This window comes from Rhizobium glycinendophyticum (assembly GCF_006443685.1).
Taxonomy (GTDB): Bacteria; Pseudomonadota; Alphaproteobacteria; order Rhizobiales; family Rhizobiaceae; genus Allorhizobium; species Allorhizobium glycinendophyticum.
Window position 1 is genome coordinate 1 of sequence record NZ_VFYP01000007.1, and the last position, 57,671, is coordinate 57,671.

Genomic DNA, 57,671 nt, shown 5'->3' on the forward strand with positions numbered 1-57,671 from the left:
CCGCTCCTTTTCCCCAGCCGGGAAATTACCGCGGAAAACTCCAGTTATGAACGGTCCAGTTTTTGGGGATCAGAGCAGTGGCATCCACGGTCGCTCGCGATAAGAAAACAGAGAGAAATCAAAGGTCATTTTATTAAGCCTTTGAATCATGTGAGAATCCAGGTTCTCCAGGCAGGCCATTTTAGGCCGGTTCTTCGCTGAAAATCAGCGCCGGTTTCTCACAGAAAAAAGCGACGCCATCTCAACAACTTGAGCAATCCCGGCTGCTGTTCTTCAGTCCATCCGTCGTTCCGAAACGGGTCTCGCCAAATTGGCTGGGGACCCGGCAGGAGGTTTTACTCCTGCTCCGCCATCCGATAGCCCACGCCCGGTTCAGTGCGCACGATCCGGGGCTGTGTTGGATCGCGCTCTATCTTCTGGCGGAGCTGGCCGATGAAGACACGGAGGTAATGCAGGTCGTCGCCATGGGCGGGTCCCCAGACTGATGTGAGGAGTGTGCGGTGTGTCACCACGCGTCCGGCATGGCGGGTGAGAAGCAGGAGCAGGTCATACTCCTTCGGCGTCAGGTGAACCGTTTCATCGGCGCGCGAGACAAGGCGTTTGACAGGATCGATCGTCAGGCCATCGATTTCCATGATCGTCGGGATAGCGTCGCGGCGTCCACGATGGCGCAGCGCGGTGCGGATGCGGGCCGTCAATTCGCCTATCCCAAAGGGTTTTTCGACATAGTCGTCTGCCCCAAGATCGAGCGCTGCAATCTTTTCGCTTTCGCGATCGCGGGCCGAGAGGATGACAATCGGGATGTCCGACCAGCCACGGAGGCTCGCGATAAGTTCCTTGCCGTCCATATCCGGAAGGCCAAGATCGAGGATAACGAGATCGGGCGCTTGGGTGGCTACGGCCTTAAGCGCCTCCGCGCCGGTCCCGGCTTCGACGACTTCATAGCCCGCAGCCGTCAGCGAAGGTTTCAGAAAACGTTGAATCTGCGGCTCGTCGTCCACCACTAGGATGCGGGACTGGCTCATGCGATGTCGTTCCTGCCTTCACTGCTTCCCGGAAAACGCATGACTATGCGCGTGCCTCTCTTCTTGAAGGCGGGACTTTCCGCATGGATCCGCCCGCCCATGGCTTCGACGAAGCCGCGAGCGATGGAAAGCCCGAGCCCGGTTCCCGGTGCGCGTCCGTCCGGCTTTCCTCTGCGATAGAATTTTTCGAAGATGCGGTCCAGATCTTCAGGCGGAATGCCCCGGCCGTGATCGGTGACGGAGATAAGCACATCGTTGCCGTCGCGCCGCGCATAGACATTGATCGGCTCGTCGCCACCATATTTCACCGCATTGTCCAGAAGGTTGAACAGCACTTGACCGATCAGAACACTGTCACCCCGGATCAGGGGCAGGTCAGAGGCAATACCCGTCTCGACGACACGTCCCGGCGCGTATTTGCGCGTCCGCTCGACGGCGGACTGCACCACGTCTGCGACATCCACCCAATCCTGTTTCGGCTTAAGCGTGCCCGCCTCGATGCGTGTCATGTCAAGCAAATTGGCGACGAAGCGGCTCATGCGGCCGCTCTCCTCCTCGATCGACTGCAGGAGATCGTCTCGGTTCTCAGGCGTCATGCGCTCGCCGAGCTGACGCAAACCGGTAACGGCGCCGGTGATTGTGGCCAGCGGAGTACGAAGGTCATGGGAAATGGAGGAGAGCAGCGCTTCCCGATACCGTTCGCCTTCCAGACGCGCGGCCTGCTCGACCGTTTCGTCGGCGAGGCGTGCCCGATCGAGCGCGATCGCCGTCTGGTCAAGAATGGCGGTCAGCGCGCGTTCGGCGTTCAGGTCGAGCCGATCGCCCCTGTGCTCGATGCCACAGACCCCGACGATGCCATGGGGTCCGAGCAGCGGGCGGAACTCGAAGCGGCTGTTCGGCAGCGTGCCCGTGCCGTGGCCGGCGGGCTCGCGCTTGTCATGGGACCAGCGAGCGGCGGTCATGTCCGTCACGTCGAGCTCGGCATCCGGCGGCCAGGCGGCGGCCACGCCGAGATCGCCCTTGCGCGGAACGAGCAGTACGACCTTGCGCTTCAGGCTCGCCTGCAATTGGGAGACAGCAAGCCAGATCGCGTCCTCGCCCTTTCCCGTGCTCGCGAGCTTTCGGGAGAAATCGTAGAGCGATTGCAGCGCAGTCGCGCGGATCCGCGCAACATCGGCCTGTTCGCGGATGCGCGAGGCAAGACCGCCTGCGATGATGGCCACGGCCAGAAAGACGAAGAGAGCGAAGACCTCATGCGGGGCTGCGATGGTGAAGGTGTGACGGGGATCGATGAAGAAGAAGTTGTAGGCGAGTGCGGAAAGAACTGCGGCGAGGAAGGCCGCGACGTAGCCGCCAATCATCGACGCGCCGAGAACGGCGAGCAGGAAAAGCAGGGATATGTTGGGCAGCACAACGAAGACGTCGATTGCCTTGCCCAGCAGCGTGGTTACAGCGACGAAACCCAGTGCCGTCAGCGCCGATTGCCGAAGCACGGCACTCGGTGGCACGATCAGAGTCTTGCCTGCCCGCTCGACCGTTGGGCCGTCCGGCGTGACGATATGGATGCCGAGACCTGACGCCTCACGCGCCAGAGTATCCGGCAAAGACCGCGAGACGAGCTTTTGCCAGCGGCTACGCTTGCGCGTGCCGATGACGATCTGCGTAGCATGCTCGCGCCGGGCGAGCTTCAGGATCTCCTCGACGAAATCATTGCCGATGATGCGGCGTGTTTCGGCGCCCAGTTGTTCGGCGAGACGGAAAAGGGTTTCGATGCACTGCAGGCGTTCCGGCGTCTCCACTTCCCGGTCGGCCCGCTCGATCGAGATAACCAGCCAGGGTGCGTTGAGCCCTGAGGCGAGACGGCTCGCGACGCGGACGACCTTCTCCGATAGTGGGTCGGAGCCGACGCAGACGATGAGGCGTTCGCCGGTGGCCCAGGGACCGTCGATGGCATTTTGCTTCAGATAGTCGACCATCTGGTCATCGACGCGGTCGGCCGTGCGACGCAGCGCCAGTTCGCGCAGCGCCGTCAGATTGCCGAGGCGGAAGAAGCGGTCGACGGCGCGGTTGGCGCTTTCGGGCAGATAGACCTTGCCCTCCTTCAGACGCTCGATCAGTTCGGATGGCGCAAGGTCGACGAGCAGAACTTCATCGGCGCGTTTGAGGACGACATCGGGCACCCGCTCGCGCACCGTGACACCGGTGATCTGGGCGACGAGATCGGCCAGGCTTTCGAGATGCTGAATGTTGAGCGCCGTCCAGACATCGATGCCTGATGATATCAGCTCCTCAATGTCCTGATGCCGCTTGGGGTGGCGGCTGTCCTCGGGGTTGGAATGGGCGAGCTCGTCGACGATGACGATGCGGGGACGCCGTTCAAGCGCCGCATCAAGGTCGAACTCCTCGAGCATCCGGCCACGATGAGCCACCCTGCGTCGAGGCAGGATCTCGAGACCGTCGAGTAGTGCTGCCGTCTCGCTGCGGCCATGGGTCTCGACCAGCCCGATGACGACGTCGATGCCGTCAGCCTTGAGGCGCCTGGCCCGTGAGAGCATCGCATAGGTCTTGCCGACGCCGGGTGCAGCACCCAGAAAAACGGTCAGCTTGCCCCGGCGGTCCTTATCCGCCAAGGCAAGCAATGCATCGGGATCGGGACGTCGGTCGTCCCTGCGGTCGTCATCCGCCATCTAGGTCTCACATATCAGAGTGCATCGAGCGCCAGGTTGAGCTCTAGCACATTGACCTTAGGTTCGCCGATAACGCCGAAGGCCGGATTTTCGGTGTGCTGCCCGACGAGCGAGGCGATGGCAGCCGGCGGTATTCCCCTCGCCTGCGCAACGCGCGCCACCTGAGCTTCCGCGAAGGCCGGCGAAATATGCGGGTCGAGACCGGAGCCGGAGGCCGTGACCGCATCAGCTGGGATAGGCTGCGCGATGCCGGTTTCGGTCAAACGGGCGACATCGGCTGTGACGCGCTCCTTCAATGTCGCCGAGGTCGTGCCGAGGTTCGAGCCGGACGAGGCTGCCGCATTGTAGGGGTCTGGCCCCGTCGCAGAGGGACGCGGCCAGAAATACCGGTCGGAGGTGAAGTTCTGGCCGATCAAGGCGGAGCCTACGACCGCGCCGTCGCGTTCGATCAGGCTGCCATTCGCGTTTGCAGGCATGACCGCCTGGGCGATGCCGTTGATCGTCAGCGGATAGGCGAGACCGGTGAGTGCGGTCATGGCGACAACGAGGGTAAGTGCGGGTCTGATATGGTTGAGCATGATTACACCAGATGAAGAGCGCTGACGGCAAGGTCGATGACCTTGATGCCGGCGAAGGGAAGGATCAGGCCGCCGAGACCGTATACCAAGAGGTTGCGGCGAAGCAGCGCTGCGGCACCCGACGGACGGTAAGCCACGCCCTTCAGAGCCAAGGGGATCAGCGCCACGATGATCAGCGCGTTGAAGATGACGGCCGAAAGGATGGCCGATTGCGGTGATGTCAGCCCCATGATGTTGAGGGCCTCGAGCGCCGGATAGGTGGCGACGAACAGCGCGGGGATGATGGCGAAGTATTTGGCCACATCATTGGCGATCGAAAACGTCGTGAGCGAACCGCGCGTCATCAGGAGCTGCTTGCCGATCTCGACGATCTCGATGAGCTTGGTCGGGCTTGAGTCCAGATCGACCATGTTGGCGGCCTCGCGGGCGGCCTGGGTGCCGGTCTGCATGGCGACACCGACATCGGCCTGGGCAAGGGCGGGGGCATCATTGGTGCCGTCGCCGCACATGGCGATCAGGCGGCCGCCCTGCTGTTCCCTACGGATATAGGCGAGCTTGTCTTCCGGGGTTGCCTGGGCGAGGAAGTCATCGACGCCGGCTTCTGACGCAATCGCGGCGGCCGTGACCGGGTTGTCGCCTGTGACCATGACCGTGCGGATACCCATGGCGCGCAGTGCTGCAAAGCGCTCCTTGATGCCGGGTTTGACGACGTCCTTCAGGTGGATGACGCCGAGCAGGCGATCACCATCGGCCACACCAAGCGGCGTACCTCCGGTGCGGGCGACCTGGTCGACGGCGCGGCGGAATTCGGCCGGCGCATCCTGTTCGGTCATCCCGGCAAACTTCAATACCGCATCGATGGCACCTTTGCGCAGACGGCGCTGACCGATGTCGACACCCGAAAGGCGCGTTTCGGCGGTGAAGCCGATGACCGCGTCGAACACGGCCTTTGGCATCGGCACGCCGAACTCACCGGTGGCGAGCGCCACGACCGAGCGTCCTTCCGGCGTTTCGTCCGATAGCGAGGCGATGAGGGCCGCTTCCGCGAGTTCGGCTGGTGTCACGCCTGGCGCAGCCAGAAAGTCGCTGGCCATGCGGTTGCCGAAGGTAATCGTGCCCGTCTTGTCGAGAAGCAGCGTGTCGACGTCGCCGGCGGCTTCGACCGCGCGGCCTGACGTGGCGATGACGTTGAAGCGGACCAGGCGGTCCATCCCCGCGATGCCGATGGCCGAGAGAAGGCCGCCGATCGTGGTCGGGATCAGGGTGACGAGCAGCGCTGCCAGCACCGTGACCGAGAGCACCGTGCCGGAATAGCCGGCAAGCCCCCAGATGGCGACGCAGACGAACAGGAAGATCAAGGTCAGGCCCGAAAGCAGGATCGAGAGTGCGATCTCGTTCGGCGTCTTCTGGCGCTGGGCGCCCTCGATCAGCGCGATCATGCGATCAACGAAGGAGGAGCCGGGCTGGACGGTGATCCTGATCTTGATCTCGTCGGAGAGCACCTGCGTGCCACCCGTGACTGCCGAACGATCTCCACCGGATTCGCGGATGACGGGGGCGGATTCACCTGTGATGGCGCTTTCATTGACCGAGGCGACACCTTCGATCACTTCGCCATCCCCAGGGATCAACTCGCCGGCTGCGACCAGCACGATATCGCCGACCTTGAGGCTGGAGGCCGGGATGGTTTCCGTCTTGCCATTTGTGCCAAGACGGCGGGCGACGAGTTCGGATTTGGTCTTCTTCAGGCTGTCCGCCTGGGCACGGCCACGGCCTTCCGCCACGGCTTCGGCGAAGGTGGCGAAGAGCACGGTGAACCAGAGCCAGGCGGCGATCTGGCCGGAGAAGCCGGCCTCGCCCGGATCGGTGGCGAGGTCGCGGATGAAGAGGATGGTCACGACGACTGCGACGATTTCGGTCACGAAGATGACCGGGTTGCGCATGAGCTTGCGCGGATCGAGCTTGACGAACGCGTCGCGGATTGCCGGAAGCAAGATCGTCGGATCGAGAAGACTGGGTGCCTTATTGTCCTTAGACATGGGTGTTCCTTCAGAAGGTCTGGCCAGCGAGCATGGCGAAGTGTTCGACGATGGGGCCGAGCACCAGGGCAGGCAGGAATTGCAGGCCGCCGAGAATGAGGATGATGCCGACAAGCAAGCCGACGAAGAGCGGGCCATCGGTCGGGAAGGTGCCGGCGGAGGCTGGCGACTTCACCTTGGCGGCAAGCGATCCTGCGATTGCCATGACCGGCACGACATAGGCAAAGCGGCCGAGCAGCATGGCGATCCCAAGCGTGGTGTTGTACCAGACAGTGTTGCCGGTGAGGCCACCGAAGGCCGAGCCATTGTTGCCGGCAGCCGACGTGTAAGCATAGAGGATTTCCGACAGGCCGTGCGGGCCAGCCGTGCCGACGCTTGCCACCGCAAAGGGCAGCATGGCCGAGACGGATGTGAAGCCGAGGATGACCAGCGGCAGGATGAGCACGGCGAGCATGGCAAACTTCATCTCGCGGCCCTCGATCTTCTTGCCGAGGAATTCCGGCGTGCGCCCGACCATCAGGCCGGCGACGAAGACGGACAGAATTGCGAAGACGAGCATGCCGTAGAGACCTGAGCCGACGCCGCCGGGCAGCACTTCGCCGAGCTGGATGAGGAACATCGGCACCAGGCCACCCAAGCCCGTAAACGAGCCATGCATACCGTTGACGCCGCCATTCGAGAGGCCCGTCGTGACAGCCGCATAAAGTGCGGTCATGGCCTGGCCGAAGCGGACTTCCTTGCCTTCCATGTTGCCGAGTGCTGGATCGACACCGATCGCCGTGAGGATGGTATTGCCCTGGGCCTCGGCCCAGTAGGTGACGGCGACGCCCGCAATGAGCAGGACGGCCATGGGCGAGATCAGCGCCCAGCCTTGGCGGCGGTTTCCGACCATCTGGCCGAAGGTGTAGACCATGGCCGCCGAGATCGACAGCATGGCGAAGATGTTGAGATAGTTCGACCAGGCGGTTGGGTTTTCGAAGGGATGCGCGGCGTTGACGTTGAAGAAGCCGCCACCATTGGTGCCGAGTTGCTTGATCGCTTCCTGGGATGCTACGGGCCCGAGCGAGATCACCTGGTTGGCGCCTTCCAGCGTCGTCGCCGTCACCGAGGCATCGAGCGTCTGGGGCAGGCCTATGGCGACAAAGGCAAGTGCGACGACGATGGCGAGTGGCAGCAGCACGTAGAGCGTGGCTCTCGTCATATCGACCCAGAAATTGCCGAGCGTTGCGATCTTTGAGCGGGCAAGCGCGCGGGTGACAGCGACTGCAAGCGCCATGCCGGTCGCGGCCGACAGGAAGTTCTGCACGGTGAGGCCGGCCATCTGGGAGAAATGGCTAAGCGTGGTTTCTCCACCGTAGTTCTGCCAGTTCGTGTTGGTGACGAAAGAGACCGCCGTGTTGAAGGCGAGGTCCGGTGGCATTCCTGCGAAGCCTTGCGGGTTGAGCGGCAGATAGGCCTGCAGCCGCAGCATAGCGTAAAGCGCGAGGAAGCCCGCGAGCGAAAAGGCGAGCATGGCAAGCGTATAGCCGAGCCAGCTCTGCTCCTTCTCGGGGTTGATGCCGCTGACGCGGTAGAGATCATGCTCCACGCGACCGAGCACGGGCGAAAGAAAGGTCGGCTCGCCAGAAAACACCCGCGCCATGTAGAGGCCGAGTGGTTTGATGACGAGGAGGACGGCGAGGAAGAGGAGGCTGATTTGCAGCCATCCGACAAGGGTCATGAATTTGCTCCCGATCAGAAACGCTCGGGACGCAGCAGCGTCACGACGAGATAGATGCCAAGGGCGATGGCGACAAAGAGGCCGAAGAGGGGTTCAAGCATTTGCGCTTCCCTCAAAGCCGGTCGAGCGCGCGGGCGTAAAAAGCGAGCACGAGAAGTGTGCCAGAACCAAGCGCGATAAAGATGAGGTCGGGCATATCAGGGTCTCCTGTTGATACAGAAGAAAGATTAGGTGCGTTTCGGGTCAGGCTTCGATTGGGAAGACGTGGGAGGGGAATAAAGAAAAGATAAGGATACACCCGCAGGGCTGACTGGAGATACATGACCGCTGGTGCTTGCAGCACGGAATAGTCCCTATCCCGTTCGAGCGAGATGTCCGCTTCTTGGTGCGAGGATGCCGACGGGTACGACCGAATTGGAGGCGCGAAGCGGTCGCTACTAACGAGCCGCATATGGCTCAAGTCCATTTGGGTATCTTCGCCTTGATGGGAATCGAACCAGCGCTCCGTAGGACGGCCCCTCCATTACAACCATTGCAACCAACCCGCACCTTCAGTTATTGCAGTTAGAGGCCTTGTTCGCTATATTGACGGCTAAGGAGATACATCATGGCCAGCCAGATTGTTCATTTCGCCAGACTGTCAGATCGCGACCGAAAAATAGCAACGCCATTGCCAAAGCTGGTTGCCGGCGACAGGCTGGAACTCCACGTTCGTGATGCAGGTGGCAAGCAGCAGATGCTCCCGATCCCGCCCTCAGCCGCCGCGGCTGTTGAAGCTCTTCTAGCGCACATGCTGCGCGGAGAGGGTGTCGCCGTGCTGGCCGAGGACCAGGAACTAAGCCCCAGCGAAGCTTCAGCCATTCTTGGCATCTCCCGCCCGCTCGTCGTCCTGCGCATGGACCGGGGCGAGCTGCCATTCCGCTACGTCGGCAAACACCGCCGCGCCCTCCTTAAGGATGTGCTCGCGTTGAAGTCGAAGCTTGACAAACGACAAACGGCGATGGGAGCGCTAGTGGAGGACACAGAGGACCTGATCGAGACCTATGGCCTCTAATCCGCCCGTCGCGGTCTACGATGCCTGCGTTCTCTACCCGTTCCACCTGCGCAACATTCTGATCCAGTGCGCCTTCGACGGTCTCGTAGAGGCGCGCTGGACTGACGATATACATGATGAGTGGATGCGCAATCTCGCCGCCAACACACCAGGCTTGTCCATCGAACGCCTAGAAGCTACGCGCGACCGGATGAACGCTGTCCTCCCAGAGGCAGCGGTGGCGAACCATCGCCCGTTTATTGCGGATCTCGCGCTACCGGATCCCGACGATCGACATGTCCTCGCGGCAGCCATCGCAGGCAAAGCCTCCGTCATCGTTACCTGGAACCTTAAGGACTTTCCCGCAAAAAACCTTCTCGCCCATAGTGTGACCAGCAAGTCGCCAGATGATTTTCTGACCGATCTCTATGCGGCATTTCCGGAAGCGCTAATCTCCAGCGTCAGAAGTGCGAGGCATAATCTGCGTAAGACAATCCCATCGGTTGAGGCATTCGTCGACGCGCTTGATCAAGGAGGGTTGAAGAAGTTTTCAGGGGTACTTCGCCGGAATATAACCGGATTGAAGTGAGCCGGCGCAATCCTTGAAAAAACTGCCGAGGGTGCGCGACGACTTCGTTGGGTTACCGCGTCGCCCTCGCCAGCTTCAAGGATTTTTAACTGTCTGCCCCTAATTCCGCACGCCCTCGGCCTGAGGCCCCGAGAACCTGCGGAATGACACATGCCAAACAAAGACCTTTCCAAACTCCATTTTCAGAAGAAGATTTCGACCTACTGCGATGTCCGTATTGCGCCCGTCGCGCCGGATTGGGTCGTAGAGAACATACGGCCGTACCTTCTGGGTTTGATCACCTTTAAAAAGACGCCTGCGCTTGCGAGCAACCGGTATGACTGGCGGCAGATCGCACACGATTGTGGGATCAATGAAGCGCTGACCATAACGTTGAGGAAACAACTGCGACCAGCGCTGGATGCAATCATGCGCTGGCTGAATGAGCCGCCTGTAGAAGACGACGCGCCGAAAGGCAAAATTCTGCGAGCAGCACCGAAATCCGGTGCCACGGGACAGTTTACCCCCTCCCCGACGAACCAGCATCACGAAGTCGAAGAGGTCGAGAGCTCGCCCTCACCTGGCCGCCCGGGCCCCAAGCCGAAACCAGTTTCTGACAAACCAGAACCATTATTCGAGGCCAACGAAGACCCTAGCTCATTCGCCGACGCACTCGCCTATCAAATGCGCCGCTTTGGCGAGAGTTACTGGCAACTCCACCGGGCAGTCGTTCGCATAGACGAAACCTTTGATGCGAGGACCTTGCTGTCGTGGATTGAGGGCCAGCGTGTGCCTCGCTCGGTGGCAAGCTTCGATATCCTTTGCCGGATCGAGCGCAGATATGGCTTGGAGCGAGGCTACTTCAAAGCGAAACTGCCACATCAGTCCAGATCGCTATATGGCCACGATCTGGAAGACATCAGCCCGGCGGAGCGGCGCCGGCTAGCCTGGCATCTTCCCGACGACTTCGGCAGCCTGCCTTTTTCAAAGCGCGAAGAGATCCTAGAATGGGTCCGGCGCGTCATCATCTCGGGGTCGACGGATTACAGACGGTTCCAGGCGGCAGCGACGAAGCAGCGCTACGCAATCCGGTTCCCTGGGATCACATACGGCGGGAGTGCACTCACTCCTCGACTAGCGGCTTCTAGCTGGCTGCGAGATGAGGACGAAAAAGGGCCTACGACCGAGGCGCTGGAGGATCCAGATCTGCTCTCCGGTGTCGTTGATGCACCCCCTCGGCTTGCGATGGAAATGGCAGACCTCATCCGCTTCAAGACGTCGACACTGACCGAGATAGGCTACCGCAGGAATGGCGTCTGGAATGAGGAGACAGCCAGCCAGAAGATCGAACATCTTGGTCTGATGTTTGGGGCACTTGCGGCATCCCCGAACGGAGTTGTCAAAGGTCGAGGCGTGCAGCTCAGCCAACTCACCTTCGGTCTCCTGATCTTCCCGGGCGTGTGGGACTGGTATTTGCAATGGCGGGAGCGCCGTCGCGGCTTCTTCACCAAATGGGAGGAAGACATGCTAATGGTGGCTATGGCCCTCACTCGCGCTGAAGTCGGCTGGATCCGCCAACATCCCGAACTGTTGCGCAACGTGAAGCCGATCGAAGGACTGATCACGACAGACGAGATTGCGGCTGCTCGTCGAGATTGGCACGGTGCGTGCGAGGACTTCCATCGCCATGCAGCCAATCGATCAAAAGAAATCCAGCGGGTGATGCGGGTCCACCGCGATCCATTCGAGCCAATTATGTGCGTACTGGAGGCAGATAGCCCGCTCGCTGAATATCGCAAGATAACCGAGGAGATCTTGAAGCGGATGCCCGATGAGCATCGTTACCCGCGGGCAGCCGCGGAGGCAGTCCGTTCGTTTCTGATGCTAAGGCTTGGCTTGCATCTCGGCCTCAGGCAGAAAAACCTTCGGCAATTGCTGGTCTGCCCGCGCGGGCAAGTCCCGACCGCAGAACGCCGGCTCGAAGACATGAAGCGCGGCGAACTGCGTTGGAACGAACGGGAGCGTGGATGGGAGGTCTTCATCCCGTCCAACGCGTTCAAGAACTCGGGCTCATCTTTTTTCGGGCAGAAGCCGTTTCGTCTGGTGCTGCCGGATCTTCTTGATCTCTACACCTATCTCAATGCCTATATCGAGCGGCATCGGAAGGTGCTTCTGGGTCGCGCGCATGATCCGGGAACGCTTTTCGTCAAAACCGTCAAAACGACCAGTATCGATGCGGCGTATAATCAGACAACATTCTACGAGGCTTGGCGGTTGGCGATTCAGCGCTACGGCATATACAATCCGTATACCGGCCGCGGCGCAATTAAGGGTCTGCTACCGCATGGCCCCCACAATGTCCGAGACGTGCTCGCCACACACATCCTAAAGCAGACCGGATCCTATGAGCAGGCAAGTTATGCCATCCAGGACACGCCTGACGTCGTGCAGCAGCACTACGGGCGCTTTCTGCCGCAGGACAAAGCAGCATTGGCGGCGCGGATCCTCAATCAGGTATGGGAGGCGGCGTAGTGTGGCGGACGCGTCGCTCGGCCCCCTCGAGGCATTTGCGCAAAATGTCCACGTCCGTCTAGGGCACTGCCTGTCGTCTCCGCGTTGAAGGGATCTGAACCACCGACCCCCGATTTAGTCCGCTAAGCGATTGAAAACCCGATTGCTTAAAGCAAGAAAAGCGTGGGCTGCAGCGTAACGTTGAATAATAAAACTAAATCCGAATGAAGATGGCGCGAAAGTCGTTGACGTTGGTCAGCGTTGGCCCGGTGACGACCTGGGCGTCCATAGCTGCGAAAAAGGAATGGGCGTCGTTCCGCTCAAGCGCCGGACGTGGATCGCGACCGCGGTCCACCGCATCCTTAAGGACGTTCGGACCAATGACGGCGCCGGCCACCTCGGCCGCGCCATCGACGCCGTCTGTATCACAGGCCAACGCATGAATGCCTTCGGCCCCGTCCAGCGCCAGAGCAAGAGCAAGGCAGAACTCCGCATTGGGTCCGCCGATGCCATCACCGCGCCGGGTGACCGTGAGTTCCCCGCCTGAGAGCAGGAGGATTGGGGAATCGCCAGGCTTCATTACTGACTGCAAGGCCAGCGCTTCTTTCGCCTGTGCTGCAGCCACCTCCCGCGCCTCGCCTTCCAGCGCATCTCCCAGCAGGCGCACGTCGCAACCGGCCTCCGTCGCGAGGGCTGCAGCCGCCTCCAGCGACTGGCGCGGCGCGGCATAGATGACGTTTCGGGTGCGGGCCAGGCGAGGATCGTCGGGCTGCACGACACCTGAGCCACGGGAGAGCGCCTCGCGGACGGACTGGGGCACAGCAACTTTCCATCGGTCGATCACGGCAAGAGCATCGTCCGGTGTCGAGGGATCGCCGACCGTCGGGCCGGAACCGATAAATGCAGGATCGTCTCCGGGCACATCCGAAATGATCAGCGCAAGCAGATGCGCTGGCCAGGCTGCCGCGGCCAGTTGCCCGCCCTTCACCTTGCTCAGATGTTTGCGCACCGTGTTCATCCGGTCGATCGGCGCACCGGAGGCAAGAAGCGCCTGATTGACCGCCTGTTTTTCGGCGAGTGAGACTCCGAGCACCGGCTGGACCAGCAACGCGGAAGCGCCGCCTGATATCAGAGCGAGAACAAAATCGCCTTCCCCTGCGCTCTCGGCCAATGCGAGCATCCGGGCGGTGGCTGCGAGGCCCGCCTCATCCGGCACCGGGTGGGCGGCCTCGACAATCTCGATTCCCTGACAGGACCGAGCATAGCCATAGCGCGTGATGACGAGGCCCTCGCAGGGGCCCCAGGCCGCCTCGACGGCTTCGGCCATGCGCGCGCTCGCCTTGCCAGCGCCGATCACGATCACGCGTCCCTTCGGCTTCTCCGGCAGGTAATCTTTCAGCGAACGCATGGGATCGGCGACTTCGACGGCCCGATCGAACAGGCGTCGAAGGAAGAGGTCGGGTCGATGGATCATGGTATGTCCTTCAAGCCGCTGGTGTCGCGGATGACGAGCTCCACCGCCGTGAGCGTCTCCGGCTCGGGACGTTTGCCCTCCTCCAGCCAGGCCAGGATCGTGGCCGCGATGCTGCGGCCAAATGCGGCGATGCCGCAATGGACGGTGGAGAGCGCCGGAAAGACCTGGCTGCATTCCTCGATATCATCGAAGCCGACCATGCGGAAATCCTGCCCGACATTGCGCTTCAGCTTGGCAAAGCCCGACAGCATGCCGAGTGCAACCAGATCGTTGAAACAGATCGCGGCGTCGATCTCCGGATGGGTGCGTGTCAGTTCCTCGGCCGCCTCGCGGCCGAAGCTGCGGCTTGCCCGGCCCGAGAGCACAAACGGCTCCATGCCGGCTTCGGTGAGCGCCTCGAAGTAGCCAGTCATGCGCTCGCGCGTGACGGCGCGGTCGGCGAGACCGCCGACAAAGGCGATGCGGCGGGGCGAAAAGGAGAGGAGATGCCGGACGGCCAAAAGGCTACCCAAGCGGTAGTCGGGGGCGGCAAAGGGGAACTGCTCGACGCGAGGATCGACCTTGCGCAGTACCTGCATGGTCGGAATACCGCCGCGCGCAATCGCATCAAATGTGCTGCATTCATCGCCATAGGTCGGGGACAGGACCAGCGCAGAAACGCCGTGCTCGATCATCGCGCCGACGACCTGGGCCTGGACGGCCGGGTCTTCGTCAGTGTTGGCAACGACCGTGGCATAGCCTCGCGCGGACAGGGCCATCTGCAGCGAGGTCGCGAATTCCGTGAAGAACGGGTTGCGGAGATCGTTGATGACGAGGCCGATCAGCCCGACATTCGAAGACCGGAGGTTGGCGGCAGCGCGGTTATAGACATAACCCACCTTGTCCATGGCCTCACGCACCAAGCGGCGCGTCTCCTCCTTGACCAGCGGACTGTTCTGCAGGACGAGGCTGACGGTGGATTTGGAAATCCCCGCCACGCGTGCCACATCGATGATCGTCGGCCGCCGCTCCATGCCCGTCAGTAGACTCCGTTCAACTCAGCCAAGACCCGCATCCTTCTCACGGCAAGCTCCGGATCGGCAAGCAGATTTGCCTGATCGGCCAGGCGGAAAACCTCCGCGTAGTGGACGACATCGCGGCTCGACTGGAAGCCCGCCGGCATGATGAAATGCCGCTGGTGGCCATTCAGCCAAGCGAGAAAGGCAATACCAGCCTTGTAGAAGCGGGTCGGGGCGCGGAAGATTTCGCGGCTGAGCGGTACGGTCGGTTTCAGCAGGCGGTGATAGGTTTCAAGATCGCCGGCAGCCAGCGCGTCAAGCGCCTGCGAGGCCGCCGGTGCGATGGCGGCGAAGATGCCGAGCAGCGCATGGGAATAATGTTTGCTGTCGCCGGCGACCAGGTCGGCATAGTTGAAGTCGTCGCCGGTGTAGAGCCGCACACCCTCCGGCAGGCGGGCGCGAAACGCCTCTTCATGCGCCTGATCGAGCAGCGAAATCTTGATGCCGTCGACCTTGCCGGGGTTCTCGCCGATCAGGTCGAGCACGAAGTCGCTTGCGAAGGCGACGTCCTCGCTGCCCCAATAGCCCTTCAACGCCGGATCGAACATGTCGCCCAGCCAGTGCAGGATGACGGGTTCGCGCGCGCCGTCGATCAGCCGGCGGTAGACGGAGCGGTAGACATCCGGCCCGGCTCCCATGGCGGGGAAGGCGCGCGAGGCCATCAGGATCAACTGACCGCCGGCGGCCTCGATCGCTTCCGCCTGCGTCTGATAGGCGGCTGCAATTTTGTCCGCGGTGGTGAGGTCGGCGAGCGTCAGATGATCAGTCCCGGCCCCACAGGCGACGCGCGGCTTCATCGGATGCGCCTTAGCGGCCACCATCGTCCGCTGGATCAGTTCCAGCGCCGTCGGCCAATCGACCCCCATGCCGCGTTGGGCCGTGTCCATGGCTTCGGCGAGACCGAGGCCCTGATCCCAGAGCGAGGTGCGGAAGGCAAGCGTGCCATCCCAGTCGACCGCCGGTCGCGTGTCCCAGGGATTACGTTCGCTGAGAGGATCGGAGACGACATGGGCAGCGGCAAAGGCTGTGCGGGTGAGCGGATGCATAGGCGCGCGTGGTGTCAGCGGCGTTCCGGTGAGGTGATAGTCTTCGATGCGGCCATCGGCGGTGGGCAAGGCAATCATGTAGGAGATCCCTGAGTTTGAACGGCGAGGTCGAAGACGAGGATGCCGTCGAGACCACCCTCGGCATGGACAACCAGACGAGCACCGAAGCGCTTGTGGTCCGGATGGACCTGGTAGGCTTCGAGGGCTGCCCAGTCGGTGAAATCGGCGACGAAGCCGTGCAGATAGCCGCGTTCGATGCGCTCCGGGCTTTCGCTGCGGCCCGATGTGATCGACAGCAGCCCCGTCACCTTGCCTTCGATCTGATGCAACTCGGCGAAGAGGTCTTCGATGACGGCAGGCGAGACCGTCGGCTGGAAACGGATGAGCACGATGTGGCGGATCATTGCGACACTCCGTGATCGGCCTTGATCATGTCAGCTGCCTTTTCGGCGATCATGATGGTCGGTGCATTGGTGTTGGACGAGACTACGGTTGGCATGATCGAGGCGTCGATGACGCGCAGGCCTTCGATACCGTTGAAGCGCAGACGCGGATCGACGACGGCCTCAGGGTCCGAGCCCATGCGGCAAGTGCCGGCGGGGTGATGATCGGTCTTCGAATGGCGGCAGGCATAGTTGAAATAGTCCTGGTCGCTTTGCACATCCGGCCCCGGAAGGCGCTCGGCCTTTACATAAGGCTTCAAGGCATCCTGGCGCATGATGTCTCGGGCGATCTTCAGGCCACGGATCGACATTTCGCGGTCGTGTGGATCTGCCCAGTAGTTGGGGTCGATCAACGGTGCTGAGAGCGGATCGGCCGAGCCGAGCCGGACGGTGCCGCGTGACCTCGGGCGGAGATAGGCGGAATTCAGCGTGACGCCACCATTGGCCATGGCTGCCACACCGGCCTCGATGCCGGAGCCGAGGCCGAGATGGAACTGGATATCCGGCGAGCGGGCTTCCGGATCGGCATACCAGAACCCGCCCGTTTCAAAGAGGCTCGAGGCGACCGGACCACTCTTCGTCAGCAGATACTGCAGGCCGGCGAGCACCGAGAGATGCGGCTTGGCGAAGCGGTCATAGGTATGCGGCCCGCTGCATTCGGCGATGACGAAGAGATCGAGATGGTCCTGCAGATTGGAGCCGACGCCGGGCTGGTCGAAGACGATGGGAACGCCGACCGAAGCCAGATGGTCGGCAGAGCCGATGCCTGAGAGCATCAGGAGGCGCGGACTGCCGATTGCGCCCGACGAGAGCAGCACCTCCCGTTCGGCACGCACCACGCCGTCACCGGCGAGTTCAACACCGACTGCGCGCCCGTTTTCGACCACGAGCTTCAGCACCTGCGCATCCGTGCGTATGGTGAGGTTGGGGCGTTTGCGTGCGGGGTTGAGATAGGCAATCGAGGCCGAGGAGCGGCGAACATTGCGCTGAGTCAGCTGGTAGTATCCGACACCATCCTGCGTTTCGCCCGTCATGTCGCCATTGAAGGGGATGCCGAGTTCGGCTGCCGCCTTGAAGTAGGCCTCGCAGATCGGCAGCGGCGCCGAAGGCTTGCTGACACCGAGCGGCCCGCCCTTGCCGTGATAGCGGTTGTCGAAGCTGTCATTGTCCTCGGCCTTGCGAAAGTAAGGCAGGACGTCCTCATAGGACCAGCCTTCGCAGCCCATCTGGCGCCAGTCGTCGTAGTCGAGCGCATTGCCACGGGTATAGATCTGCGCATTGATGCTGGAACCGCCGCCGATGACCTTTGCCTGGGTGTAGCGGATCACCATGTTGTTCATGTGCCGCTGCGGCACCGTGCTCCACCCCCAGCTGCCGATACCCTTGGTCATCTTCGCAAAACCTGCGGGCAGATGGTAGAAGGGATGCCAGTCGCGCCCGCCTGCCTCGAGCAGGAGCACGTTGAAATCGGGATTTTCCGACAGCCGGGCCGCAAGCACCGAGCCCGCCGAACCGCCACCGACAATGATGAAATCAAAAGCTTGCCGCATACAAATCTCCTAGAGGCGGGCCAAGGACAGGCCGCCGTCGACCGGAATGACGGCCCCATTGGCGAAGGCGAAACGTCCTTCCGCCAGCGGCACGACCACACTGCCGATATCGACCGGCTGGCCCCAACGTTGCGCCGGGACGAGCCCGCCCTCGATCCGCGCCGTGTATTTGTCCTTCACGCCCGCCGTCATCTCCGTCTCGATGATACCGGGTCTGAGTTCAAAAACGCCGATGCCATGCGGCGCCAGGCGCAGTGCGAAGAGCTCCGCCATCATGCCGGCACCGGCCTTGGAGATGCAGTATTCCGCCCGCTCGATCGAAGCCATGCTGGCGCTCACCGAGGTCACGAAGACGATCGAACGATAGCTGTCGGACGGGGCCTTCAGCATGCGCCGCGCGACCTCCTGGGCGAGGAAAAAGGCGCCGCGCAGATTGACGCCTAGCACGAAGTCGAAGCTGTCGGGCGCGAGCTCCAGCATGTCGCCGCGCACCTTGGCGGGCACGCCGGCATTCGACACGAAGGTGGTGACTGGGCCGAGGCGTGCTTCAACCTGGTCTAGGACCAAGGCGACGTTGTCGATATCCTGAAGGTCGTGGCGGATATAGATCGCAGCATCGCCCAGTTCCGCAAGCGCTGCCTGTACCTGTGGCGCATCGTCTTCGGACCTCGACGCGAGCGCGAGCTTATAGCCGGCGCCGGCTAGCTCGCGGGCGATGCCGAGGCCGATGCCCTGCTGGCCTCCGGTGATGAGTGCGACCTTGCTCACGGCTTAAACTCCGTTTCGATGATGTGCTGGCCCGACCGCAGGGCGAGTGCGGCGATTGTCAGGGCCGGGTTGACGGCGGCCGAGGTTGGCAGGATGGATGCGTCGACGATGAAGAGATTGCGATGATCGTGGCTGCGCCCGAAACTATCGACCACGCTCGTCATCGGGTCCGAACCCATGCGCGCCGTGCCGCATTGGTGGGAGGGCGTGCGCCGGTCGAAGGGACGCGAGAGCACGACCGGGTAGCCGGCTTTCCGGATCAGTGACTTCAGCCTGTCGACCAGAGCGAGATGCGCCTCCCAGTTCGACCGCTTCCAGTCGAGCATGATCCGACCGTTCCGGACCGTCACGCGGCTCTCCGGGTTGGGCAGATCCTCGGACATGGCATAGAGATCGATCGATCTATCCGCGATCCAGTGGGCGAGCGGGCGCGGCAGCGGCGAACTCACAGCGAGGATCGGGCCGGTGATCTTGCCGAGCAGCTGGATATTGCCGAGCGGTTCGCCATTCGGTCCGCCCGTCAGGTAGAAGTCGTTGACCAGCAGGGTCTTCTGATAGATCGACGAATTGCGCCTGAAAGGGTGGAGCGCCAGGACCGCCGAACAATTGTGGTTCATGAAGTTGCGACCAACCTGGTCGGAGCGGTTTGCGAGACCTTGCGGTTGGTTTTCATCCGCCGATGAAAGCAGGATGGCAGCGCTTCTGACGGCACCGGCCGAGAGAACCACCAGCGGTGCCGAAAGCACCTTTTTCGCGCCGTGGTCCAAGACCTCGACCCCGGTGATCTGACCGCCCTCTCCCGCCAGCAGGCGCGTGACTTCGCATCCCGTCGTAAGCGATACGTTGGGATGGCGAAGCGCGTGCGCGAGGCTAACGGTCTCCGCATCCTTCTTGCCGCCGCAGGTATCCGGGAAGGCGTCCCAGGTCGTTTTCCCATGGGCGAGCCATTGGTCGATATCGACACCAAGTGGCAGGGAAGCCGGGTGGAGACCGACGGATTTTAACCGACGGCGCAGATCGGCGATAGTGGGCTCGTCAGGTACGGGGCGATGGTCATAGCTTCTGGAATGGGGCGGTTCCGTCGGGTCTTCGCCCAGTGTTCCCCGGACTTCGAACAGGTGTTCGGCCCTCTGATACCAGGGCTCCAGACTGTCGTAACCGATTGGCCAGCCCGGCGTCGTGCCGCCCAGATGGCGCAGGGGGGAGAAATCTTCGCGGCGATAGCGCAGCAGCACAGCGCCGTAGAATTTCGAATTGCCGCCGACATTGTAGTAATTGCCGGGATTGAAGAGCTGGTTGTCGCCATCCAGCCACTCCTCCTTCGGCCTGAAATGTGACTTGCCGAAAATGGCTTCCGGATCCCGGTCTGCCGGCGACGGCTGCAGCCTTTCGCCCTTCTCGACGATCAGGATTCGCCTGCCCGTCGGTGCAAGCTGTGCGGCAAGCGTTGCGCCCCCCATGCCGGAACCGATGATGATGACGTCTGCGTCGCTCATGGCTTTATGCGCTCTTCCGTCTTGGGATCGAAGGCCACGGCCTTTTCCATGTTGACCGCGAATTCGAAATCGTCGCCACCTGATATATCGACATCGGCGCGCATACGGGCGATCACATCCTTGCCGCCAAGGCCCATGGTTACGAAGGTGTCGGAACCTGCGGGCTCGGTGACGATGACACGGTTCTTCAGGCTGACGATGTTCTGCGATTTGCGGTCGGCACCTTCGGGATCGGTGATCGCCTCCGGTCGGATGCCGAGCAGGATCTCCCGTCCGTCCCAAGCGGCAAGACTCGGCTGGCTGAAGGCGAGCAGGCTCTTCGATCCATCGCCCAACACGACTTCGGCATGGGGCGCGCCATCGCGAACAACGACACGTGCCGGCACGACATTCATCGCCGGGCTTCCCATGAAGGTGGCGACGAAGACATTGGCCGGGGTGTCGTAGATTTCCTTCGGCGTGCCGAGCTGCTGGATATAGCCCTTGTTCATGACCGCGATGCGGGTCGAGAGCGTCATCGCCTCGATCTGGTCGTGGGTGACGTAGACGATAGTGCGCTTGAGCTTGGCATGCAGCTTCTTGATTTCGGTGCGCATGTCGACGCGCAGCTTGGCATCCAGGTTGGACAGCGGCTCGTCGAAGAGGAAAACGTCGGGATCGCGCACCAGCGCGCGGCCCATGGCCACACGCTGACGCTGCCCGCCGGACAGCTGGCCCGGCTTGCGGTCGGTCAGGTGATCGATCTGCAGCAGCTTGGCGACATCGAGCAATGCCTTGTCCCGTTCCGGCTTCGGCACACCATGCATCTCAAGGCCAAAGGTGATGTTCTGGCCGACGGTCATGTTGGGGTAGAGCGCATAGGACTGGAAGACCATGGCGATGTTGCGCTTCGACGGATGGACCCCGTTGATGACGCGGTCCTTGATCGCGATTTCGCCCGACGAGATGCCCTCCAGGCCCGCGATCATGCCGAGAAGGGTCGACTTGCCGCAGCCGGAGGGGCCGACGAGCACGAGGAACTCGCCCTCCTCCACCGAGATGTCCACGCGATGCAGGACTTCGAGCTGTCCGTAGGACTTGGTGACGTTCCGGATGTCGAGAAAGCCCATGATCTTATCCTTTGACTGAACCGGCCATCAGTCCGCGCACGAAATAGCGCCCGGCGACGACGTAAACGAGAAGGGTGGGAAGGGCGGCGATGATCGCGCCCGCGAAGTGGACGTTGTATTCCTTCACACCCGTGGAGGACTGAACGAGGTTGTTGAGTGCTGCCGTCATCGGCTGGCTGGTGCCGCCGAAGGAGACGCCGAACAGGAAGTCGTTCCAGATGTTGGTGAACTGCCAGATGACGGAGACGACGGTGATCGGGCCGGAGACCGGCAGCAGGATGCGCCAGAAGATGCGGAAGAAACCGGCGCCGTCGATCTGCGCCGCCTTGACCAGTTCCGTCGGGAAGGTGGCGTAGTAGTTGCGGTAATAGAGCGTGGTGAAGCCGATGCCGTAGACCACATGCACCAGGACCAGTCCGGGAACCGTGCCGGCGAGACCGAGTTTGCCGAGCACCAGCGCCATCGGGATCAGCACGATCTGAAACGGAATGAAGCAGGAGAACAGCATCAGCCCGAAGACGATGGTGTCGCCGCGGAAGCGCCATTTGGTGAGCACATAACCATTGAGCGCACCGAGGATCGTCGAGATGGCGACAGCGGGGACGACCATCAGGATCGAGTTCAGGAAGTAGGGCTTGAGGCCGGTGGGCGACACGCCGATCTGGGCGGTCGACCAGGCGGAGCGCCAGGCATCGAGCGTCCAGGTTTCCGGCAGCGCCATCATGTTGCCGCCGGTGATTTCTGACAGCGGCTTCAGCGAGTTGATGCCCATCACATAGAGCGGCAGCAGGTAGAAAAGCGCGAAGAGGAGAAGCACCAGATAGATGAAGGTGCGGGTGACGCGACCGGTCCTGACGGCGGTGTCCTGGCTGACGGCAGACATCAGTTCTTCTCCTTCAGTTCGGCATAGAGATAGGGAACCATGATGGCCGCGATGGTCATCAGCATGATCACGGCCGAGGCAGAGCCGACGCCCATCTGGTTGCGGGTGAAGGTGTAGGAATACATGAAGGTCGCGGGCATCTCGGTGGCGCGGCCCGGGCCACCGCCGGTCAGCGCAATCACGAGGTCGTAAGACTTGATCGCGAGGTGACTGAGGATGACGAAGGCGGAGAGAAAGGCCGGTCGCAGCATCGGGATGACGATGCGCCGGTAAAGCTGGAAGCTCGAGGCACCGTCGATCTGGGCGGCCTTCAGGATCTCGTTGTCGATGCCCCGCAGGCCTGCGAGGAACATGGCCATGACAAAGCCGCTGGTCTGCCAGACCGCCGCGATAACGATGGTGTAGACCGCCATGTCATTGTCCTTGATCCAGGTGAAGGAGAAACTCTCCCAGCCCCAGAGGCGCATGATGCGTTCGAGACCGATGCCCGGATCGAGGAACCACTTCCAGGCGGTACCGGTGACGATGAAGGACAAAGCCATCGGATAGAGATAGATCGGACGCAGCAGCCCCTCGCCCCTTATCTTTTGGTCGAGGAAGATCGCGAGCATCAAGCCGAGTGCGGTGCAGATGACGATGTAGAGGCTTGCGAAGATCGCGATGTTGCTGATCGCGATGTGCCAATTCTCCTGGGCCCAGAGCCGGCTGTAATTGGTGAGGCCGACGAAGGTGTAGAGCGGCAGCATCTTGGAGCCGGTAAGGGACAGGAAGATGGTGAACAGGATGAAGCCGTAGACGAACAGCAGGGTAACGGCGAAGGACGGTGCCAGCACCACCTTGGGCAGCCAATCCTGGATGCGCGTGCGCAGGTCAGCCCCGGTCGAGCTTGTCATGAAGGTTCTCCCTGTAGGGTACGAATAGACCGACGCCGCCTCACCTGGCGGACGGCGTCGGAGGTGTCACAGGCAACGAGGAGCGTTGCCCGCGACGGGGAGGTTACTTCGCAGCGGCGACGGCTTCGCCGAGCGCCTTGGCGGCCTCAGCGCCATCCTTGAAGCCACCATTGAAGGCCTTGGTCACAACGTCATAGACGGCGTTCTTCACGGCGGCCGGTGCTGCATGGCCATGGGCCATGGAGCCGAAGAGCGAACCGGCCGAGCTTGCTTCCGCCAGATCCTTCATGCCCTTCTTGCCGCAATCGTCGAAATCCGTGTCCGGCACGTCGGTGCGGGCCGGGACCGATCCCTTGACGACGTTGAAGGCCGACTGGAATTTCGGGCTTTCGATCGACGAGGCCATGGCCATCTGTGCCTTGATCTTGTCGTCGCCCGAGACGTTGAACATCGCGAACTGGTCCGAGTTGAACGTCACCGACCCCTGCGTTCCGGGGAAGCGGATGCAGACGAAGTCTTCACCCGGCTTCTTGCCGGCCATCAGGAATTCGCCTTTGGCCCAGTCGCCCATCATCTGCATGCCGGCCTTGCCGTCGATGACCATGGCCGAGGCCAGGTTCCAGTCACGGCCCGAGAAGTTGTCGTCGACATAGCTGCGCAGCTTGATCAGGCGATCGAAGGCATCGGCCATGTCGGGACCGGTGAGTGTCGCTTCGTCGAGATCGACGAAGGCCTTCTTGTAGAAATCGTTGCCCTTGGAGAGAACGACGCCATCGAAGACGGTCGCGTCCTGCCACGGCTGGCCACCATGGGCGAGCGGGGTGATGCCGTTTGCCTTCATCTTGTCGAGAACGGCGACGAGTTCGTCCCAGCTCTCGGGCGCCTTGCCACCGGCAGCATCGAGAGCGGCCTTGTTGATCCAGACCCAGTTGGTCGAATGCACGTTGACGGGCGCTGCGATCCAGTGGCCGTCATACTTCGAGAACTTCTGCAGCGCTTCCGGCACGACCTTGTCCCAGCCTTCGGCAGTGGCGACTTCGTCGAGATTGCCGAGTGCGCCCTGCTCTGCCCAGTCGAGGATGTCGAAACCGAGCATCTGGACGGCGGTCGGCGGATCGCCTGCGGTGACACGGGCACGCAGCGCGGTCATGGCCGCTTCACCGCCGCCACCGGCGACCGGCATGTCGACCCAGCCGATCCCCTTGCTGTTCAGATCCTCCTTCAGAACGTTCAGGGCTGCGGCTTCACCGCCCGAGGTCCACCAGTGGAGCACCTCCACATCGGTGGCATGAGAGATGCCGGCGGTGCCCGCCAGCATGGTTCCGGTAATCAGCATGGTCTTGAAAAGGCTACGCATGTTTTCCTCCTGTTTGATGCGTTGCTTTCAATCGTTCCGGAAGTCAGTCGCCACCCAGTTCGGCCTGGTCTTGCCGATGCGCATCACGACGGATTTGATCTCCAGGAATTCATCGAGGCCGTAGCGGCCATTCTCGCGGCCTTGGCCGCTCTGCTTGAAGCCGCCGAAGGCGACCTCCGGAAAACCATCCATCCAGGTGTTGGTCCAGACGGTGCCGGCTTCCGCGCGGCGGGCGAAGGCAAGGCAGGTGTGGACGTTCTCGCTCCAGACGCCCGCCGACAGGCCATAGGACGCGTCATTGACGAGGGAGATGGCCTCTTCCAGAGTCTTGAATGTGAGAACCGCAAGCACCGGGCCGAAGACCTCCTCGCGGGCAATCGGCATATCGGGGCTGATATTCGTGACGACAGTCGGGGAGAAGAAATCACCGGGCAGGCCGGGATGGTGGACGGCTTCCCCGCCCAGGGCAAGCTTTGCACCTGAGGCGACCGCATCGCGCACGTAAGCCCCGATCTTCTGCTGATGAGCCGGAGAGATGATAGCGCCGACCTGGGTCTCGGGATTGAGCGGATCGCCGAATGCGACCTTGCGGGAAAGCGCTACGACCTTTTCGACCAGGGCTTCCGCTATATCTTCATGCACGATGATGCGGCTGCCGGAATTGCAGCATTCGCCGGCGTTGAAATAGACGCCAAAGGTGATGGCGTCGGCGGCGGCATCGAGATCGGCATCCGGGAAAATGACCTGCGGGTTCTTGCCGCCGAGTTCGAGCGCGACCTTTTTCAGCGTCTTCGAGGCGGCCGCACTGATCGCCTTGCCGACGGCGGTGGAGCCGGTGAAGCTCACCATGTCGACATGCGGATGCTCCGCCATCAGCGCGCCGACCGGCTGGCCGAAGCCAAGGACTATGTTGACGACGCCAGCGGGCAATCCGGCTTCAATCAGCAGCTCTCCCAGCATCACCGTCGTCGACGGCGTCATTTCCGACGGCTTGATCACGCAGGTGCAGCCGGCTGCGAGCGCAAAGGGCAGCTTCTGGCTGAGGATCCAGAAGGGGAAGTTCCACGGTGTGATGATCGAGACGACGCCGATCGGTTCTTTAAGCACCACGGCCAGCATGTCCTCGCCGAGCGAATTGTGGCTGTCGCCATGCAGCGTGCGGGCGAGCGCTGCCGCATAGCGCCAGAGGTCGGCGGCGCCAGCGACTTCGCCGCGGGCCTGGGAAATCGGCTTGCCGCTTTCGAGCGTTTCGAGGAGCGCCATGCGCTCGACATTGGCTTCGATGAGATCGGCGACCTTCAGCAGCAACGTCGAGCGTTCCTTGCCGGTCGCACGGCTCCACTTGCCATCGTCGAAGGCCCGCCGGGTGGCGGCAATCGCGGCTTCCGTTTCCGCCGTGCCGCCACGCGCAGAGCGGCTGACGACAACGCCATGCGAGGGCGAAATCCTGTCGAAGGTCGCGCCATCGGCGCTTCCCTGCCAGATCCCGTCGATCAGGTGACGGCCTTCGAAGGGCGCCTTTGGCAGCGGATGGGCGACGGCAGCGGTCATGGTCATGTCGTTCATGTCATTCTCCCGAAAATGCGGGTTTGCGTTTCGCCCTGAAGGCGGCGACACCTTCGTCGCGATCGGCACTGGCGGCAATTGCGGCGCTTCCGAGCGCCTCGATCATCGCATCGCGGTCTTCGCCCCGGCCGGCGTGGATCATGAATTTGGAGACCTCGACGGCGCGCGGAGAAAGACCGAGAACCGACTGAGCCATGCTTCTGACCGTCTCTGCGGGGCTTGCCGAAACCTCAGCGACGAAGCCGAAGGCCTGGGCGCGCTCGGCGGAAATCCGCCGGCCAAACAGGGCCATCTCCTTCAGTATCGGTTCCGGCAGCAACCGGGCCAGCCGCTGCGTGCCGGACCAGCCGGGCACGATGCCGACATGGGCTTCTGGAAGGGCAATCGTGGCTGATGGCGCCATGACCCTGATGTCGCAAGCGGCGGCGAGTTCCAGACCGCCGCCGAAGGCATGACCTGCCATGGCCGCGATCACCGGCTTCGACAGGCGTGCCAGACGATCGAAGATGCGATGCCCGTCGCGTACCCAGTGGCGAGCAAATTCGGCAGGCGTCAGGTCGCCCCAGGCATTGATGTCAGCCCCCGCGCAAAAGGCGCGCTCGCCTTCTGCCGTGACGATGACGCAGCGGAGGTCAGCCATGCGCTCCAGATGCTCGAGATGGCTGGAAAGCTGTTCCAGCATCTCGACCGTGAAGGCATTAAGCTTGGCCGGATTGTCCAGTCGGATCTCGGCAATTCCTTTGGCAATCTCCAAGTGAACGGCGCTCATGGTGTCCACCCCATCGGATCCCTCGACAGGAGCGCCTTGGAGATGACCCGCGCCTCCGGCGCGACGATCACTCGGCCCTGCGATGCCGCTACGATGTCCCGTTCCGGATCGATGCCCGGCATGATCTCGGTCGCGACGAGCCCGGTTTCCGTCAGGCGCATGACGCATCGCTCGGTAATGTAGAGCACATCCTGTCCCTGCTCACGGGCTCTTTTCCCGGAGAAGGTGACATGCTCCACCTTGTCGACCATCTTTGTGAACTTGCCGGGACTGCGGACATGGATGCCGTCTTCCGTCAGTTCGACGGCCGCACCGGCCTCGAACCAGCCGGAGAAGACGATCTTCTTTGCGTGCGCCGTGATATCGACGAAGCCGCCGCAGCCGGCAGTCAGATAGGGTTTCTTGCCGAGTTTGGAGACATTCACATTGCCCTCCACATCCACCTCCAGGAACGAGAGGAAGGACACGTCAAAGCCGCCACCCTGAAAGTAGATGAACTGCTGCGGTGACGGCACGAAAGCATCGGCATTCGAGGCGCAGCCAAAGGCGAAGTCAGTGAGCGGCATGCCGCCGACGGCACCCTGCTCGATCGCCCAGGTTACAGCCTCGGGATGCCCCTCCTCCAGCAAAATGCGCGGCACCTGCGCGCTGATGCCGAAGCCGAGATTGGCCGTCATGCCGGACTTCAATTCAAGCGCGGCCCGGCGGGCGATCACCTTCTCGACGCCATGTTCGGCGAGCTTGAAGCTCGACCAGGGCCGCATGATCTGACCCGAGATTGCCGGATCATAGGGCGTCTCGCAGGTCTGCTTCTGCTCGGGATCGAGAACGACGAGATCGACGAGATGACCGGGCACGCGCACATCATGCGGGCGCAGACTGCCGGCTGCCGTCATGCGGCTCACCTGGGCAATGACGAGGCCGCCATTGTTGCGTGTCGCAATCGCCTGTTCCAGTCCGCCGAGATAGGCGCCCTCGTGCTCGTAGGTGAGATTGCCGCGCTCATCGGCCGTGGTGGCCCTGAGAATGCAGGCATCCGGGTAGATGTTGGGGAAGTGCAGCCAGGTTTGGCCAGCGAATTCGACGCGGCTGACGATGGGGTGGGCGGAAGCGCTTTCGTTCATCGCGCAGCCTTCGCGGATCGGATCGACGAAGGTGTCGAGGCCGATGCGGGTCAGCACGCCGGGACGCCGGGCAGCCGCTTCACGGTGCATGTCGAACATGATGCCGGAGGGGACGTTATAGGCCTCGACCCTGTCTTCGACGACCATCCTCCAGATCTCGGGCATCGGCAGGCTCGACGGACCGGATGGATAGGAACCGGCAAGAACGCGACTGATCAGCCCGTCTTTTGCGATATGGTCGATGCCCTTCACCCCATACATGTCGCCGGCGGCGATCGGATGCAGCATGGTGAGATTGCGCGGGTGACTCTCGGCGTCGAAACGGCGGCCGAGGGCGGCCAAAACGAAATCCGGGCAGCCAAGCGCCGATGACGAAGACACCGTGACGACGGCGCCATCCGGGATGCGCGAGACGGCCTCGGCGGGGGCAACAAGCTTGCTCAACGGACACCTCCGTAATTCACGTCGATCCGAACACCGCGCGCGGCTGCATCGCGCACGGCAAGCGCGACGGCTAGCGACTTCACGCCATCGCGGCCGGTGGCTGCCGGCTCGCCATCGCCGGCGACGGCGGCATGAAAGCGCCGAACGCCTTCCGCATAGAGATCATGGTGGTCGAAGCCGATCGCCTCGCGACCGGAGGCCGTCACCAGTTCGATGGAGCCGATCGGGTTCTGCGTCATGACATCCCGAGCGAAGATCGACCCTTCCGTGCCGTGCACTTCGAGACCCGAGCCAGCGAAGGGATGGGTGAAACTTTCATGGCTCATCACCATGGCGCCCGAGGGCATGGCCCAGACGGACATGGCGGAATCTTCGACACCTTCGCCGAGGCCGGAACTCGCCATTTGTGCCACGACCGAAACCGGATCTTCGCCGAGCAGAAAACGGGCGACATCGGCGTCGTGGACGGTGATGTCGGGAATGACCCCGCCGCCGGCATCCGGGGCATTAATCCGCCACCCCTGAAGGTGCGGCGGCAGAAAGACGGCGTGGTGGAGACGCAAGGAAAGGACGCGACCGATGCGGCCGGAGGCGATAAGTGCGCGCATGGCACGGTGACTGCCGGAGCAGCGCAGATGGTGATTGGTGGCGAAGACGAGCCCGGCCTCTTCGGCGGCGCGCACCATCGCGCTGGCATCATCGAGTGCCAGCGCCAGGGGCTTTTCGCAGAACACATGCTTCCCGGCCTTTATGGCGGCGAGTGCCTGCGGCAGATGCTTTTCATTGGTGGTCGAGATGTAGACGACGTCGACTTGCGGGTTTGCCAGAAGCTCGTCCAGGTCGGTGCCTGATCCCGGGATCTGGTGCTCGTCGGCTAATTCACGGGCACGCTCCGCCGATCCGCTCAAGACGCTAACAATCTCGCCTTGCTGAGCGCGGATCGCGCCGACCATGTATTGGCGCGCGATTGTGCTGGCTCCGATCAGGGCCCACCGCATTGCAATTTCCTCCCATCCCCTCCAATTGGATCGTTCCAATATTAATGGAACGTTCCAACAAGCATGTCAATCGAAAATTTTACAAGGTCAGCGCTGATGCCATGTCGATCGCGACGATGGACACTCTAAACTGCGATCCCGGACCTTCCCGCAGATCCTTTCCCGACGCCCAAGTTTATGCTGTTTGACGAGCCGACATCCGCATTCAACCCGGAGAGCCCAAAGAAGCCCTCGATTCGATGGCCGCGCTCGCTGAAGCAGGCATGACTACGGTTGTCCTGCCGCAGGAGATGGGCGCGCAGAGTGGGTGACCCCGTTGTTGATACGGAAGAGTGGCAGATTAACCAGATCCACGAGCCTGCCGCTTCTTCGTTCCTCCTGGGCGAGAGTAATAAGCGCTGGCGACTATCATGCACGAGTACCGAAACAGTCGTTTCTGCTCGTCTCTAGCCCAAGTAAAGCAGAGGTAGCGAAACTGCACTAAGTTTCCGCGCCTTGCTCTTGAAGGGATTCCAACCACCGACCCGATTGTCCATGGACAAAGCGGTGGATATCGAGACCATTCCACTGCTTAAGTGACCTGCTCGGTGACTCTCTGCAACGAACCAGCCCGACTTGAGATGACCTTGCGAATTGCACTCAGGATGGGGTGCCTGATCCCCTCGCCGGCCAGTTCTGCAACAAGGTCATCAGCCTCGCTCACAATCCCTTCCGCCATTTGGGCAAGGTCGCGAACAAGGATGCGCTGAGAAGACTTGGTTTCGGGCACGAGTGTCGCCCAATGCTTCAGTTGGATGGTGTCGGGCACATCGCGGCCGCCAATCTTCATGGCAAGCCTCTTTGACAAGCGGGGATAAACGGCCGTGCAAACGACATCGTAGATCGGCGCCAGATCCGGTTCATCGGAGCCATAAAGTAGGGCGTAGTTCTTGCCGTGGGCATCAGCGTTGCCGACGAGATAATGGAAAATCAGCATGCGGATGAATTGCAACCGATCCGCGACAGGTCTAGCGCAGGCCTGGTCGATCAGCCTGAGAGCATGTTCTGTCCCCGGTCCGCCCTCGGCCTCATACTTCAGCTCCGGCGGGACGCTAAGGGCCTGGCAGAAGTCTTCCTGGTGTAGGCGCTCAATGATGCCGTCTGCAGCTTTCGTCCGATCATAACGCTCAACCAAGAGAAAGGCAGTCGCCCCGTCTAGGCGTATCTCGACCTGGGGTACCGGCAGCTTGAGGCGGGCAGCCAGCCGCATACAAAAATACTCGTTCTCCACCGTGCCTTCCAACGCCTGGATGACTGGTTTCAAGATATGGGTCGTTGGTCTGCCGTCTTTTGCCAAGGCAATGGAATCTCCATCCACAATGACCGCCAGTTTATCCTGCGCGCCGGCGAGCGATAGGCGAATGCCCTCGTCTCCGCCAAGCAAAGGCCGGGTCCGCAGCCTGCTGAGAATTTCATCCAGACGATCCGAAGTGAGAATTTCGGTGTGGGATCGGCCAGAAGGTTCGGGCGCCGTGCCTGTAGGGTAGAGTGACAAAGCACCTGCGCACTCGCCCCCGATAGCTTCCAGCAGCCCAAAGGCATTGCCTGCCGAGAGGCCGAGCGCACCAGCTAGGCGTTGCCGCGCGCCTTCGTCCGGCAAGAGACCGGAGAAAAACGGGCGCACCACCTGATCACCAAAGGGTTCTTCTTGCAGGGGCATCGAGAACGAGATCGCACGCGACCGCTGGTCCAGGAGATACGCGCCATCGTAGGCAAAAGTCAGCAGGCCGTCGTCAAGCCGGCCAAGCACGCCGGCCTTGGTTTCGCGAAAATAGACATCCAATTCGCGGGTCATGATCGAGGACCCTGGCGACGACCGACCGAAACAACGAGGCCCAAACCAGCCAGGACTTGCATCGCACGGCCAATCTGGCAGCTCTCTTTGCCGGCCTCGAGTTCACGCAGAAACCGTACGCCCACACCAATCACCCCGGCGAGTTGCTCCTGGGTTAACCCTTGCTGTTTGCGCTCCTGACGGATCAGCATGCCGAGGCTTTTTGTATCTTTGATCTTTTCCATAATCACCCCTATCGGGATGATTATATCATCAGATGGTGCAAAAAGAAGGCAAAAGAACCGATCGGGATGATTTTCGGATTATTGGCGCCAACTGATCGAAATAGAACCGATCGGGATGAATCTACAGCGCAAGACGTATCTTGGTGCTCTTGGTGCTCACTGCTTGAAGCAGTTCTCACGGTGCCATCTCAGGAACTGGGGATGTGGCCGCTCGAAGACCCTACTAGGCACGATCGCCTTCCCAGTCTTGTTGAGGAGTCCTTGAATGCTGCCAGGATCATTCGCCTGACGCGATATCAGGATATCAAGATCGTCCGAAAGACCAATCAGACCGCGATCAAACATCCAGTGTGCGGTACCCGAAAGAGCAATTCCGTTGGAAAGAATGTCAGGCCCGCTCGCTTCCACCGGCCGGATATGTGCGGCGTCGACCTCCGCCCGGCCACCACCGTTGATGAGCTTCAATCCCGTGATGGCGCATCGTTTGTCATAGGCGTGAAGAACGAGCCGGCGAAACAGCCGATTTCGAACGATCCGCGACGAGAGTTGCATAACCCGGTCGCGCTCCTGCTCAAACATGAACGGCGCTTGACCTTCATCTGCAAATCCATCGACCGCATGCGTCACCCCCGACTCATCCAGCCGAGGCAGTTCAGGCTCATGCTCGTCTATGCCAATCGATACGATGCGGTTAAAATCTGCTGCGGACATCGGCCGGACCGCAGCCTGTGCCCTGCCGGAAATACGGCCCTCTTCATTCAGCACGCCCCGCTCTATGACACCGTCTGGCCCACTGAACGGAACGGGATTGATGAAGTCGAGATAGCTGCCGTGTTCGATCAGCGCCAGATACATGCCGGGCGCCTTCGGATCAGGAATAATCCTTTCTACCTTGGCGACTGCAAAATAGCCGCGGGTCGCTGCGACTTTCCGAGGCTCGTAGTAGATGATCCAGTCACCCACACACGCCTGGACACGACCGAGATACTGGCCCGGGAACTGATATTGTTCAGCCGGGCTATCGTCGTAAATCGAATCTGACCGGTGAATGAAAACCCCGAATCCCATCTGCAATCTTTAGCATGAGGCTCTTGCTGCTTCATTTGAAATCTGGGGAGCTAAGCCTGGCCCCAAATGTTCGCCGCTGCGGCAATACCATTTGTTAAATGTCCGCTCCTACCCGCCCGCGCTCGGCACTGGTGCCGAGAGAACGGAATAAGAGCATGACAAAACAGGATCTTTCAACTCATCACTTTCAGCGAAAAATCTCGGATTTCTGCGAGGTGCGTATCGCGCCAATCGCGTCACAGCGAGTTCTGGAAAGCATTCGGCCCTATCTCGTTGGTCTTGTCATCCACCGCCGACCACCACCGATCGTTAGTGGCCGTATGGATTGGACGGCCATTGGCGAGGCATGCGGGATCGAAAACCAATTGACAGCCGATTTGAAGAAGGCGCTCCGTCCGGGACTGGACGCGATTATCCGCTGGCTCGGAGAACCGCCTGCCGCCGATGACATACAGTCGACGAAAACACGCACGAAATCGCGCAATGCCGTTCGGCGCGAGGTGGAAACTGCGACGCGTTCCAGACCGCGACAGATCCTCTCCGACAAGACCCCGGCTACCTCGTCATCAGTGCCGAGGGGAGCACAACCGAAACCAATCAGCCAATTCCCTGAGCCATTGTTTGAGGCGACCGATGATCCGGCGAGCTTTAGCGATGCGCTCGTTTATCACATGCGCCGGTTCGGCGAGAGCTACTGGCAACTCTACCGCGCCGTCGTTCGCCTGGGCGAGACGTTCGATGACAAGACTCTGCTGTCGTGGGTTCAGGGCGAGCGCGTGCCGCGATCTCTGACGAGCTTCGAGATCCTGTCCCGTATCGAGCGGCGTTACCGACTGGGACAGGGCTATTTCAAAGGGAAGCTGCCGCACCAATCCCGCTCCCTATACGGCCATGATATGGGCGACATCAGTGCGGCGGAACGGCGGCGATTTGCATGGCATCTTCCTGATAATTTCAGCAGCTTGCCGTTCTCCAAGCGGGAAGAAATCCTCGAATGGGTGCGCCGGGTCATCATCTCGGGCTCAACCGACTATCGTCGCTACCAGGCGGCGGCAACCAAACAGCGTTATGCAATTCGATTTCCAGGGATCACCTATGGCGGAGGCACCCTGTCTCCACGACCCCAAGTGAACTCGGACAGCACGAGCCACAATCCCGAGGCCTTTGAAGATCCTGATCTCCTGTCCGGCGTCGTCGATGCGCCGCCGCGGTTGGCTATGGAGATGGCCGATCTGATCCGCTTCAAGACATCGACGCTGACCGCAATCGGCTTCCAACGAAATGGAGTTTGGGGAGAGGAAACCGCATCCCAGAAGATCGAGCATCTCGGCCTCATGTTCGGTGCACTCGCGGCCTCACCCGCCAGCGTCGTCACAGGGCGCGGTGTGCCGCTTCGCCAACTAACCTTTGGCCTGTTGATCTTCCCAGGTGTGTGGGATTGGTACCTCCAATGGCGGGAGCAGCGCCGCGGCTTCTACACCAAATGGGAAGAAGACATGCTGATGGTGGCGCAAGCTCTCACGCGGGCGGAGGTGGGCTGGATCCGCCAGCATCCAGAGCTCCTGAAGAAGGTTCAGCCAATCGAAGGGCTGATCGCGCCGGAGGAAATAGAATTCGCAGCACGCGACTGGCACGGCGCCTGCGACGCATTCCATCGGCATGCTGCCAATCGCTCGAAGGAAATCCAGCGTGTCATGCGCGTGCACCGCGATCCGTTCGAGCCGATCATGGTGGTCCTTGAAGCAGACAGCCCACTATCGGAATACCGCAAGATAACAGATGAGATCCTGAAGCGTATGCCGGATGAAAACCGCTATCCTCGGGCAGCAGCCGAAGCAGTCCGATCTTTCCTTTTGCTGCGTCTCGGCCTGCATCTTGGGCTCAGGCAAAAGAACCTTCGCCAGCTTCGCTTGTGCCCACGCGGGCATTTCCCGACTTCAGAGCGACGGCTGGAAGACATGAAATGCGGTGAATTGCGCTGGAGCGATCGGGAAAACGGATGGGAGGTCCTCATCCCATCAATCGCCTTCAAGAACTCAGGCTCATCCTTCTTCGGACAAAAGCCGTTCCGGCTCATACTGCCGGATCTGCTCGACCTCTACAAATACCTCGAAGCCTATATCGATCGCCATCGCGGAGTGCTCCTCGGGTCGGCAAGAGATCCGGGCACTCTGTTCGTCAAGACGGTGAAGACGACCAGTCTGGACGCGGCATATGACTCCACGAAGTTTTATGAAGCCTGGCGCACCGTGGTCCAACGCTATGGGATCTACAATCCCTACACAGGCCGCGGAGCGATCAAGGGATTACTGCCGCACGGACCGCATAACCTTCGAGATATTCTGGCAACCCATATCCTCAAGCAGACCGGGTCATACGAGCAGGCAAGCTACGCCATTCAGGACACGCCGGATGTTGTTCAGCAGCACTATGGTCGCTTCCTGCCGCAGGACAAGGCGGCGCTAGCGGCGAAGATTCTCAATCAGGTTTGGGAAGCTGCATAGCCGCTGGGAAGAAGGACAGCTGCCAACGCGCCAAAGAGGCGATTGCCTTCAGAAGCGAAGTTGCCAGCTGGTGCGGAGCACGGGAGCCCGGGGCTTTCTCGGCAAGTTTGGCGTCACATGAGAGCCATCTTGTATCGCCGCCGCTGCTATGACAGAGGCCGTCGGCTTCAACCAGGATGTCATGATCGGCTGGGTTTACTGGGCGGGTGGTAAATGGTGACCGGATGAGGAGGCACTCAACATCCAGCCGGTCGATGAGATAGACGGGCCTCAGATGGCAGGACTCGCTGCAGCGCTTGCGAAGCCACTGTCAGGCAACATCTGTAATGTCTTGGGTCAATGAGCCACGGATCTATTTCGTGGTTTGCTGTCGTAGGTGGGACAGCCCCGTCAAGGGAGCAAAGATGCTAAGAACCCATAGGCCGATATGCGCGGCAAACAGTTTCTCCCTCGAGAAGCCGGTTTGTCTGACGGTGACGTATCTCAAGCCCCACCTGCGGCGGTTAATTGTGTTGTTCGATGAGAGTTATGAAGCACGATCCCGAACGGAAAGGCTGGAGCTGACTTTAGCTCCTCGTTTGATTTCGCTGCCCAAAGTAACACCAGCTTGCCAGGCGCACAACGATAGGTATTATATGCCATGCGACCCCTTCGCCAGGGACGGCACATATGTCCGTGAAAATGGACAAAACCTGTGCGACACCGTCCGGCGAATATCATTTTTTAGCTCCTCTGCCGGACGCAGGGAGAGTGCATTGTCGCGATTTCAGAAGATTGACAAGTCGAACCCGGATCCGCATTTGGGAAAGGAACCCGGATTCATGACACAAGAGATACTTGCCGTTTTCGGAGCTGCCGCCCCCACTGCGGTTGCTTATTGTGCTCTCGATGCTTGGATGGCTGGTGAAAAAACGGAATTCAAGGAGCTCGCAAACCTGTTTCAAAAGCTCAAGAACTGATTGGCATTTCGAGAGCATAGCCACGGCCTCTAATCGTGCGGATCAAGTTTGGCCCAGAAACGGAGAGTGCCCGGCGAATGTGACCCATATGGACGTCAACCGTACGTGGCTCGACCTCGGCCGCTCTTGGCCAGCAGGTCCTGATGAGATCCTCTCGGTCACATACCCTTGAAGGATGGAGCAGCAAACGGCGCAACAGCCGAAATTGCAGCGCCGTTAGCGGAACTTCTCGCCCGGCTCTCAGGACCTTAACTGCTCCGACATCCATGGAGAGATCGGCAAATTGAAGGATGCGGCCGGTATCTGTGGCTATCTTCAATGAGAGGCGGTGCCTCAACGGCCGAAGAAACCCCATTAGTAGGCCAGGGTTGAAGGGACTTTCGAGACGAAGCTCGCACGGATGGGAACACGCCTGCCCTAAGGAGTGGCATCGGTCTAGGCAAATGACACCCACGTGCGGAAGCTTTTCCCGTGCCGCGACGACGAAGGCGTCGAGAGCTGGTACCGGCCTTATCCGGTCTATGATCATCGCCGCAACAGACTTGGGATCGTCCAGTTGCTGAAGCTCGTCGAGCTCTGTCACAAGCACAGCATCGAAACCTTCATCCGCCAGGATATGACGAAGCAGGAGAAAGAGCTGTGCATCCGTTACACAGATCAAGATTTTCATAGGCTAACCCTGTTTAGAGGGGAGCAAATTCCCCACCGTTGACGTCGAGGATGGCGCCATTGATGAAGCCCGCCTCACTCGACGCGAGGAAAGTTATTGCGTGCGCGATGTCGTCAGGTGTGCCGAGGCGGCCAACGGGGACGCGCTCCAAGATCGCTGTGTTGACTGGACTATCTGCGGACCCCGCCATCTCTGTCAGAACACGCCCTGGTGCCACGACATTGATCGTGACCCCACTCCCAATGCTGCTCGCCACCAGCGAGCGACAAAGGCCGCTTAGTCCGGCTTTTGAGGCGACATAGGCCGCACCCGCCACTTTCGGTAGGGTTCGGCCGGCGATGGACCCAACCAAGATGATCCGACCAAACCGAGAAGATGTCATAGATGGGATGACAGCCTGACAGCAAAGCATCGCACCCGTGAGATTGACTGCGAGCACCCCGTGCCACTCTTCTAGATCCATGCTGGCAAAAGGCGTTGGTGCACCCTCTGGCGTCTTGGGCGATATTCCAGCGTTGCAGATCAGGATATCCGGCTTTCGCCATAACTGTTCGACCTCGGCAAAGAAGGCTTGAACATCGTTCAGCACCGATATGTCAGCGCGTCGACCCAAGATATCGTTGGGATCGAATTGTCGATGCAGCGCGGTCAATGCCGCATCGACGTGTTCTGAATGCTGACCGAAGAATGCGACCTTATAGCCCGCAACAAGGAGCTGCGTGACAACGGCGAGCCCGATACCCGAGCTGCCGCCGCTTACAACAGCAATTCGCTGCGAAAGTCCTCCCATCAGGCCGCCTGATCCATTTTGGCAAAAAGAGACAGCGGGGGATGTGCTTCGGGATCCGTCATGACTTCGATCAGATAAGGGCTATCTGCTTCGATGCCATTCCGGATCTGTTGCGCAAGCGCTTCCGGATCCGCGATGCGGACCGACTGGCATCCGCAGGCGGCGGCTATCACCGAGTGGTCGACCGGAGCAAAATGGCAGGCGGTCGTGTATCTCCCAAACTTGACGTTTTCTGCGTCACGCTGGAAACCGAGAATCCCATTATTGAGAACGATCACAGTCACTGGGATTTTCATTCTGACCAGGGTCTCGAGCTCAGCCCAGCTATGAGCGAAACCACCGTCGCCGACGAGAGCAACGACAGGCTTATCAGGACGCGCCAATTTGGCACCGATAGCGAGCGGCAGTCCCCAGCCTAGCCCCGCAAGTCCGCGAGGCGTGATGAACCGGGTGCCAGATGAAACAGCGCGCAACTGTCCCGTGACCCACATGGACGAATAGCTGGCATCGGCGACAACAGTCAGGCCAGTGTTCAACCATGGCTGAAGCTCACCCATAACTCGCTCGGGCCGGATCGGCGAACGGGCGGAAGCATAAGATGACTTCCTCGCCGTTTCGAACAGCTGCCAGCATAGCGCAATTTCGGCCTCAAGCTGCGCCCTCCTCGCTGTCTGCTGGCTGAGGTCACGCTTGACGAGCGCGGCGTTCAGCGCGCAAAGAGTTTCGCGCGCGTCCCCCGCCAGCCGCAATGCCTCGAAATTACGACCGATCTCGCTTGGGTCGATATCGATATGGATCAGCCGCGCAGCTGGCGGGATCTGTGACCAATTGTCAGTGCCGTTCTGGTTGGTCCGTGTCCCGACGAGAACGACAAGGTCAGCATTCGCCAGAAACGATACTGTATGTTTGCCAAGCGACGCGGGACCGGTCAGCGAGCCAAGTACGCCCAATGAGAGCGAATGATGCTCATCGACCGAGCCCTTGCCCATATTTGTGGTAGCGACGGGCAAGCTCGCCATATCTTGCAGACGAGCCAGTTCTTGCGAGGCGCCTGCGCCATGGACTCCACCTCCGGCAAGTACGACCGGACGCTGCGCAGAAACGAGCCAGTCGGCTGCCTGCTCGATCAAACTGTCTGTTGGCCTTAGTCGATCCAGCGGATAATGGCCGAGGCATGCGACCCGCACGCTCCCGCTCGCATTGGCTTTGGACCGTAGCAGGTCCGCCGGCAGCAACAGCGCGACAGGCCCCGGTCGCCCCGAACTCGCTGCAGTGAAAGCTGCGTCCACGTAATCATCAATCCGATTCTCGACCTGTATGCGGCGCACCCATTTTGTACAGGACTGGAAAAGTGAAACGTGATCGAGCTCCTGAAATGCATTACGATCAGCTTGATCGCGTTCAACTTCCTGCACCAGAGCAACGATCGGCACGCTGGCTTTCATTGCTTCCGCGAGCGGTGGAACGAGCAAGGTAGCTGCTGGCCCGTTTTGGGCCGCGACAACACCAACTTTTCCTGACATGCGTGCATAGCCGTCAGCCATGGCGCCACCCATGTTTTCCTGGCGGTAGGAAATTTGGCAAATGCCCCGAGCCTCTGCGGCCAAAACCACGGCTGAGGGGAGGCTCTGGGCAAAGAGGTATTTCACCTGGTGGCGCACCAGCGCGTCTGCGACCCTGTCAGCCACTGTCTTTTCGAGAATATGCGAGTCCATGATCATTCCTCCCAGCTAGGCTGATGCTGTGACTGTAGAAACTGTTGAAAGACGGATGCCACCTGATCGATGTCACGCTCCGTCATCGCGGTCGAAAGGCATGCGGCGGCGCCAAATGGAAGAAGGATGCCTTGCTCTCGGAAAAAGCGAGTAAGCGCGCGCATGCACTGTGTCTGTCCGGCAGTCATGCGAGCTTCCGTGTAGGTCCGCGGAAGGAGCGATTTGGGATGAATGCGAAACAGGGATGCTGCACCTGCGACTGAAAACGGGCGGCCCAGTCTTGCCGCACACTCACGCAATTCCCCACAAAGCGTTTCGCCCATGAGCTCAAGCCGGCCGAAGGCTTCAGGCGTAAGCGTCTCCATAGCTACGAGGCCGGCAATCATCGACACGGGGTTGGCCGAGAAGGTGCCGCCTTGCGGCACGAGAGGATTTGGAGCATCGCCGCCAAATACGGCCATGACGTCGGCACGGCCGCCGATCGCTCCGATCGGGAAGCCACCGCCTATGATCTTGCCGAGAGTGATGAGATCCGGCTGGAAGCCGTAACGATGTGACGCGCCGCAGTAGCCTTGCCGAAGGTTCAAGACTTCATCGGCAATTAGCAAAATTCCATGTCGTTTGGCGAGAGCGTTCACACGTGCCACGAACTGCGGGAGTGGCTGCAACAAACCTGCTCTGCTCGGCATGGGATCGATCAAGATTGCCGCAAGGTGGTCGGCATGGCGCTTGACGGCGCGCTCAAGTGCTTCGATGTCATTGAACTCGAGCACAATGACATCATCTGCCGATTGGGCAGGTGCGCCGGCATAACCTGGGAGACCGGTCGTGCCGTCGACGCCATTGTGCACCATCACCCCATTCTGTCCGGTTTCTGCCCAGTCGTAAGAGCCGTGGTAGCAACCGGCAAATCTTATAATGGCAGGCCGGCCTGTATACGCACGGGCCGCCTTGATCGCAAACATGACGGCCTCTGTTCCGGTATTGACGAACCGCAGTTGCTCCACTGTCGGGATGCGGTCGACCAGAAGTTCAGCAAGGGCGATTTCATAATGCGTCGGGTTAGAAAAGCAGGAGCCATTGTGCAGAAGCCGGCTCACAGCATCTGCGACCGGAGGATATCCATGACCGTGGATGAGTGTGGTAAAATTGTTGTTCAGATCGAGGAAGCGATTGCCATCCACATCCTGAACATAGGCACCCTTACCTGACGCCATGTAGATCGGTTGCGGGTCCAGCTCGATTGTCGCCCGAGTGACGCCGCCGGGAAAGACGCTTCGGCCACGAAGGTAGAGGTCGGTGGACCGCGAACGCTCGCGCGCCGCAATCCCGACTGCCAATTCTGATAACATGTGTTGCTTGCCTTTGTGTTGCTAAAGGATCGACACTTTGCAAAGTCAACACAATTGATATAACAAAAATTCAGAAGGTCAAGCTCGTATAACAATTTTAAGCAACCCGCATTCAACGCTCCTTCAGCGCCTGGCGCAGCCGGCGATAACCGTCCCTGATATCGTTTTCTATCGCAGCCCGCAGCGCACCCCCGTCACGATCGCCCAGAGCTTCGATAACCATTTCGTGGTTGCGGACACCGTGGCGAGCCTCTGCAAATTCCGGATAGAGACTGTAGAAGGATGGGCCTACCCTCAGCCAGAGCGGCTCAATCATTGAAATAAGATGAGGCAGACGGGAACAGCCGTAAACATGAAAGTGGAATTCCTTGTTGTACCAGAGCGCATCACTGTAGGCCCTGGCCTCGAGAGCAGAATTGATCTTCTTTTGTATTTCTCCAAGAGAAACAATGTCTTCCTGAGTAGAGTTCTGAACTGCCATTTCGGCCGCAAGGCCTTCAAGCGCAATCCTGATCAAGGTGATCTCCCTGAGGTCGGCGCTTTTCAGGACAGGGATGATCACGGTCTTTGGGCCAGCATAAACGAGCACGCCGTCGGCAACGAGACGATTGACCGCATCCCTGGCCGGTGAGAGGCCAACATCGAGCGCCTCCGCCACCGAGCGGATGGAAAGCTTGTCGCCAGGCCTGTAGGCGCCACGTGTGACGCGATCCTTCAACTGCGCATAAACCGTGTCGCCAATATTCAGTGGCTGCTCGCTTCGCGAGTAATCTTGGTTCTTGTCCGGCATTCTTCCCCCTCAGCGTGTTGACACTCCCATTTTTTGATGTAACAAAAATGGAATTGTGAAGTTTTGGCAAAGTTTGTCGGATCAAACATTAGCAATTGACGCGTTTGAAGTCACCTGCCCCACGCGCGGGCAGGACCCAACCCCGCCCGGCCAGATCCGGAAGCGCAGGGACAGGTCGCATCTACAAAACAAGGGAACAGCATGGGACAACAATTGACGCTACGCCATGTACAGAAAAAATACGGGCCGATCTGGGCAGTCCAGGACACAAACCTCGAAGTGAAAGCCGGTGAGTTTGTCTCCATTGTCGGCCCCTCCGGGTCGGGCAAGACCTCCCTGTTGACCATGATCGCCGGGTTCGAGGCGCCGACTGCTGGCGCGATTTTCGTCGGAAGTCAGGACGTCACATCGCTTGCCCCCCATCGCCGCAATATTGGCATGGTGTTTCAGAAATACGCCCTCTTCCCCCACATGACTGTCAGGCAGAACATCGCCTTTCCGCTTAAGATGCGTCGCCTGGCCGAGGGAAGTGCTGTGAACGACCGCATCAATGCGATGCTGGATCTAGTGCAGCTGGGCGCGCTGCAAAATCGCTATCCTCATGAACTCTCTGGTGGTCAGCAGCAGCGCGTCGCGGTCGCTAGAGCCCTCGTGTTCGATCCTCCGGTTATCTTGATGGACGAACCGCTTGGAGCTCTCGACAAGAAGCTGAGAGAAAGCATGCAGATCGAGATCAAGCAGATCCAGGAGCGGATCGGAGCGACGGTCATCTACGTCACCCATGATCAGGAAGAAGCCTTGACCATGTCGGACCGTGTTGCCGTCATGCGTGGCGGTAGACTTGAACAGGTTGGCACGCCGATTGAACTCTATAAGCGTCCCAGGAGCGCGTTTATCGCCGACTTCGTGGGCTCCATCAACTTCATTCCGGGCACGGTTTGCCAAACATCAGGATCTTCGCTCACGATCCGATGTGGCGCGACAATTCTAGAAATCTGCCCGACCAACATGTTGGACATGCAACCACCAGAAAACGGATCACCCGTAAGACTGGGGGTTCGGCCGGAACACCTTGAGATCGAAACCGGATCCGTAAATTCACGCAACGGCAGAGATACTACTTCTTTTAGATCGCGGCCAGACGTACCCGGTGGCTTCTGCGGCACGGTAGAGACGATCGTCTTTGCGGGCGCATCCCGCATCGCGCTTATTCGTGTGGATGCTGCATCTGACGTGGTGTTGAGAGCCTCGTTGCCAGCGCAGCTAGGGGAGCTCCCTGAGCGAGGAGCGAAGGTATCCCTACGGATCGCACCCGACACCGCTCTCGTCTTTGATGGCCATTGAGGAGATGCCGATGACCCAATCGTCTGCGTTTCCTGCACGGCAGTTTAAGGGCCTTGTCCTGGGGCGAGATGCCGCTCGTTTTTCACCTCTTGTGTCTGCGCTCCTTGCTGTCCCTCTCCTTGCGGCCCTGTCACTTGGTTTCGTTTACCCAGTCGCCAAGCTCGTGAGCCTTAGCCTCACCAATGGTGGCGAGACCTACAGGCGAATATGGGACGATCCGCTTTATGTGAAGATCCTCCTCGACACGCTTGCAACAGCGGCGATGGTCACGGGTTTGTGCCTGATGCTGGGCTATCCTGTCGCAATCGCGATGGCGAAACTACGCGCAAAGTTCGCCTTCGCGATCGCGGCGTGTGTGTTCGTACCCCTTTGGACATCTGTCCTGATCCGCTCCTATGCATGGATCATCCTTCTTCAGCGCAACGGGCCGATCAACAACTTTCTTCGCGATCAAGGCCTTATCGACGGCCCTTTGAAGCTGCTCTACACACACGGTGCCGTCTTACTTGGCATGACCCATGTGCTGTTGCCATTTGCTATCCTGCCTATCTTTGCGACCTTGAAAACATTGTCACCCGATTTCGGCCGGGCGGCCGCAAATCTTGGTGCCAACACGGCTCAGACGTTCCTACGCATCATTCTGCCATTGAGCCTGCCGGGGGTCTTTGCCGGTGGACTCTTATGTTTCGTGCTGGCGCTCGGCTTCTATATCACGCCGGCGTTGTTGGGTGGGCCCAGCTCCATGCTGATGGCGACCCTGATCGGCCAACAGACCACCGTACTCCTCGACTGGCCCTTTGCGGCGTCCTTATCGACCGTCCTGCTCGCCGTAACACTGATTATTGTCCTCCTGTTCCGCAAGGCGCTGTCACTCAACAAAGGATTTCACAGTGTTCGTTGATAGAAAAATCAGCCGGTTTCCCCTTGCGAAAAATCATCTCGTTGCGGGGAAGAGTTTCGCTGGATCCGGATTACGAGCAGGGCTCAAAGTGCTCACCGTTCTAAGCGTTTTGTCGATCCTGTTTTTTCTCATACTGCCGACACTGATGATCCTGCCGATGTCGCTTAGCACGTCGACGCATCTGCAGTTCCCGCCCCAGGGATTGACGTTTGACTGGTACATCGCCTACTTCGGGGATCCCGACTGGATGGCTGCAACCTGGTTCAGTCTGAAGATTGCCATCGCCACGTCCTTGACCGCCACCGTCATTGGGACAATGGCCGCTCTGGCGATTGAGCGTGGTGACCTGCCCCTAAAGGGTCTGGTTAACGCCTTGGCACTGGGACCGATGATCGTCCCTCACATCGTGCTCGGCATTGCACTCTACCTGGTGTTTGCTCCCCTCAAGCTAACCGGCACACTGCCGGGGTTTCTGACAGCACATACCGTTCTAGCAGTTCCATTCGTCATCATCACCGTGACGGCTGCACTTAAGCGGCTGGATCCAGCTCTCGAACTTGCGGCACTCAATTGCGGAGCCAACCGCTGGCAGAGCTTCTTCCATGTCACGCTTCCCAATATCAGGTCAGGCGTGGGCTCGGGCGCAGTCTTTGCCTTCCTCGCCTCTTTCGACGAGGCAACGGTTGCCTTCTTCATCTCGGACGTTGGCGGGAAAGCCATTGGTCGCAAGATGTTCGAAGACATTGATTTCAATCTCACGCCGATCATCGCAGCTGCGTCCAGCGTCACTGTAATTGCCTCCCTGTTGCTGATCGGTCTTACGCAGTTTGTCACCAAGGCCAAAACGCCCCCGAAAAACGAAGAAGGAGTGGAATATCCATGAAGATCAGCAATATCTTCGGCCTCACCATGAGCTTGGTCATCAGCCTCGCAACGGTTCATCGTCCGGCATTGGCCGCAGAGCCAGTCGTGATCGCCTCGACCGGTGGCGCGTATGATCGAGCATTGAAGGAAGCCTGGTTCGATCCTTTCACTGCCGAGACCGGGATCCCCGTGACGATTGTGTCTGCTACCAATGCAGAAATGCGTACCAAAGCTTCGGCAATGGTGAAGTCCGGTAATGTAACCTGGGATCTCTATCTCGAAGGCGAGATCCAGGCGGCTTCGGAGGCGCATAGACTGGTCACGGAAGACCTTACGGCGTTCTGCCTCCCCTTCTCCACAAAAGCGGATCTGGCGAAGAATGCTTGTGCCGCCGGCGGTGCACTTGTGCAGTCGACGGCGACGCTTTTGGCATACAGACTGAAAGAAGGCGCCACGCGGCATCCGCGGACATGGGCCGATATGTGGGACACAAAGTCCTTTCCAGGTGGCCGTGCCTTCCCAAACTTTGACGATCCGTGGAGGGTTCTGGCCGCAGCTCTTCTCGCGGATGGCGTGGAAAGGGACAAGCTCTTCCCGCTCGATCTCGATCGCGGATTTGCCAAGCTGGACAAGATCCGTGACGAGGTCACGGTATGGTGGAAAACTGGCGACCAGAGCGTACAGGGGTTTCGAAACGAGGAGTATGATCTTGGTCAGATCTGGTTGACGCGAGCAAGGGCCATGAAAAATGACGCATTGCCGATCGGCTGGTCCTATGAGGCATCATTCCTGGTCGGGGACCGTGTGGCCCTTGTTAAGGGCGCCCCCCACCGGGACAATGCGTTGAAGCTGATTGCCTACTGGCTCGACAACCCTTCTGTTCAGGCGAAGGCCTGCGATGTGCTGTCGTGCACGCCGCCGAGCACGGAGGCGCTCGCCCTCATGTCCGAGGCCACTCGACAGTCAATGCCCACGGCAGAAGACATCCGGAATCACGTCATCATACCCGACGCGGCATGGATCAACGCCAATTCAGCGACGCTTCTGCAGCGCTGGAACAGTTGGGTTCGTTAATTCCCACTTCGCCGGTGGCCGGGTGTCTGTCGGCTACCGTCAAAGAAGGGCCAGGCGGTGTAAACATTGGCTGGCCTGACGGTTGTCAGGCGCTGGAGGCGAGCGAGACCGATGTCGAAGCTGGTAACGATCTATTCGCAAGATCCGGATTTTTACATGCTGATGAGCCATATCCTAGGGACCGCGGGTTTCGATGCATTATCCGCCAACGGCCTCGATGCAATCTTGGCTGCCCCACTCAAGAGTGTAGTGGCGATACTCGTAGACACGAGCGACGGCATCGACCGCGTCGCCCGCTTTTGCCAGGAGGTGAAAGCCCATGGGCTCACAAGCCATCTTCCAATTGTAGCCCTCATCCCTGCCAGCCACGAACGGAACTATCTACTTTTGTTGAAATCAGGGATAGACGAAGGATTTATGCGACCTGTTTCTCCTGAGCGTATCCTCTTCTTCCTGCGTACCTTGGGTGAACCTGGCAAGAACCCGCATGTGGTCGCGTCTCGACTGGGTGATGTCTCCTATTTTGGCGATCTGGAGATTGATCAACAAACGCGGCTTCTAAAGAGCGAACATCGCAGCGCCCATCTCAGTCCCATCCCGTTCAGCCTGCTCAGGCGGCTTCTGAAAACCCCCGGTCACGTGGTCTCACGGGCGGAACTGATCGAAGCAGCATGGCCGGAATTAACCCATGTAAGCGCTCGGACCGTCGACGTACACATAGCCAATCTCCGGCGTGAAATTTCTGCGATCACGCGCCGCGCCACCATTCGCACCGTCCGCTCAAGCGGCTATGCACTTGTGAGAGACGAACTCTGCAGCTGAACAATCGGTCCTTTAAACAATCTTGAAGTTTTCTTTGTGAAAGCTTCGTTGTCATGGCGGGCAATCCGAGGCCAAATACTCGCGAAGGTAGCGAGGAAGGCCATCATGAGCACAACAGATCAGCTACGGGGCAGCACGAGCGACAGGCCCCGATTCCGCAACACGGCACTTATGATCGATGCCGCCGGCGCAAATTTTGAGGCAGCCCATTACCAAGGAATAATGGCTCTTTATGCAGCGCCCGGACCAGGCCGCACTGTCAGGCTGACTGGCGAAGACAGAGAAATCAGTGATTTCGTTCGCTGCTCCTATCTTGGCCTTGATAATCATCCTGAGATCGTCACGGCAGCAGAAAAAGCTGTGCGCGATGCGGGTACCCTGCATTGGTCATGTGCAAGGACACGGCTCAACTTCAGCATTCTGGGCGAACTCGAAGAAAACCTGTCAGATCTCTTCAAGGCTCGGGTCATTACCTTCACCACGGTGCTCGCTGCCAATATGAGCGCTCTTCCTCTGCTCGCGTCCGGGCATCTGACTGACGGGGAAAAACCTCTTGTCGTCTTTGATAAGTCTGCCCATGCGACGCTTGCCCAACACAAGGCAACCGTTGCTGGTGAGACGAAGGTCGAAACAATTGAGCACAACGACATGTTCGCACTGGAGGCTCTCTGCCGAAGCCATCGGTGTGTCGCTTATGTCTGTGATGGCGTTTATTCCATGGGCGGCAGCGCGCCCTTGGCGGCGTTGCGCGCTTTGCAGCAACGCTACGGTCTGTTTCTTTACATTGATGACGCGCATGGGATCTCGCTCGTGGGGGAGAACGGCGCAGGCTTTGCAAGATCGGAGTTCTCCGAGCTTGGCGAGCGAACTATCGTTGCAGCCTCGCTCGGCAAAGGATTTGGCGCGTCTGGCGGCATTTTGATGTTAGGCACGCCCACGCAAGAACTCCTGTTTCGCCGCTTTGCCGTCGCTCATGCCTTTTCTGCGTCGCTCAATACGGCCGCGATTGGGGCGGCACGGGCTTCAGCGATGATCCACAGAAGCGCCGAGCTTTCCGATCGACAGAGGGCCTTGCGGGCGAACCTCTCCCTGCTGGATCAGTTGCTGCCGACCCGTGACAGCACCGAGGATCTGCCAATCCGCACGATCCGATTTGGTGACGCATTGATCTCCGTAGCGGCGGCCCGCCAACTTTTGGCGCTGGGCTTTTATACATCGGCCATCTTCTTCCCGACAGTCGCCCGGGGCGATGCCGGACTTCGTATCTGCCTGACGGCTTCTCACACAGAGGAGCAGATCCGCGGTCTCTGCACTGCAATTGAGGGCATCAGGGCAGAAATTCGCGACGCGCATGCATAAGCGAGAGACCATCGACGAAAAGGGTCGCCGTTTATCGGCAGTAGAAATAACTTGCCTGAAATGGGTTGCCGAGGGGAAGTCGATCACGGAAACAGCAGTGATAGAAGGTGTGAGTTCAAGCTCCGTTGGTCATCATCTGACCTGTGCCCGTCACGCGCTGGGAGCATCAGATATCGTTGGGACGATTTCCACTGCAAGAAAGCTTGGTTTAATCTGAAGTCGACTGCGCTAGGACAATGAAGTCGATCAGGGCAAGCTTTGGCTTTTTTGCCGACACCCGCCACCTAGGCATTGCGGCACCAGATTGACAAGGCACCCTTGCTGAAATCGCAGGCCCTCAATTTAATTCATAGCTGGCTTGCCGGTGAAGTGAACGAGGCCGGCGGGTTTCCAAATCTGGAGCAGCACAGCGTCACGGCTCGGTAAAATCCCGTGAATGAGGCCCATGTGTGCGCTACTTCATCTCATCACTTTAAGATGAGCCTTGACTGGCAATCTTCGTCGAGCCTTCAAAGGCCGCAGCTTCAAGCAGCCGTCGAGATAGTCGATTGATCGTCTGATTACGATTACGGATGCCCCGCCAGAGACTGCTTCTCCCGATGGGATCAGTTCGTGAGGCTCACCGCCGGAAATTTACAAGTCTCGGCATCCCCAAAACAAGGTAAGCGATAACCTCTGTAGCCTTGGAATGGCACTTCGAAGGCAGGCCAGGAGTGCGCCCGAGGGCACGCCATTCGAGCGGGCGCTATGTACCAAGGATTAAAAGGCGTCTTGACGCCGAAGGTCGGGTCCGTAGCGCTGTTTGAGACTATTACCAATGATAGAATTACGGACTCTTTACACCTTAGGCTTACCGGGTACCGGAATATTCCCAGTTTGGGCTTCTGCCTTGCGTAACTCGGCGAGATCCATATGAACGGCGCATCTTTTCTGCTGGTGGTCAATTTTCTCGTGGCCATGTCCTTCTGTGCGGTGTTCATCGTCGTTGCCAAGAACAGTCGATCGCGCAGTGCAGCCATCTGGATTGCCGCAGGATTTGGCGTCGCTTCCCTGTCGGCGCTTTGCGAACTTCTGGTCGCCTATACAAGCCTGACGAAGGTCTGGGCCCTCGGTGCGTTTGCCACGGTTCTCGTCGGAATGGTCATGTTGAAGGTCGGCATCGGCGAGCTCTATCACCGGCAGTTTGATCGAAGGCTCATCGCTGTGTTCACGGGAGCGAGCCTCATACTCGCATACATGATCTACGATTTGCCCAGGGGGACCTCCACCCACGCCTTTCTGTATCAAGCACCCTTTGCGGTCGTCGTTCTGACAAGTGCCTGGATGGTGCTGTCTTCAAACCGGCGCATGACCGTCGATCGCTTTCTCGGCGGACTTCTTTTGATTACCGGACTGCATTTCATCGGCAAAGCGGCCTTGGCCGTCGCGGTGGGCTCTGGTGGCGTGGCCAAGAATTATATCTACTCGAATTACGCGCTCGTTTCCCAGAGCTCCACTGCGGTCCTGATGGTCGGGATCGGGCTGACCCTGCTGGCGGCCCTGATCCTGGAAATCTTAATGGATCAGAGAACAGAATCGGAGATTGATCTGCTCTCTGGTGTTGCCAACAGGCGGGGCTTCGATCGTCGAGTTAGAAATCTGTTGCAGCAGACGCCGGGCACCACGCATGCCGTGGTGCTCTGCGACATGGACCATTTCAAGCGGATCAACGATACGTTCGGCCACGCCACCGGCGACCGCGTCATCGAGGGCTTTGGACAGCGATTGCGGACATGCGTTCCCGATGACGCGGTTGTCGGCAGGATTGGAGGAGAAGAGTTCGCGATCTTCTTGCCGGATACGCAGCCTGACATCGCCATGCGTCTGGCCGAAGATTTGCGCATGGAGACGGGCAAGATGGCCGGTTTGCCGGACAGCCTGAAGGTCACCGCAAGCTTTGGAGTGGCCTCCGTTTCGGCCGGCGGCGATCTCACGGAAGCATTCCGACAGGCCGACATTGCCCTTTATGCGGCCAAGAATGCCGGCCGCAACAGGGTCAAGCTCGCCGACCCAAACCGCGTCAGGAAGACTGACAACATGCTCCATTAGCTCTCTTTTATGAAGGTGCTTCGCCAGAGGCATCTGACAACATCCGCAGACCCACTGCTTTGCAGTCATGCATGGTTCCAAGATCGCGCCCTCCGCTGAATTCCGCCTTTGCCCATCTATGAGCGAAAAACATCGGTCCATGAGATTTTTTCATGCGATGGTAGAGCCGTCCCGATTGACAGAGCGAGGGCAATGAACTCAACTAATGTTGTCAGACATCTTACATAACAGGGAACATGGTCTGGCGGTTCAACAGGAGGACTGTCGTGAAAAAGTTCATCACTACTCTGGCAGCCGGCGCTGCTGCGCTCGTCTTTGCCACCGTTGCCCATGCCGGAGCGACCCTCGACCGCGTCATGGAAAAGAAGGCCATGGTGGTCGCAACCAATAGCGGCTGGCCGCCGCAGAGCTATCTCGACGACAACAACGAGATGGTCGGCTTCGACATCGACGTATCGCGCGAGATTGCCAAACGCCTCGGCGTCGAGGTGAGCTTCGAGACGCCGGAATGGGCCACGCTGACTGGCGGTCACTGGCAGGGTCGTTACGATCTCGGCGTCGGCTCGGTGACGCCCACCAAGGCCCGTGCCCAGGTCATCGACTTCGTCGGCATCTATTACTACAGCCCTTATGTTTATGTCGTGCACAAGGACAGCACGGCGAAGACCGTCGAGGATCTGAAGGGCAAGGTCATCGGCGTAGAGACGGCCACGACATCCGAAGACTTCGTCAATCGCAAGCTCGAAATCGATGCGCCGGGGCTTCCGCCGATCGAGTATAAGCTGGAGCCGGGTGAAGTTCGGACCTTCGCCGATTCGATGCTGCCATTCGACGATCTGCGCCTTGGCGACGGTGTGCGTCTCGATGCAGTCATCGCGCCTGAGCAGACGGCCATGAATGCCATCAAGAACGGTTATCCGCTGCGCATGCTCGAAGGCGAGCGCGCTTTCAGCGAGCCTCTGGTGATCATTGCCGAAAAGGGCGATGCGGAATGGACCGCAAAGGTCGGCGGACTGATCGAGGATATGAAGAAGGACGGCACGCTATCTGCGCTCACCACCAAGTGGTACGGCAAGGACTATAGCGCAGACTGAACCGGACAACGCGTGCGGAGAAACTCCGCACGCCCTGCCAATTCCACGCGGTGCTTCATGAATTACCCCGACACCTATTACGCAAGAACGCTTGCGGAGCGACGCGAACGTGCTGCGCTTTCCGGTTCCGTTGACTGTGACACGGTCATCATCGGCGCGGGCCTTGCGGGCCTTACCACTGCCCTGCAGCTGGCGCGCGGCGGCCAGAAAGTGGTTGTTCTGGAAGCCAAATCGGTAGGCTTTGGCGCATCGGGTCGCAATGGCGGTTTCGTCAGTGGCGGCTATTCGACCGGCCACGAGCAAATCGCCGGACGGTGTGGTGCAACCGCGGCTGACCGGCTGTACCAACTCTCCCTCGAGGGCGTTCAGTTCGTGCGCGAAACGATCGCAGCGCTCGGTATTGCCGGCACCGATCCGATCGACGGCGTCACCAGCGTGCTGCGATATGATGATGGCGAAAGTCTGCGCGGTTACGCCGAGGCGACCAATCGCGCCCATGGTCAGAACCTGACCTATCTAGATACCCAGGCCGTGCGCACGGTGCTGAAGTCGCAGCGTTATTTTCACGCCGTCCGCGACCCGCGCGCCTTTCACATCCACCCATTGAACTATCTGCGCGGCCTTGCGACGGAGATCGAGCGCCTGGGGGGTATCATCTACGAGAACTCCGCTGCCTCAACCACGGAGCTTTCCGGGACTGAAAAGCAGGTGCGCACCTCTGACGGGATGGTGCGCGCCCGCACGGTCGTCTTCTCGACAGGTGGATATACGACCGGGTTGAACGCAAAGCTGAAGCAAGCCTTTCTGCCCATTGCCACCTATGTGATGGTCAGCGAAGAGGCACCCGACCTGATTGCTTCAGCGATTGCGACCCGCGACGGTATCGGCGACAACAGGCGCGCTGGCGACTATTACCGCCTCGTCGACGGCGGCAAGCGACTGCTGTGGGGCGGTCGCATCACGACGCGTGCGGCGTCGACCGCAGGCATTGTTGATGAGCTGCGCCGCGAGATGACCGGCACCTACCCACAACTGGCTGGTCTGAAGACCGAGATCGCCTGGTCGGGACTAATGTCTTATGCCCGTCATCTGATGCCCCAGATCGGGGAAATGCAGCCGGGTGTCTGGCACTGCACCGCCTTTGGTGGCCATGGCCTGAACACGACGGCAATTGGCGGCAAGGTGGTCGCTGAAGGCATTCTCGGCCAAAGCGATCGCTATAAACAGTTCCAACCCTTCGGCCTGGTGTGGGCGGGCGGCATGGCCGGACTTGCGGTTGCCCAACTTACATATTGGAAGCTCCAGGCGCAGGACTGGTGGCGGGAACGAGCCGCCTGAAAGGACCACACGCATGATCGGTCGTCTTCTCCTGACTTATCCTGAGACCTCGCGCCGCGTCGGCGGGCTGGCGCTCCTCCTGGTGGTCACTGCCAGTTTCTATGGGCTGGGGATCAGTTCTGCCTGGATTGGACGGTTCATTCCGGCAAGTGCGGCGTTTATAACCGATAATCAGGTGGCAGGTCGTGTCCTTTCCTCCCTGCTGCTTGCGCTCGCCATCTGGGCCAATTGGCGTCTCTTGCATCTCCTGAAGACCAAGACCCAGCAGACCATCGCGGTCTGGTGCGAATTGTTCTTCCTGCTGATGCTGTTCTTCTACTCCTTCGACCTGTCGTTCGCCTTCATCGCCAAAAAGATCGGCTTCCTGATTACGCAAGGGGTGACCACGACCCTCTTCATTTCCGCCATATCGATCCTGATCGCCACCGTCATCGCCATGGCGGGCGCGATTGCCAAGCTTTCCCGCAACGGCGTCGTCTACGGACTTGCCACCTTCTACACCTCCCTGTTTCGCGGCCTGCCTCTGCTCATGCAGATCTACATCATCTATCTGGGTCTACCCCAGGTGGGCTATGTCATCGGCGCGGTCCCTGCCGGCATCCTAGCGCTGTCGCTGTGCTACGGCGCCTACATGACCGAGATTTTCCGCGCTGGGATTGAAAGCATCTCGCGGGGCCAGACCGAAGGGGCGACGGCCCTTGGACTGAGCCCCAGCCAGACCATGGCTCTCGTCATCCTGCCCCAGGCCATGCGGGTCATCATTCCGCCGACGGGCAACCAGTTCATCGCTATGCTGAAGGATTCGTCCCTCGTCTCGGTCGTCGGCGTCTGGGAAATCATGTATCTGGCCCGCACCCAGGGTCAGACGGAGTTCCGACACATCGAGATGCTGATCACGGCATCGATGATCTACTGGGTCCTTTCGATCGGTCTTGAATTCCTGCAGTCACGGATCGAGGAGCGCTTCGGACGCTTCAACGTTCGCTAGGCGCAGCTACGATCGGCCGCCTCCTCGATGGCCGCCTTCGGGACCGAGCCAGGCCATAACTCTAGACGGGTAGGCCTGTCACTTGCGAACCAGGCTGAAGGTGAAATGGCTGCCGCGATGATAATCGACAGCGTAGATCACCGGGTCGCCTGCAGCATTAAAGCAGGTTTCGGCAATCAGGAGTGCCGGGCCGAAGTCGGCAAGATCGTGCCGCTGTACGACGTCTTCTGGCAACAGCACGGCCGAAACCTTGGCTGCCGACATGCGTGGGCGGTTGCGATACTGTTCCATCAGGTTGAGCAGCGAGCCGCTCCAGTCGATGTCGTAGAGCTTGGCCGGGATAATGGCGCGCGGGACATAGTCGATGCAGTAGAGGATCGGCGCGTCGTCATTCAATCGAAGCCGCTCAATGCGGATAACCCTTCCATCCTTGCCGAGCCTCAAGGCCTCTGCGACCTCGGCGGATGGACTTTCTTCCGAAATCGAAAGAACCTTGTTGATCGGCTTGTAGCCATAGTGGCCGGCCATGGCCGTCACGCTCTCAAACACGGTGATCGGCCGGTCGACCTGAACGGCTGACATGGCGGAAACGAAACGGCCGCGGCCATGTTCGACATAGATGATGTCGTCCTGCTCCAGGAGTTTAAGGGCCTCACGGAGCGCAGGCCGTGAGATCTTGAACCGCTGGGTCAGTTGGGCTTCCGTCGGCAACTTGTCGCCCGGATGCAAGCCCTCCTCGCGGATCAGTTCGGCGATCCGGTCGCGCAGCTGGATGACCAGCGTTCTGGTATCGCGGATAGGTTCGTCCAAGACAGCCTCTGTGTTTCGCCTGACTGTTCTTGTCTGACAAAGGTGGGAAGGTCAAGCACCCCCTCTCCCCGACGTCATGCCTCCAGTTGCGGGTCGAGAGCCGTTTCCGCTTGCCTCTCCCCGCTTGACGCGCGACGTCAAAGATGTCAGTTGTCTTACAACATTGTCGGCCGTTTCGGCGACGACCCCTGAGACTGGAGATCGCAGATGCTGAATTTTGACGAAGACCGTTTCCTGAAGATCCAGGGAGGCGCCGTGGCGTTGCGCCAGCGGCTGGATGCTGTCATCGGGCAATGCCTCTCGGCTGGTGCGGAGAACATCTTCTTCCTCGGCACGGGCGGCGCCGCCATCCTGATGCAGCCGGCCCTCCAGCTTCTGCAGCGCAGCTCCCGCTTTCCCGCCTACATCGACCTGCCGGCGGAGCTCGTTCTCACCGGCTCGGCTCATCTGACGGAAAAGTCGATCGTCGTGATGCCTTCGCTGTCTGGAACCACCAAGGAAAGCGTTGCCCTTCTTGCGCGGTTGAAGGAGATCGGCGCGACGGTCATCACCCTTGTCGGCCACGAAAACACCCCGCTTGGCCAGGGCGGAGATCATGTCTTCGTCAACTTCGCCGAAGATGACACCTCCTGCGAATCCTTCTATCTGCAGTCTCTGTTCATCGCACTTTCGATCCTCCACCATCGAAACGAGATCAGAAACTACGACGAGATTGTCACAGAACTCGACCGCCTTCCGGCCCTGTTGCTCGAGGTAAAGCGGGCCTATGAGCCGAAGGCGGAGAACTTCGCCCGCAAGCTTGCGGCCTCCGACTATCACATCATCACGGGCGCCGGGAACGTCTGGCCGCAGGCCTTCTATTATGGGATGTGCATTCTTGAAGAGATGCAGTGGATCCGCACGCGCCCCGTCCATGCCTCCGACTTCTTCCATGGCACGCTCGAACTCATCGACAAGGATGTGAGCCTTGTCCTGTTCAAGGGCGAAGACGACTTGCGTCCACTCGCCGAGCGGATCGAGAACTTTGCCCCGACCTATACGGAAAAGCTGCTGGTCCTCGACACCGCTGCATTGGATCTTCCAGGCATCTCCAAGCCGGTCCGCGCTCTGATCTCGCCGATTCTGCTGGCGACCGTTCTGGAGCGCATCAGCGCGCATCTTGAGGTGATGCGGAATCATCCCCTGACCACACGCCGATACTATAAACGCGTCGCCTACTGATCGGCGTATGAGGATGTCGGGTGGGCCCTGCCGTGTCTTGCAAGGCCCGCCGATCCTTTTATGGATGAAGCATGAGCAGATCCCGATTCGCCATCGTCGGCGACAATTGCATTGATCGATTTCGCCCCTCCGGCATGTCAATGATCGGCGGCAACGCCGTCAATGTCGCAGTCCAGCTGGCGCTGCTCGGCGAAACCGCCCACTACTTCGGTGCTGTCGGTCTTGATCCGGACGGCAGGCGAACGATCGAGGCGTTGGCGAGCCGCGGCGTGAATGTCCATTTCGTTCAGCAAAAGGCAGGGACCACAGCATATACCGACATTGATGTCTTGCCGTCAGGCGAACGTGTCTTTGCTCATGAAGACTTCGGTGTTTGCGCTGGTTATCGTCCCTCGGTCGATGATCTCCATGCTCTTGATCACATGGACCATGTGCATATCGGCTGGATGGACGACAACGGGGAACTTCGAAAGCGGCTGGTGGCGCAAGGCGTCAGTGTGTCCCAGGATATCACGGTCAATGCCGATCCGGTTCATCTTGGCGTGGCGGGTCTCACCATCGCCTTCGGCTCGGCAGGCGAAGACGATGCAGCCGCAGCAGATCTCGTTGCCCGCCTCCTGGGCGACGGAGCTAAACTTGCCGTAGTAACGAAAGGGGCGCGCGGCGCCTGCGCGTCCGACGGTATCGCAAGCTACGCCGTCGAAGCCGAAAAAATCGAGGTTGTCGACACGACCGGTGCTGGTGACAGCTTTATCGCCGGCTTTCTGTCAGCTTACCGGTCGGGATCCGGCATACCCGCCTGCCTTGCTGCGGGATGTCGAACGGCCGCGCGGACCTGCAACCATATCGGCGGCTTTCCCCAATCCGCTTAGCGAGCGTTGACGAGGCCCCCCCGCCGCAGCGCATCAGCCCTAAGCGATCCTCAAAACCGCCGGGAGCTGTTCGGGTGCTCAGGCGACCTCCGGCAGTTGCCCGATCAGCTTGTCGAGCGTGATGGGATAATTCCTGACGCGGATGCCGGTCGCGTTGTAGATGGCGTTCGCGATCGCCGCAGAGACACCGCAAAGGCCAAGCTCGCCCACGCCCTTCGCCTTCATCGGGGAGGAATAGGGGTCGGTCTCGTCCATGAAGATCACCTCCTGATGCGGGATGTCCGCATGAACCGGGACTTCATAAAGGGCCAGATCGTGATTGACGAAGAGCCCATAACGGGTGTCGACTGACAGTTCTTCGGACAGTGCCCCGCCTGCCCCCATGGTCATCGCCCCAATGACCTGGCTGCGCGCCGTGATCGGGTTGAGGATGCGCCCGGCAGCACAGACAGCAAGCATGCGGCGGATCCGGGTTTCGCCCGTTGCAATGTCGACGGCCACCTCGACGAAATGGCCGCCAAAGGTCGACTGCTGGTGGGTCTGAGAGAGATCCCCCCATTCCATCGTATCCTCACCCACCAGTTCCTCGTCAGAGGCTGCATCAGAAAGCGTCACCGCACGGTTGCCCGAGCGGACGGCTCCGTCTTCGAAGATGGCGTCGGACGAGTTGAAACCGAGTTTGCTTGCAACGGCTTCGCGCAGTTTGACACAAGCCGCATAAACCCCCGATGTCGACGAATTGGCTCCGAACTGGCCACCGGAACCGGCGGATATCGGATAGCGGGAATCTCCCAGCTTAACCTCGACCTTGTCGATGTTTACGCCCATCATTTCGGCAGCCGTCTGGGCAATGATGGTGTAGCTTCCGGTTCCGATATCCGTCATGTCGGTTTCAACGGTCACGATGCCGCGGTTATCCAGCCGAACGCGCGCTCCGGATGGGACAAGCAGATTGTTGCGGAAGGCGGCCGCAACGCCAAGACCGATCATCCAGTTGCCTTCGCGGCGCAAGCCCGGCGCCTGTCTCTTCTCCCACCCGAAGATCTCGGCTCCACGATTGAGACAGCCGACAAGATCGCGATAGGAAAAGGGGCGCTCGGGGTGCTCCGGATCCACCTGTGTGTCATTGGCAATCCGGAATGCGATCGGGTCCATCCCGAGTTTCTCAGCCATCTCGTCGATCGCAATCTCGAGCGCCATCATGCCCGGCGCTTCGCCAGGGGCCCGCATGGCGTTACCTTCCGGCAGGTCGAGCGTTGCGAGCTTCATCGCAGTCATCCGATTGGCACCGGCGTAGAGCAGACGCGTCTGCATCACCGCGACTTCCGGCCCCCCTCCCGGCAGGTCACCCGACCAGCTTTCATGGGCAATTGCAGTAATCTTTCCATCGCGTTCCGCCCCGATCCGGATCCTCTGAATGGTCGCTGGACGATGTGTGGTATTGTTGGGCACCATCGGACGGGGCAAAGCGACCTTGACCGGCCGCCCCACCGCCTTGGATGCCAGGGCGGCTAGAAGAGCGTCTGCGCGCAGAAACAGCTTGCCACCGAAGCCGCCGCCAATGAAGGGCGACATCAGATGCACCTTCTCCTTGTCAATGCCAAGCGTGATGGCGAGATCGCTTCGCCACCAATCGATCATTTGGCTCGAGGTCCAGACCGTGACCGCGTCACCGTCCCAAAGAGCAATGGAGGAATGCGGCTCGATCATCGAGTGCGACTGATCAGGGGTCGTGTACTCCGCATCAAGTGTCACCGGTGCGCCCCGGAAAGCCGCGTCAAAATCGCCAAATGCGCTTTCCGGCTCTGTCGACGGTTCGGGGGTCTCTGCATCCGGCATCGCCGCACGCAG

At 60.1% G+C, this 57,671-nt stretch carries 50 protein-coding genes (1 of these 50 running past the window's edge); 18 read left to right on the plus strand and 32 right to left on the minus strand.

What is annotated here, in order from left to right:
* Positions 1–335: 335 nt before the first annotated feature.
* From FJQ55_RS21820 to FJQ55_RS21850, 7 genes are read right to left on the minus strand one after another with little or no spacing between them, the layout of a single operon-like run.
* Entirely contained in the window at positions 336–1,025 is a 690-nt protein-coding gene (locus tag FJQ55_RS21820) for a response regulator (protein ID WP_140832013.1), read from the minus strand.
* On the minus strand, positions 1,022–3,712 hold the full coding sequence (locus tag FJQ55_RS21825) for a sensor histidine kinase (RefSeq protein ID WP_140832015.1): 2,691 nt from the start codon (positions 3,710–3,712) through the stop codon (positions 1,022–1,024). Before FJQ55_RS21825 ends, FJQ55_RS21820 begins: the two co-directional genes overlap by 4 nt.
* Before the next feature lie 14 nt (positions 3,713–3,726).
* A complete protein-coding gene (gene kdpC / locus FJQ55_RS21830; RefSeq protein ID WP_140832017.1) occupies positions 3,727–4,290 on the minus strand; it encodes a potassium-transporting ATPase subunit KdpC in 564 nt (187 codons plus the stop codon).
* Positions 4,291–4,292: 2 nt separating this feature from the next.
* The gene (gene kdpB / locus FJQ55_RS21835) at positions 4,293–6,329 is read right to left on the minus strand and encodes a potassium-transporting ATPase subunit KdpB (protein ID WP_140832019.1); all 2,037 of its coding nucleotides are present in this window, start codon (positions 6,327–6,329) and stop codon (positions 4,293–4,295) included.
* 10 nt (positions 6,330–6,339) lie between these two features.
* Positions 6,340–8,049, minus strand: a complete 1,710-nt coding sequence (gene kdpA, locus FJQ55_RS21840; protein ID WP_140832021.1) for a potassium-transporting ATPase subunit KdpA — start codon at positions 8,047–8,049, stop codon at positions 6,340–6,342.
* Positions 8,050–8,063: 14 nt separating this feature from the next.
* Positions 8,064–8,150 carry a K(+)-transporting ATPase subunit F gene (kdpF, locus tag FJQ55_RS24030; protein WP_113377767.1) on the minus strand — a complete coding sequence of 29 codons (87 nt, stop codon included), beginning with the start codon at positions 8,148–8,150 and terminating at the stop codon, positions 8,064–8,066.
* An 11-nt stretch (positions 8,151–8,161) separates the two neighbouring features.
* A complete protein-coding gene (locus tag FJQ55_RS21850) occupies positions 8,162–8,515 on the minus strand; it encodes a hypothetical protein (protein WP_208758258.1) in 354 nt (117 codons plus the stop codon).
* Between the two features lie 141 nt (positions 8,516–8,656).
* On the opposite strand from FJQ55_RS21850, the gene FJQ55_RS21855 reads away from it, so the two are divergent.
* The 3 genes from FJQ55_RS21855 (at position 8,657) to FJQ55_RS23510 (ending at position 12,182) form a co-directional block, all read left to right on the plus strand.
* Entirely contained in the window at positions 8,657–9,103 is a 447-nt protein-coding gene (locus FJQ55_RS21855) for a MerR family transcriptional regulator (RefSeq protein WP_140832025.1), read from the plus strand.
* The gene (locus tag FJQ55_RS21860; RefSeq protein ID WP_140832027.1) at positions 9,093–9,671 is read left to right on the plus strand and encodes a PIN domain-containing protein; all 579 of its coding nucleotides are present in this window, start codon (positions 9,093–9,095) and stop codon (positions 9,669–9,671) included. Before FJQ55_RS21855 ends, FJQ55_RS21860 begins: the two co-directional genes overlap by 11 nt.
* A gap of 150 nt (positions 9,672–9,821) precedes the next feature.
* A complete protein-coding gene (locus FJQ55_RS23510; RefSeq protein ID WP_167507784.1) occupies positions 9,822–12,182 on the plus strand; it encodes a hypothetical protein in 2,361 nt (786 codons plus the stop codon).
* Positions 12,183–12,375: 193 nt separating this feature from the next.
* Here the strand turns inward: FJQ55_RS23510 and FJQ55_RS21870 are convergent, their stop codons facing one another.
* The 18 genes from FJQ55_RS21870 to FJQ55_RS21955 all read right to left on the minus strand — a co-directional run bounded on the left by FJQ55_RS21870 (position 12,376) and on the right by FJQ55_RS21955 (position 32,265).
* A complete protein-coding gene (locus FJQ55_RS21870; protein WP_140832029.1) occupies positions 12,376–13,635 on the minus strand; it encodes a glycerate kinase type-2 family protein in 1,260 nt (419 codons plus the stop codon).
* Positions 13,632–14,648 (minus strand): LacI family DNA-binding transcriptional regulator, encoded by a 1,017-nt coding sequence (locus FJQ55_RS21875; protein WP_140832031.1) that lies wholly within the window; start codon positions 14,646–14,648, stop codon positions 13,632–13,634. Before FJQ55_RS21875 ends, FJQ55_RS21870 begins: the two co-directional genes overlap by 4 nt.
* A gap of 5 nt (positions 14,649–14,653) precedes the next feature.
* Entirely contained in the window at positions 14,654–15,817 is a 1,164-nt protein-coding gene (locus FJQ55_RS21880; protein ID WP_140832033.1) for a dihydrodipicolinate synthase family protein, read from the minus strand.
* Positions 15,814–16,143, minus strand: coding sequence for a Dabb family protein (locus tag FJQ55_RS21885; RefSeq protein ID WP_140832035.1), 330 nt, complete (start codon positions 16,141–16,143; stop codon positions 15,814–15,816). The genes FJQ55_RS21880 and FJQ55_RS21885 overlap by 4 nt, the downstream gene beginning before the upstream one ends.
* Entirely contained in the window at positions 16,140–17,732 is a 1,593-nt protein-coding gene (locus FJQ55_RS21890; protein ID WP_140832037.1) for a GMC family oxidoreductase, read from the minus strand. Before FJQ55_RS21890 ends, FJQ55_RS21885 begins: the two co-directional genes overlap by 4 nt.
* A 9-nt stretch (positions 17,733–17,741) precedes the next feature.
* Positions 17,742–18,500: a 3-ketoacyl-ACP reductase gene (locus FJQ55_RS21895; protein ID WP_140832039.1), complete on the minus strand. Its 759-nt coding sequence runs from the start codon at positions 18,498–18,500 to the stop codon at positions 17,742–17,744.
* Positions 18,497–19,996 (minus strand): GMC family oxidoreductase, encoded by a 1,500-nt coding sequence (locus FJQ55_RS21900; RefSeq protein ID WP_140832041.1) that lies wholly within the window; start codon positions 19,994–19,996, stop codon positions 18,497–18,499. Before FJQ55_RS21900 ends, FJQ55_RS21895 begins: the two co-directional genes overlap by 4 nt.
* Positions 19,993–21,105 carry an ABC transporter ATP-binding protein gene (locus tag FJQ55_RS21905; RefSeq protein ID WP_140832043.1) on the minus strand — a complete coding sequence of 371 codons (1,113 nt, stop codon included), beginning with the start codon at positions 21,103–21,105 and terminating at the stop codon, positions 19,993–19,995. Before FJQ55_RS21905 ends, FJQ55_RS21900 begins: the two co-directional genes overlap by 4 nt.
* Positions 21,106–21,109: 4 nt before the next feature.
* Entirely contained in the window at positions 21,110–21,988 is an 879-nt protein-coding gene (locus tag FJQ55_RS21910) for a carbohydrate ABC transporter permease (protein WP_140832045.1), read from the minus strand.
* Positions 21,988–22,881, minus strand: coding sequence for a carbohydrate ABC transporter permease (locus FJQ55_RS21915; RefSeq protein ID WP_140832047.1), 894 nt, complete (start codon positions 22,879–22,881; stop codon positions 21,988–21,990). The genes FJQ55_RS21910 and FJQ55_RS21915 overlap by 1 nt, the downstream gene beginning before the upstream one ends.
* 103 nt (positions 22,882–22,984) lie before the next feature.
* Entirely contained in the window at positions 22,985–24,238 is a 1,254-nt protein-coding gene (locus FJQ55_RS21920; RefSeq protein WP_140832049.1) for an ABC transporter substrate-binding protein, read from the minus strand.
* Between the two features lie 27 nt (positions 24,239–24,265).
* Positions 24,266–25,804, minus strand: coding sequence for an aldehyde dehydrogenase family protein (locus FJQ55_RS21925; protein WP_140832051.1), 1,539 nt, complete (start codon positions 25,802–25,804; stop codon positions 24,266–24,268).
* Between the two features lies 1 nt (position 25,805).
* Positions 25,806–26,573, minus strand: a complete 768-nt coding sequence (locus FJQ55_RS21930; protein WP_140832053.1) for an enoyl-CoA hydratase/isomerase family protein — start codon at positions 26,571–26,573, stop codon at positions 25,806–25,808.
* Positions 26,570–28,141: an acyl CoA:acetate/3-ketoacid CoA transferase gene (locus tag FJQ55_RS21935; RefSeq protein ID WP_140832055.1), complete on the minus strand. Its 1,572-nt coding sequence runs from the start codon at positions 28,139–28,141 to the stop codon at positions 26,570–26,572. Before FJQ55_RS21935 ends, FJQ55_RS21930 begins: the two co-directional genes overlap by 4 nt.
* Complete coding sequence (locus FJQ55_RS21940) at positions 28,138–29,139, minus strand: Gfo/Idh/MocA family protein (protein ID WP_208758259.1); 1,002 nt, start codon at positions 29,137–29,139, stop codon at positions 28,138–28,140. The genes FJQ55_RS21935 and FJQ55_RS21940 overlap by 4 nt, the downstream gene beginning before the upstream one ends.
* A gap of 571 nt (positions 29,140–29,710) precedes the next feature.
* On the minus strand, positions 29,711–30,973 hold the full coding sequence (locus tag FJQ55_RS21945; RefSeq protein ID WP_140832057.1) for a type II toxin-antitoxin system HipA family toxin: 1,263 nt from the start codon (positions 30,971–30,973) through the stop codon (positions 29,711–29,713).
* A complete protein-coding gene (locus FJQ55_RS21950; RefSeq protein ID WP_029620520.1) occupies positions 30,970–31,197 on the minus strand; it encodes a helix-turn-helix domain-containing protein in 228 nt (75 codons plus the stop codon). The genes FJQ55_RS21945 and FJQ55_RS21950 overlap by 4 nt, the downstream gene beginning before the upstream one ends.
* A gap of 156 nt (positions 31,198–31,353) precedes the next feature.
* Positions 31,354–32,265, minus strand: coding sequence for an HNH endonuclease (locus FJQ55_RS21955; RefSeq protein WP_140832059.1), 912 nt, complete (start codon positions 32,263–32,265; stop codon positions 31,354–31,356).
* A gap of 155 nt (positions 32,266–32,420) precedes the next feature.
* Here FJQ55_RS21955 and FJQ55_RS21960 point away from each other — a divergent pair, with 155 nt between their 5' ends.
* The gene (locus FJQ55_RS21960; RefSeq protein WP_140832061.1) at positions 32,421–34,769 is read left to right on the plus strand and encodes a hypothetical protein; all 2,349 of its coding nucleotides are present in this window, start codon (positions 32,421–32,423) and stop codon (positions 34,767–34,769) included.
* A gap of 404 nt (positions 34,770–35,173) precedes the next feature.
* On the plus strand, positions 35,174–35,728 hold the full coding sequence (locus FJQ55_RS21965) for a hypothetical protein (protein ID WP_140832063.1): 555 nt from the start codon (positions 35,174–35,176) through the stop codon (positions 35,726–35,728).
* Here FJQ55_RS21965 and FJQ55_RS24035 read toward each other — a convergent pair.
* The gene (locus FJQ55_RS24035; RefSeq protein WP_425467581.1) at positions 35,718–36,257 is read right to left on the minus strand and encodes a winged helix-turn-helix domain-containing protein; all 540 of its coding nucleotides are present in this window, start codon (positions 36,255–36,257) and stop codon (positions 35,718–35,720) included. The two genes, FJQ55_RS21965 and FJQ55_RS24035, sit on opposite strands and share 11 nt — an antisense overlap.
* On the opposite strand from FJQ55_RS24035, the gene FJQ55_RS23770 reads away from it, so the two are divergent.
* Positions 36,183–36,440, plus strand: a complete 258-nt coding sequence (locus FJQ55_RS23770; RefSeq protein ID WP_246085241.1) for a hypothetical protein — start codon at positions 36,183–36,185, stop codon at positions 36,438–36,440. The genes FJQ55_RS24035 and FJQ55_RS23770 overlap by 75 nt on opposite strands.
* Here FJQ55_RS23770 and fabG read toward each other — a convergent pair.
* From fabG to FJQ55_RS21990, 4 genes are all read right to left on the minus strand, one after another.
* Complete coding sequence (fabG, locus tag FJQ55_RS21975; protein ID WP_425467582.1) at positions 36,412–37,191, minus strand: 3-oxoacyl-ACP reductase FabG; 780 nt, start codon at positions 37,189–37,191, stop codon at positions 36,412–36,414. The two genes, FJQ55_RS23770 and fabG, sit on opposite strands and share 29 nt — an antisense overlap.
* Positions 37,188–38,909: an acetolactate synthase catalytic subunit gene (locus tag FJQ55_RS21980; protein WP_425467575.1), complete on the minus strand. Its 1,722-nt coding sequence runs from the start codon at positions 38,907–38,909 to the stop codon at positions 37,188–37,190. Before FJQ55_RS21980 ends, fabG begins: the two co-directional genes overlap by 4 nt.
* Entirely contained in the window at positions 38,906–40,255 is a 1,350-nt protein-coding gene (locus tag FJQ55_RS21985) for an aspartate aminotransferase family protein (protein WP_140832071.1), read from the minus strand. Before FJQ55_RS21985 ends, FJQ55_RS21980 begins: the two co-directional genes overlap by 4 nt.
* Positions 40,256–40,367: 112 nt before the next feature.
* Positions 40,368–41,045 (minus strand): GntR family transcriptional regulator, encoded by a 678-nt coding sequence (locus FJQ55_RS21990; RefSeq protein ID WP_140832073.1) that lies wholly within the window; start codon positions 41,043–41,045, stop codon positions 40,368–40,370.
* A 201-nt stretch (positions 41,046–41,246) separates the two neighbouring features.
* Here FJQ55_RS21990 and FJQ55_RS21995 point away from each other — a divergent pair, with 201 nt between their 5' ends.
* The 10 genes from FJQ55_RS21995 (at position 41,247) to FJQ55_RS22045 (ending at position 52,917) form a co-directional block, all read left to right on the plus strand.
* The gene (locus tag FJQ55_RS21995; protein ID WP_140832075.1) at positions 41,247–42,389 is read left to right on the plus strand and encodes an ABC transporter ATP-binding protein; all 1,143 of its coding nucleotides are present in this window, start codon (positions 41,247–41,249) and stop codon (positions 42,387–42,389) included.
* Positions 42,390–42,399: 10 nt separating this feature from the next.
* The gene (locus FJQ55_RS22000) at positions 42,400–43,290 is read left to right on the plus strand and encodes an ABC transporter permease (RefSeq protein WP_140832077.1); all 891 of its coding nucleotides are present in this window, start codon (positions 42,400–42,402) and stop codon (positions 43,288–43,290) included.
* Between the two features lie 145 nt (positions 43,291–43,435).
* The gene (locus FJQ55_RS22005) at positions 43,436–44,173 is read left to right on the plus strand and encodes an ABC transporter permease (RefSeq protein ID WP_140832231.1); all 738 of its coding nucleotides are present in this window, start codon (positions 43,436–43,438) and stop codon (positions 44,171–44,173) included.
* 26 nt (positions 44,174–44,199) lie between these two features.
* On the plus strand, positions 44,200–45,228 hold the full coding sequence (locus FJQ55_RS22010) for an ABC transporter substrate-binding protein (protein ID WP_246085248.1): 1,029 nt from the start codon (positions 44,200–44,202) through the stop codon (positions 45,226–45,228).
* A 111-nt stretch (positions 45,229–45,339) separates the two neighbouring features.
* Positions 45,340–46,050 carry a winged helix-turn-helix transcriptional regulator gene (locus FJQ55_RS22015; protein WP_140832081.1) on the plus strand — a complete coding sequence of 237 codons (711 nt, stop codon included), beginning with the start codon at positions 45,340–45,342 and terminating at the stop codon, positions 46,048–46,050.
* 105 nt (positions 46,051–46,155) lie between these two features.
* Positions 46,156–47,409, plus strand: coding sequence for an aminotransferase class I/II-fold pyridoxal phosphate-dependent enzyme (locus FJQ55_RS22020; protein ID WP_140832083.1), 1,254 nt, complete (start codon positions 46,156–46,158; stop codon positions 47,407–47,409).
* Positions 47,410–48,321: 912 nt separating this feature from the next.
* Positions 48,322–49,497 (plus strand): GGDEF domain-containing protein, encoded by a 1,176-nt coding sequence (locus FJQ55_RS22030; protein WP_140832087.1) that lies wholly within the window; start codon positions 48,322–48,324, stop codon positions 49,495–49,497.
* A 266-nt stretch (positions 49,498–49,763) separates the two neighbouring features.
* The gene (locus tag FJQ55_RS22035; protein WP_425467576.1) at positions 49,764–50,591 is read left to right on the plus strand and encodes a transporter substrate-binding domain-containing protein; all 828 of its coding nucleotides are present in this window, start codon (positions 49,764–49,766) and stop codon (positions 50,589–50,591) included.
* Positions 50,592–50,648: 57 nt separating this feature from the next.
* Positions 50,649–51,929 (plus strand): NAD(P)/FAD-dependent oxidoreductase, encoded by a 1,281-nt coding sequence (locus tag FJQ55_RS22040; RefSeq protein WP_140832091.1) that lies wholly within the window; start codon positions 50,649–50,651, stop codon positions 51,927–51,929.
* Positions 51,930–51,942: 13 nt separating this feature from the next.
* Positions 51,943–52,917 (plus strand): amino acid ABC transporter permease, encoded by a 975-nt coding sequence (locus FJQ55_RS22045; RefSeq protein WP_140832093.1) that lies wholly within the window; start codon positions 51,943–51,945, stop codon positions 52,915–52,917.
* A 78-nt stretch (positions 52,918–52,995) separates the two neighbouring features.
* Here FJQ55_RS22045 and FJQ55_RS22050 read toward each other — a convergent pair whose 3' ends face one another.
* Positions 52,996–53,727, minus strand: a complete 732-nt coding sequence (locus FJQ55_RS22050; RefSeq protein ID WP_140832095.1) for a GntR family transcriptional regulator — start codon at positions 53,725–53,727, stop codon at positions 52,996–52,998.
* A 207-nt stretch (positions 53,728–53,934) separates the two neighbouring features.
* Here FJQ55_RS22050 and FJQ55_RS22055 point away from each other — a divergent pair, with 207 nt between their 5' ends.
* A complete protein-coding gene (locus FJQ55_RS22055) occupies positions 53,935–54,948 on the plus strand; it encodes an SIS domain-containing protein (RefSeq protein ID WP_140832097.1) in 1,014 nt (337 codons plus the stop codon).
* A 71-nt stretch (positions 54,949–55,019) separates the two neighbouring features.
* Positions 55,020–55,820 (plus strand): PfkB family carbohydrate kinase, encoded by an 801-nt coding sequence (locus tag FJQ55_RS22060; RefSeq protein ID WP_140832099.1) that lies wholly within the window; start codon positions 55,020–55,022, stop codon positions 55,818–55,820.
* Between the two features lie 78 nt (positions 55,821–55,898).
* On the opposite strand, the gene paoC is transcribed toward FJQ55_RS22060, so the two are convergent.
* Positions 55,899–57,671: the 3' portion of an aldehyde oxidoreductase molybdenum-binding subunit PaoC gene (paoC, locus tag FJQ55_RS22065; RefSeq protein ID WP_140832100.1), read on the minus strand. Its footprint extends 426 nt past the window's final position; 1,773 of the gene's 2,199 nt are visible here — the last part of the coding sequence; its start codon lies off the right edge, out of view; the stop codon is at positions 55,899–55,901.

Bases quoted from the DNA above. Each gene is read 5' to 3' on its own strand.
- FJQ55_RS21820 (WP_140832013.1), bottom strand. From the start codon at position 1,025: ATGAGCCAGTCCCGCATCCTAGTGGTGGACGACGAGCCGCAGATTCAA.
- FJQ55_RS21825 (WP_140832015.1), bottom strand. From the start codon at position 3,712: ATGGCGGATGACGACCGCAGGGACGACCGACGTCCCGATCCCGATGCA.
- kdpC (WP_140832017.1), bottom strand. From the start codon at position 4,290: ATGCTCAACCATATCAGACCCGCACTTACCCTCGTTGTCGCCATGACC.
- kdpB (WP_140832019.1), bottom strand. From the start codon at position 6,329: ATGTCTAAGGACAATAAGGCACCCAGTCTTCTCGATCCGACGATCTTG.
- kdpA (WP_140832021.1), bottom strand. From the start codon at position 8,049: ATGACCCTTGTCGGATGGCTGCAAATCAGCCTCCTCTTCCTCGCCGTC.
- kdpF (WP_113377767.1), bottom strand. From the start codon at position 8,150: ATGCTTGAACCCCTCTTCGGCCTCTTTGTCGCCATCGCCCTTGGCATC.
- FJQ55_RS21850 (WP_208758258.1), bottom strand. From the start codon at position 8,515: ATGGACTTGAGCCATATGCGGCTCGTTAGTAGCGACCGCTTCGCGCCT.
- FJQ55_RS21855 (WP_140832025.1), top strand. From the start codon at position 8,657: ATGGCCAGCCAGATTGTTCATTTCGCCAGACTGTCAGATCGCGACCGA.
- FJQ55_RS21860 (WP_140832027.1), top strand. From the start codon at position 9,093: ATGGCCTCTAATCCGCCCGTCGCGGTCTACGATGCCTGCGTTCTCTAC.
- FJQ55_RS23510 (WP_167507784.1), top strand. From the start codon at position 9,822: ATGCCAAACAAAGACCTTTCCAAACTCCATTTTCAGAAGAAGATTTCG.
- FJQ55_RS21870 (WP_140832029.1), bottom strand. From the start codon at position 13,635: ATGATCCATCGACCCGACCTCTTCCTTCGACGCCTGTTCGATCGGGCC.
- FJQ55_RS21875 (WP_140832031.1), bottom strand. From the start codon at position 14,648: ATGGAGCGGCGGCCGACGATCATCGATGTGGCACGCGTGGCGGGGATT.
- FJQ55_RS21880 (WP_140832033.1), bottom strand. From the start codon at position 15,817: ATGATTGCCTTGCCCACCGCCGATGGCCGCATCGAAGACTATCACCTC.
- FJQ55_RS21885 (WP_140832035.1), bottom strand. From the start codon at position 16,143: ATGATCCGCCACATCGTGCTCATCCGTTTCCAGCCGACGGTCTCGCCT.
- FJQ55_RS21890 (WP_140832037.1), bottom strand. From the start codon at position 17,732: ATGCGGCAAGCTTTTGATTTCATCATTGTCGGTGGCGGTTCGGCGGGC.
- FJQ55_RS21900 (WP_140832041.1), bottom strand. From the start codon at position 19,996: ATGAGCGACGCAGACGTCATCATCATCGGTTCCGGCATGGGGGGCGCA.
- FJQ55_RS21905 (WP_140832043.1), bottom strand. From the start codon at position 21,105: ATGGGCTTTCTCGACATCCGGAACGTCACCAAGTCCTACGGACAGCTC.
- FJQ55_RS21910 (WP_140832045.1), bottom strand. From the start codon at position 21,988: ATGTCTGCCGTCAGCCAGGACACCGCCGTCAGGACCGGTCGCGTCACC.
- FJQ55_RS21915 (WP_140832047.1), bottom strand. From the start codon at position 22,881: ATGACAAGCTCGACCGGGGCTGACCTGCGCACGCGCATCCAGGATTGG.
- FJQ55_RS21920 (WP_140832049.1), bottom strand. From the start codon at position 24,238: ATGCGTAGCCTTTTCAAGACCATGCTGATTACCGGAACCATGCTGGCG.
- FJQ55_RS21925 (WP_140832051.1), bottom strand. From the start codon at position 25,804: ATGAACGACATGACCATGACCGCTGCCGTCGCCCATCCGCTGCCAAAG.
- FJQ55_RS21930 (WP_140832053.1), bottom strand. From the start codon at position 26,573: ATGAGCGCCGTTCACTTGGAGATTGCCAAAGGAATTGCCGAGATCCGA.
- FJQ55_RS21940 (WP_208758259.1), bottom strand. From the start codon at position 29,139: ATGCGGTGGGCCCTGATCGGAGCCAGCACAATCGCGCGCCAATACATG.
- FJQ55_RS21945 (WP_140832057.1), bottom strand. From the start codon at position 30,973: ATGACCCGCGAATTGGATGTCTATTTTCGCGAAACCAAGGCCGGCGTG.
- FJQ55_RS21950 (WP_029620520.1), bottom strand. From the start codon at position 31,197: ATGGAAAAGATCAAAGATACAAAAAGCCTCGGCATGCTGATCCGTCAG.
- FJQ55_RS21955 (WP_140832059.1), bottom strand. From the start codon at position 32,265: ATGGGATTCGGGGTTTTCATTCACCGGTCAGATTCGATTTACGACGAT.
- FJQ55_RS21960 (WP_140832061.1), top strand. From the start codon at position 32,421: ATGACAAAACAGGATCTTTCAACTCATCACTTTCAGCGAAAAATCTCG.
- FJQ55_RS21965 (WP_140832063.1), top strand. From the start codon at position 35,174: ATGCTAAGAACCCATAGGCCGATATGCGCGGCAAACAGTTTCTCCCTC.
- FJQ55_RS24035 (WP_425467581.1), bottom strand. From the start codon at position 36,257: ATGATCATAGACCGGATAAGGCCGGTACCAGCTCTCGACGCCTTCGTC.
- FJQ55_RS21980 (WP_425467575.1), bottom strand. From the start codon at position 38,909: ATGATCATGGACTCGCATATTCTCGAAAAGACAGTGGCTGACAGGGTC.
- FJQ55_RS21985 (WP_140832071.1), bottom strand. From the start codon at position 40,255: ATGTTATCAGAATTGGCAGTCGGGATTGCGGCGCGCGAGCGTTCGCGG.
- FJQ55_RS21990 (WP_140832073.1), bottom strand. From the start codon at position 41,045: ATGCCGGACAAGAACCAAGATTACTCGCGAAGCGAGCAGCCACTGAAT.
- FJQ55_RS21995 (WP_140832075.1), top strand. From the start codon at position 41,247: ATGGGACAACAATTGACGCTACGCCATGTACAGAAAAAATACGGGCCG.
- FJQ55_RS22000 (WP_140832077.1), top strand. From the start codon at position 42,400: ATGACCCAATCGTCTGCGTTTCCTGCACGGCAGTTTAAGGGCCTTGTC.
- FJQ55_RS22005 (WP_140832231.1), top strand. From the start codon at position 43,436: ATGATCCTGCCGATGTCGCTTAGCACGTCGACGCATCTGCAGTTCCCG.
- FJQ55_RS22010 (WP_246085248.1), top strand. From the start codon at position 44,200: ATGAGCTTGGTCATCAGCCTCGCAACGGTTCATCGTCCGGCATTGGCC.
- FJQ55_RS22015 (WP_140832081.1), top strand. From the start codon at position 45,340: ATGTCGAAGCTGGTAACGATCTATTCGCAAGATCCGGATTTTTACATG.
- FJQ55_RS22020 (WP_140832083.1), top strand. From the start codon at position 46,156: ATGAGCACAACAGATCAGCTACGGGGCAGCACGAGCGACAGGCCCCGA.
- FJQ55_RS22030 (WP_140832087.1), top strand. From the start codon at position 48,322: ATGAACGGCGCATCTTTTCTGCTGGTGGTCAATTTTCTCGTGGCCATG.
- FJQ55_RS22040 (WP_140832091.1), top strand. From the start codon at position 50,649: ATGAATTACCCCGACACCTATTACGCAAGAACGCTTGCGGAGCGACGC.
- FJQ55_RS22045 (WP_140832093.1), top strand. From the start codon at position 51,943: ATGATCGGTCGTCTTCTCCTGACTTATCCTGAGACCTCGCGCCGCGTC.
- FJQ55_RS22055 (WP_140832097.1), top strand. From the start codon at position 53,935: ATGCTGAATTTTGACGAAGACCGTTTCCTGAAGATCCAGGGAGGCGCC.
- FJQ55_RS22060 (WP_140832099.1), top strand. From the start codon at position 55,020: ATGAGCAGATCCCGATTCGCCATCGTCGGCGACAATTGCATTGATCGA.